52 protein-coding genes, 1 tRNA gene and 1 pseudogene (2 of these 54 running past the window's edge) are annotated in these 56,110 nt (G+C 71.3%); 28 read left to right on the forward strand and 26 right to left on the reverse strand.

What is annotated here, in order from left to right:
• Together Psi01_RS13895 and Psi01_RS13900 are read right to left on the reverse strand one after the other, a co-directional pair.
• Nucleotides 1–73 carry the start of an APC family permease gene (locus tag Psi01_RS13895; RefSeq protein WP_204064413.1) on the reverse strand. The gene continues 1,325 nt to the left of window position 1, outside the view, so 73 of the gene's 1,398 nt are visible here — the first part of the coding sequence; the start codon lies at nt 71–73; its stop codon lies beyond the left edge, outside the window.
• 116 nt (nt 74–189) lie between these two features.
• Nucleotides 190–1,278, reverse strand: coding sequence for a substrate-binding domain-containing protein (locus Psi01_RS13900; RefSeq protein ID WP_204064414.1), 1,089 nt, complete (start codon nt 1,276–1,278; stop codon nt 190–192).
• 75 nt (nt 1,279–1,353) lie between these two features.
• Between Psi01_RS13900 and Psi01_RS13905 the strand changes: the two genes are divergently transcribed.
• Together Psi01_RS13905 and Psi01_RS13910 are read left to right on the forward strand one after the other, a co-directional pair.
• A complete protein-coding gene (locus tag Psi01_RS13905) occupies nt 1,354–1,824 on the forward strand; it encodes a MarR family winged helix-turn-helix transcriptional regulator (protein ID WP_204064415.1) in 471 nt (156 codons plus the stop codon).
• 210 nt (nt 1,825–2,034) lie between these two features.
• A complete protein-coding gene (locus Psi01_RS13910) occupies nt 2,035–4,392 on the forward strand; it encodes a putative bifunctional diguanylate cyclase/phosphodiesterase (protein WP_204064416.1) in 2,358 nt (785 codons plus the stop codon).
• A gap of 28 nt (nt 4,393–4,420) precedes the next feature.
• Here the strand turns inward: Psi01_RS13910 and Psi01_RS13915 are convergent, their stop codons facing one another.
• Nucleotides 4,421–5,707, reverse strand: a complete 1,287-nt coding sequence (locus Psi01_RS13915) for a Glu/Leu/Phe/Val family dehydrogenase (protein WP_204064417.1) — start codon at nt 5,705–5,707, stop codon at nt 4,421–4,423.
• Between the two features lie 393 nt (nt 5,708–6,100).
• Between Psi01_RS13915 and Psi01_RS13920 the strand changes: the two genes are divergently transcribed.
• From Psi01_RS13920 to Psi01_RS13935, 4 genes are all read left to right on the forward strand, one after another.
• A complete protein-coding gene (locus Psi01_RS13920; RefSeq protein ID WP_239127625.1) occupies nt 6,101–6,712 on the forward strand; it encodes an Ohr family peroxiredoxin in 612 nt (203 codons plus the stop codon).
• Nucleotides 6,713–6,922: 210 nt separating this feature from the next.
• Entirely contained in the window at nt 6,923–8,491 is a 1,569-nt protein-coding gene (locus tag Psi01_RS13925; RefSeq protein WP_373872491.1) for an alkaline phosphatase D family protein, read from the forward strand.
• An 87-nt stretch (nt 8,492–8,578) separates the two neighbouring features.
• Complete coding sequence (locus Psi01_RS13930) at nt 8,579–9,073, forward strand: ATP-binding protein (RefSeq protein WP_204064419.1); 495 nt, start codon at nt 8,579–8,581, stop codon at nt 9,071–9,073.
• Nucleotides 9,052–9,585, forward strand: coding sequence for a DUF234 domain-containing protein (locus Psi01_RS13935; RefSeq protein ID WP_204064420.1), 534 nt, complete (start codon nt 9,052–9,054; stop codon nt 9,583–9,585). The genes Psi01_RS13930 and Psi01_RS13935 overlap by 22 nt, the downstream gene beginning before the upstream one ends.
• Nucleotides 9,586–9,684: 99 nt before the next feature.
• On the opposite strand, the gene rocD is transcribed toward Psi01_RS13935, so the two are convergent.
• From rocD to Psi01_RS44105, 5 genes are all read right to left on the reverse strand, one after another.
• On the reverse strand, nt 9,685–10,896 hold the full coding sequence (gene rocD, locus Psi01_RS13940; protein WP_204064421.1) for an ornithine--oxo-acid transaminase: 1,212 nt from the start codon (nt 10,894–10,896) through the stop codon (nt 9,685–9,687).
• A 100-nt stretch (nt 10,897–10,996) separates the two neighbouring features.
• Nucleotides 10,997–11,791 (reverse strand): dimethylargininase, encoded by a 795-nt coding sequence (ddaH, locus tag Psi01_RS13945; protein WP_204064422.1) that lies wholly within the window; start codon nt 11,789–11,791, stop codon nt 10,997–10,999.
• Nucleotides 11,792–11,901: 110 nt separating this feature from the next.
• Nucleotides 11,902–12,375 carry an Lrp/AsnC family transcriptional regulator gene (locus tag Psi01_RS13950; protein WP_204064423.1) on the reverse strand — a complete coding sequence of 158 codons (474 nt, stop codon included), beginning with the start codon at nt 12,373–12,375 and terminating at the stop codon, nt 11,902–11,904.
• 222 nt (nt 12,376–12,597) lie between these two features.
• Entirely contained in the window at nt 12,598–13,323 is a 726-nt protein-coding gene (locus tag Psi01_RS44100; RefSeq protein WP_204064424.1) for a DUF5941 domain-containing protein, read from the reverse strand.
• Nucleotides 13,320–14,900 carry a CDP-alcohol phosphatidyltransferase family protein gene (locus Psi01_RS44105; protein WP_204064425.1) on the reverse strand — a complete coding sequence of 527 codons (1,581 nt, stop codon included), beginning with the start codon at nt 14,898–14,900 and terminating at the stop codon, nt 13,320–13,322. The genes Psi01_RS44100 and Psi01_RS44105 overlap by 4 nt, the downstream gene beginning before the upstream one ends.
• A gap of 167 nt (nt 14,901–15,067) precedes the next feature.
• Between Psi01_RS44105 and recO the strand changes: the two genes are divergently transcribed.
• The 3 genes from recO (at nt 15,068) to Psi01_RS13975 (ending at nt 17,023) form a co-directional block, all read left to right on the forward strand.
• Nucleotides 15,068–15,805 carry a DNA repair protein RecO gene (recO, locus tag Psi01_RS13965; protein WP_204064426.1) on the forward strand — a complete coding sequence of 246 codons (738 nt, stop codon included), beginning with the start codon at nt 15,068–15,070 and terminating at the stop codon, nt 15,803–15,805.
• Nucleotides 15,802–16,578, forward strand: coding sequence for an isoprenyl transferase (locus Psi01_RS13970; RefSeq protein ID WP_204064427.1), 777 nt, complete (start codon nt 15,802–15,804; stop codon nt 16,576–16,578). The genes recO and Psi01_RS13970 overlap by 4 nt, the downstream gene beginning before the upstream one ends.
• Nucleotides 16,579–16,663: 85 nt before the next feature.
• Nucleotides 16,664–17,023 carry a cupin domain-containing protein gene (locus Psi01_RS13975; RefSeq protein WP_204064428.1) on the forward strand — a complete coding sequence of 120 codons (360 nt, stop codon included), beginning with the start codon at nt 16,664–16,666 and terminating at the stop codon, nt 17,021–17,023.
• Nucleotides 17,024–17,138: 115 nt separating this feature from the next.
• On the opposite strand, the gene Psi01_RS13980 is transcribed toward Psi01_RS13975, so the two are convergent.
• The 7 genes from Psi01_RS13980 to Psi01_RS14010 all read right to left on the reverse strand — a co-directional run bounded on the left by Psi01_RS13980 (nt 17,139) and on the right by Psi01_RS14010 (nt 22,539).
• A complete protein-coding gene (locus tag Psi01_RS13980; protein WP_204064429.1) occupies nt 17,139–17,687 on the reverse strand; it encodes a CGNR zinc finger domain-containing protein in 549 nt (182 codons plus the stop codon).
• Between the two features lie 213 nt (nt 17,688–17,900).
• Nucleotides 17,901–18,293, reverse strand: coding sequence for a Fur family transcriptional regulator (locus Psi01_RS13985; protein WP_203873002.1), 393 nt, complete (start codon nt 18,291–18,293; stop codon nt 17,901–17,903).
• Nucleotides 18,290–19,123 (reverse strand): metal ABC transporter permease, encoded by an 834-nt coding sequence (locus Psi01_RS13990; RefSeq protein ID WP_204064430.1) that lies wholly within the window; start codon nt 19,121–19,123, stop codon nt 18,290–18,292. The genes Psi01_RS13985 and Psi01_RS13990 overlap by 4 nt, the downstream gene beginning before the upstream one ends.
• 151 nt (nt 19,124–19,274) lie before the next feature.
• Nucleotides 19,275–20,027 (reverse strand): metal ABC transporter ATP-binding protein, encoded by a 753-nt coding sequence (locus tag Psi01_RS13995; RefSeq protein WP_204064471.1) that lies wholly within the window; start codon nt 20,025–20,027, stop codon nt 19,275–19,277.
• Nucleotides 20,028–20,063: 36 nt separating this feature from the next.
• A complete protein-coding gene (locus tag Psi01_RS14000) occupies nt 20,064–20,990 on the reverse strand; it encodes a metal ABC transporter substrate-binding protein (RefSeq protein WP_239127626.1) in 927 nt (308 codons plus the stop codon).
• 119 nt (nt 20,991–21,109) lie between these two features.
• Complete coding sequence (locus Psi01_RS14005) at nt 21,110–21,946, reverse strand: MBL fold metallo-hydrolase (protein WP_204064431.1); 837 nt, start codon at nt 21,944–21,946, stop codon at nt 21,110–21,112.
• On the reverse strand, nt 21,940–22,539 hold the full coding sequence (locus Psi01_RS14010) for a dihydrofolate reductase family protein (protein ID WP_239127628.1): 600 nt from the start codon (nt 22,537–22,539) through the stop codon (nt 21,940–21,942). Before Psi01_RS14010 ends, Psi01_RS14005 begins: the two co-directional genes overlap by 7 nt.
• A 72-nt stretch (nt 22,540–22,611) precedes the next feature.
• Between Psi01_RS14010 and Psi01_RS14015 the strand changes: the two genes are divergently transcribed.
• On the forward strand, nt 22,612–23,115 hold the full coding sequence (locus Psi01_RS14015) for a winged helix-turn-helix transcriptional regulator (protein WP_204064432.1): 504 nt from the start codon (nt 22,612–22,614) through the stop codon (nt 23,113–23,115).
• Between the two features lie 79 nt (nt 23,116–23,194).
• On the opposite strand, the gene Psi01_RS14020 is transcribed toward Psi01_RS14015, so the two are convergent.
• Together Psi01_RS14020 and fdhD are read right to left on the reverse strand one after the other, a co-directional pair.
• Complete coding sequence (locus Psi01_RS14020) at nt 23,195–24,112, reverse strand: alpha/beta hydrolase (protein WP_204064433.1); 918 nt, start codon at nt 24,110–24,112, stop codon at nt 23,195–23,197.
• 525 nt (nt 24,113–24,637) lie between these two features.
• The gene (gene fdhD / locus Psi01_RS14025; protein ID WP_239127630.1) at nt 24,638–25,378 is read right to left on the reverse strand and encodes a formate dehydrogenase accessory sulfurtransferase FdhD; all 741 of its coding nucleotides are present in this window, start codon (nt 25,376–25,378) and stop codon (nt 24,638–24,640) included.
• Between fdhD and Psi01_RS14030 the strand changes: the two genes are divergently transcribed.
• Nucleotides 25,347–26,255 carry a TerC family protein gene (locus Psi01_RS14030; RefSeq protein ID WP_239127632.1) on the forward strand — a complete coding sequence of 303 codons (909 nt, stop codon included), beginning with the start codon at nt 25,347–25,349 and terminating at the stop codon, nt 26,253–26,255. The genes fdhD and Psi01_RS14030 overlap by 32 nt on opposite strands.
• Here the strand turns inward: Psi01_RS14030 and Psi01_RS14035 are convergent.
• The gene (locus tag Psi01_RS14035; RefSeq protein ID WP_204064434.1) at nt 26,238–26,981 is read right to left on the reverse strand and encodes a GntR family transcriptional regulator; all 744 of its coding nucleotides are present in this window, start codon (nt 26,979–26,981) and stop codon (nt 26,238–26,240) included. The two genes, Psi01_RS14030 and Psi01_RS14035, sit on opposite strands and share 18 nt — an antisense overlap.
• A 301-nt stretch (nt 26,982–27,282) precedes the next feature.
• On the opposite strand from Psi01_RS14035, the gene Psi01_RS14040 reads away from it, so the two are divergent.
• Entirely contained in the window at nt 27,283–27,582 is a 300-nt protein-coding gene (locus Psi01_RS14040; RefSeq protein WP_204064435.1) for a Fe-S cluster assembly protein HesB, read from the forward strand.
• Nucleotides 27,583–27,646: 64 nt separating this feature from the next.
• Here the strand turns inward: Psi01_RS14040 and Psi01_RS14045 are convergent, their stop codons facing one another.
• The 3 genes and pseudogenes from Psi01_RS14045 to Psi01_RS14055 all read right to left on the reverse strand — a co-directional run bounded on the left by Psi01_RS14045 (nt 27,647) and on the right by Psi01_RS14055 (nt 30,823).
• Nucleotides 27,647–29,296: a TlrC/CarA/OleB/SrmB family ABC-F type ribosomal protection protein gene (locus tag Psi01_RS14045; protein ID WP_204064436.1), complete on the reverse strand. Its 1,650-nt coding sequence runs from the start codon at nt 29,294–29,296 to the stop codon at nt 27,647–27,649.
• A gap of 512 nt (nt 29,297–29,808) precedes the next feature.
• Nucleotides 29,809–30,039, reverse strand: a pseudogene (locus Psi01_RS14050) (VOC family protein); the annotation flags it as partial.
• A gap of 298 nt (nt 30,040–30,337) precedes the next feature.
• Nucleotides 30,338–30,823, reverse strand: a complete 486-nt coding sequence (locus Psi01_RS14055) for a DUF6703 family protein (protein ID WP_239127634.1) — start codon at nt 30,821–30,823, stop codon at nt 30,338–30,340.
• 370 nt (nt 30,824–31,193) lie between these two features.
• Between Psi01_RS14055 and Psi01_RS14060 the strand changes: the two genes are divergently transcribed.
• The 5 genes from Psi01_RS14060 (at nt 31,194) to Psi01_RS14080 (ending at nt 38,941) form a co-directional block, all read left to right on the forward strand.
• Nucleotides 31,194–32,456, forward strand: coding sequence for a BtrH N-terminal domain-containing protein (locus tag Psi01_RS14060; RefSeq protein WP_204064437.1), 1,263 nt, complete (start codon nt 31,194–31,196; stop codon nt 32,454–32,456).
• Nucleotides 32,457–32,597: 141 nt separating this feature from the next.
• Nucleotides 32,598–32,876, forward strand: a complete 279-nt coding sequence (locus tag Psi01_RS14065; protein WP_204064438.1) for an antibiotic biosynthesis monooxygenase family protein — start codon at nt 32,598–32,600, stop codon at nt 32,874–32,876.
• Between the two features lie 221 nt (nt 32,877–33,097).
• Nucleotides 33,098–34,483 (forward strand): glycine--tRNA ligase, encoded by a 1,386-nt coding sequence (locus Psi01_RS14070; RefSeq protein WP_204064439.1) that lies wholly within the window; start codon nt 33,098–33,100, stop codon nt 34,481–34,483.
• A 411-nt stretch (nt 34,484–34,894) separates the two neighbouring features.
• A complete protein-coding gene (ppdK, locus tag Psi01_RS14075) occupies nt 34,895–37,537 on the forward strand; it encodes a pyruvate, phosphate dikinase (RefSeq protein ID WP_204064440.1) in 2,643 nt (880 codons plus the stop codon).
• 171 nt (nt 37,538–37,708) lie between these two features.
• A complete protein-coding gene (locus tag Psi01_RS14080) occupies nt 37,709–38,941 on the forward strand; it encodes a deoxyguanosinetriphosphate triphosphohydrolase (RefSeq protein WP_204064441.1) in 1,233 nt (410 codons plus the stop codon).
• A gap of 98 nt (nt 38,942–39,039) precedes the next feature.
• Here the strand turns inward: Psi01_RS14080 and Psi01_RS14085 are convergent, their stop codons facing one another.
• Nucleotides 39,040–39,867, reverse strand: a complete 828-nt coding sequence (locus Psi01_RS14085; protein ID WP_239127636.1) for a M23 family metallopeptidase — start codon at nt 39,865–39,867, stop codon at nt 39,040–39,042.
• A 192-nt stretch (nt 39,868–40,059) separates the two neighbouring features.
• Here Psi01_RS14085 and dnaG point away from each other — a divergent pair, with 192 nt between their 5' ends.
• The 4 genes from dnaG to Psi01_RS14105 all read left to right on the forward strand — a co-directional run bounded on the left by dnaG (nt 40,060) and on the right by Psi01_RS14105 (nt 45,382).
• Complete coding sequence (dnaG, locus tag Psi01_RS14090; protein ID WP_204064443.1) at nt 40,060–41,907, forward strand: DNA primase; 1,848 nt, start codon at nt 40,060–40,062, stop codon at nt 41,905–41,907.
• 185 nt (nt 41,908–42,092) lie between these two features.
• A complete protein-coding gene (gene rpoD, locus Psi01_RS14095) occupies nt 42,093–43,196 on the forward strand; it encodes an RNA polymerase sigma factor RpoD (RefSeq protein WP_239127638.1) in 1,104 nt (367 codons plus the stop codon).
• A 224-nt stretch (nt 43,197–43,420) separates the two neighbouring features.
• Nucleotides 43,421–44,713, forward strand: coding sequence for an FG-GAP repeat domain-containing protein (locus Psi01_RS14100; protein WP_204064444.1), 1,293 nt, complete (start codon nt 43,421–43,423; stop codon nt 44,711–44,713).
• 219 nt (nt 44,714–44,932) lie between these two features.
• Entirely contained in the window at nt 44,933–45,382 is a 450-nt protein-coding gene (locus tag Psi01_RS14105; RefSeq protein WP_204064445.1) for an ATP-binding protein, read from the forward strand.
• 97 nt (nt 45,383–45,479) lie between these two features.
• Here the strand turns inward: Psi01_RS14105 and Psi01_RS14110 are convergent, their stop codons facing one another.
• On the reverse strand, nt 45,480–45,800 hold the full coding sequence (locus Psi01_RS14110) for a hypothetical protein (RefSeq protein ID WP_204064446.1): 321 nt from the start codon (nt 45,798–45,800) through the stop codon (nt 45,480–45,482).
• 99 nt (nt 45,801–45,899) lie between these two features.
• Entirely contained in the window at nt 45,900–46,298 is a 399-nt protein-coding gene (locus Psi01_RS14115; protein ID WP_204064447.1) for an STAS domain-containing protein, read from the reverse strand.
• Between the two features lie 481 nt (nt 46,299–46,779).
• On the opposite strand from Psi01_RS14115, the gene efeB reads away from it, so the two are divergent.
• From efeB to Psi01_RS14130, 3 genes are read left to right on the forward strand one after another with little or no spacing between them, the layout of a single operon-like run.
• The gene (gene efeB / locus Psi01_RS14120) at nt 46,780–47,982 is read left to right on the forward strand and encodes an iron uptake transporter deferrochelatase/peroxidase subunit (protein WP_204064448.1); all 1,203 of its coding nucleotides are present in this window, start codon (nt 46,780–46,782) and stop codon (nt 47,980–47,982) included.
• A gap of 24 nt (nt 47,983–48,006) precedes the next feature.
• Entirely contained in the window at nt 48,007–49,305 is a 1,299-nt protein-coding gene (locus Psi01_RS14125; RefSeq protein WP_204064449.1) for an MGH1-like glycoside hydrolase domain-containing protein, read from the forward strand.
• Between the two features lie 32 nt (nt 49,306–49,337).
• A complete protein-coding gene (locus Psi01_RS14130; RefSeq protein ID WP_204064450.1) occupies nt 49,338–49,799 on the forward strand; it encodes a hypothetical protein in 462 nt (153 codons plus the stop codon).
• Nucleotides 49,800–49,899: 100 nt separating this feature from the next.
• On the opposite strand, the gene Psi01_RS14135 is transcribed toward Psi01_RS14130, so the two are convergent.
• The gene (locus tag Psi01_RS14135) at nt 49,900–50,175 is read right to left on the reverse strand and encodes a YtxH domain-containing protein (RefSeq protein ID WP_204064451.1); all 276 of its coding nucleotides are present in this window, start codon (nt 50,173–50,175) and stop codon (nt 49,900–49,902) included.
• Nucleotides 50,176–50,341: 166 nt separating this feature from the next.
• Between Psi01_RS14135 and Psi01_RS14140 the strand changes: the two genes are divergently transcribed.
• The 3 genes from Psi01_RS14140 to Psi01_RS14150 all read left to right on the forward strand — a co-directional run bounded on the left by Psi01_RS14140 (nt 50,342) and on the right by Psi01_RS14150 (nt 52,718).
• Nucleotides 50,342–50,414 (forward strand) — tRNA-Asn (locus Psi01_RS14140).
• A gap of 311 nt (nt 50,415–50,725) precedes the next feature.
• Complete coding sequence (locus Psi01_RS14145) at nt 50,726–51,910, forward strand: nitric oxide synthase oxygenase (protein WP_204064477.1); 1,185 nt, start codon at nt 50,726–50,728, stop codon at nt 51,908–51,910.
• A gap of 34 nt (nt 51,911–51,944) precedes the next feature.
• On the forward strand, nt 51,945–52,718 hold the full coding sequence (locus Psi01_RS14150; RefSeq protein ID WP_204064452.1) for an enoyl-CoA hydratase: 774 nt from the start codon (nt 51,945–51,947) through the stop codon (nt 52,716–52,718).
• Between the two features lie 12 nt (nt 52,719–52,730).
• Here Psi01_RS14150 and Psi01_RS14155 read toward each other — a convergent pair whose 3' ends face one another.
• Entirely contained in the window at nt 52,731–54,614 is a 1,884-nt protein-coding gene (locus Psi01_RS14155; protein WP_204064453.1) for an ABC transporter ATP-binding protein, read from the reverse strand.
• 342 nt (nt 54,615–54,956) lie between these two features.
• On the opposite strand from Psi01_RS14155, the gene Psi01_RS14160 reads away from it, so the two are divergent.
• A protein-coding gene (locus tag Psi01_RS14160) for a glycoside hydrolase family 16 protein (protein ID WP_204064454.1) crosses the window boundary here: on the forward strand, nt 54,957–56,110 show its 5' portion. 205 nt of this gene lie beyond the right edge of the window; 1,154 of the gene's 1,359 nt are visible here — the first part of the coding sequence; the start codon lies at nt 54,957–54,959; the stop codon falls past the right edge of the window.

Here is a 56,110-nt window from a genome sequence, read left to right on the forward strand (position 1 = left end):
GGTCGGTGAAGCTGAGCGACCTGCGGAGTTCCTGCTGGTAGCCGAAATGCTCCAGGGAAGGGTCGGTTGCCATGGAACGGCTCCTTGATGAGGGGGCAGCCGTACCCTAGAGCCAATCCTTGAAAAGGAAAAGTTTTCTACTGAAAACTTTTTGGGGCGATCTTGTTTCTTCCCGGTGGACCGGGGCGCTCAGCGCACGATGTCGAAGTCGAGCCCGTCGGCGCGGCCGAGGTGGGCCCGCCGCCGCACCCCGTGGCCCCGGAGCGTCAGCCGGCCGCGCGCCGTGACGATCGAGGCGCCGTCGGCGATCGCGTCCATGGCGGGGACCATGAGCGTCCCGGCCCGCGCGGTGAGCGCGGCGAGCATCAGCACCGCCTCGTAGCAGCCCTGCCCGTGCCCGTTGAGCAGCGGCGCGGTGGAGCCGAAGCGCCGGACGTACCGCTCGCCGAGGCTCAGGCTGTCGTCGGTGACCATGCTCGCGAAGTAGCCCATCGCCCCGTACAGCTCGCCGGTCGCGTCACCGCCGATGCCGAGCAGCCCGTGCTCCTCCAGCGCGCCGCACAGGCGCGGGGTCGACAGTCCCTCGGCGGCGAAGACCCGGTTGAAGGCGACGAGGTCGCTGCCGATCAGGCTCAGCAGCAGCGCGTCGGCCCGGCTGGCGACCAGTTCCTCCAGCAGGGGGGCGAAGTCCCGCACGCCGTACGGGACGAACCGCTCGCCCACCACCGTGACACCCCGCCCGGCCAGATGCCGCCTGGCCGCCCCGTGCACCAGGCGCGGCCAGACGTAGTCGTTGCCGAGCAGGAACCAGCGGCGGGCGCGCCGGCTGTCGATCAGCCAGTCGAGGCCCGGCCCGAGCTGGTGGCCGGGCGTCTCGCCCAGGAAGTAGACGCCGGGTGCGTGGCCGCCCCCCTCGTACGGCGGGGCGTAGACGAACGGCACCCGACCCGCCAGGGCCCGCACCACCGACACGCGCACGTCGCTGCCGTGCGTGCCGACCAGCGCGTCGACGGCCCCCGCCGACACCAGCGCGTCGACCTCGGCCGCGACCTCCCGGGCCGGGCGGCCGCCGTCGATCAGCACCAGCTCGACCTGCCTGCCGAGGATCCCGCCGGAGAGGTTGACTTCGTCGGCGGCCAGGACCGCGCAGTTGATCGCGCACGGCCCGACCAGCCCGAGGACCCCGGACAGCGGGATCACGAGCCCGACGCGCACCGCGGCGGCCCCGAGCAACTGGGCTTCCATGGGAGTGATGACGGATGTGATGGCTTCTGCCACGAAGCCGAGTATCCTCCCGGAAGGACGGGCTGCGACAGGCCCGTTGTCCAACCGGGATGCGAACGGGAGCTCCACGTGGTGACGACCGGACTGGGATCCTCGCTCGCCTACCTGCTCAGCCGGGCCGAACGCAGCGTCAACCGGGGCCTGGCCGCCGCCCTGGCGGCCGAGGACGTCACCGTCGAGCAGTGGCGCATCCTGCGCGCCCTCGCCGACGGCCGGGGCCACTCGATGGGCGAGCTGGCCGAGGCCGTGCTGATGCCGCACCCGACGCTGACCAAGGCGATCGACCGGCTCGTCGACCGCGCTCTCGTCTACCGGGGACACGATCCGGCCGACCGCCGCAGGGTCGCGGTCTTCCTCGCCGACCGCGGCGCCGAGCTGCTGGCCCGGGTGGAGGGCGCGGTGGCGGGACACCACCGGGTGATCGAGGACGCCTACGGCCTGGAGCGCACCGAGCAGCTCATGCGGGACCTGGAAGGGCTGGTCAGAGCGTTGGACGCGCCCGACTCGCCGGTGACCCCCCGCAGCCACGCCCGCTCCTGACGCGCCTCTCTCCACGGCCGCCGTGTTCTCCTGACGCGCCCTTCCCCGCGACCGCCGTGTTCCCCTGACCGGTCCCGCCCCGCCGTCGATGTCCGGCGGGGAAAAGGCTCAGGACCGCCCTCATCGAGCCGATGGGACGCTTCGACCGGTCGGCTCATCCGCGCTCGACCGGCCGGCACGCCCACGACCGGAGGGAAGGGGGGATCGGCCTTGTCCACGGCGTTCTTCGGCGTCCTGGCACGTCTGACCCGCGGTCCCCGGAGCTGGGCGGTCTATCTGCTGTCCGGTCTCGCGCTGGCCGCCGCCGCCCCCGCCCTCGCCACCGTCTCCCCGGTGCTGGAGGTCCTGTCGTGGGTGCTGCTGCAGGGCGGTACGGCGGTGGCCGTCTGCGTGGGAATCCGCAGGAACGGCCTCGCCGGGCTGCGGCCCTGGCGGCTGATCCGTACGGCGAGCGTGCTCGCCTGGCTGACGACCACCCTGACCTGGGGCGTCGGGTGGATCTGGCTGCAGCTTCCGGGCGCCATGGATCTGTACCGGGCCGGCACCGTGGTGACCTACACCCTGTCCCTGATCGCCCTGACCCTGTTCAGCCTGCGGGCCGAGGGCTCGCGCGGCGCCGGGCTGCTGGACGCGGGCATCATCACCGTCGGCGTGGCCATGCCGTTCTGGATCTTCCTGCTCGGCCCGCTGATCACCGCCGGGAGCGGGCGCACCGGCGCCGACCTCGCGCTCGCGGTCGCCCTGCCGGTCATCGACCTGTTCGCGTTCGGCCTGCTCATGCGGATGAGCCTGGACAACGGCCGCGCGCCCTGGCTGGGCCTGCTGAGCCTGTCCTATGTCTTGCTGTCCGTCGGGGACGGCGCCTTCCTGCTCGACCAGGTCGCCGGCCGGCCCTCCGGCGGCGTCGTGGCGACCTTCGGCTGGCTGGCCTGCTCGGTCCTGCTGGGCGCCGCCGTGCTCCACCCGAGCGCCGGCGGGGAGCGCCTGCGGGCCCCGGCCGTCTCCGGCAGGGGGCGGGTCGTGATGTTCCTGGCGCTGGCGCTCCTGAGCCCGCTGGTCTCGGGGTTCGGGCAGATGCTCCTGGAGCCGCGGGGCACGAAGAGCTCCTCCGACGAGATGGTGATCATGGTGCTGACCGTGGTCCTGGCCGTCCTGCTGGTGCTGCGCCTGAACATCGTCGCCCGCCTGGCCGAGAACCACGCCGCCGAGCTGGGCGTGGCCCTGCGCCAGCGGGAGGTCCTGCAGCGCAGCCTGTCGTACCGCGCGCTGCACGACCCGCTGACCGGGCTGGCCAACCGCACCCTGCTCGGCCAGGCCATGCAGCACGCCATCGCCGACACCGCACCCGGCGCGGAGCCGCCCGCGTTGCTCCTGCTGGACCTGGACGGCTTCAAGGACGTCAACGACAGCTTCGGCCACCCGGTCGGCGACGAGCTGCTCACCCACGTCACCCGGCGCCTGACCTGCCTGCTGGCCCCCGGCCAGACCCTGGCCCGGCTGGGCGGCGACGAGTTCGCGCTGGTGCTGCCCGCGACCGGCCGGCAGGATGCGCTCGCCGTCGCCGAGCGCATCCTGACCGCGCTGCAGGCGCCCTACCGGCTGAGCAGCCGGGAGGTGTACCTGACCACCAGCATCGGCGTGCTGGCCGGGCTGCCGACGGCCACCCCGTCGGAGGCCCTGCGCGATGCCGACCTGGCGCTGTACGCGGCCAAGAACGCCGGCAAGAACCAGATCACGGCCTTCGACCCGGCCCTGCGCCACGCTCATCTGGAGCGCACCCGCCTGCTCACCGGCCTGCGCCGGGCGCTCGCCCAGGGCGAGTTCACCCTGAACTACCAGCCGGTCGTCGACCTGGCCAGCGGGGACATCCGCGCGGTGGAGGCGCTGCTGCGCTGGAACCCGGCCGGCTCGCGGCCGGTGCCGCCGGATGTGTTCATCCCGGTCGCCGAGGAGAGCGGGCTGATCGTGCCGATCGGCGCCTGGGTGCTGGAGCAGGCCTGCGCCGACGCCCGGCGCTGGCACGAGGGCCACGACATCTCGGTCACCGTCAACATCTCCGGCCGCCAGCTGCGCGAGCCCGACTTCGCCGAGACGGTGCTGGACATCCTGGCCCGCCACGACCTGCCCGAGCGGGCACTGGTGCTGGAGATCACCGAGAGCATGCTGCTGGCCACCACGCCGGCCGAGACCGCCCGCATCATCGCCGCCCTGACCACGCTCCGGGAACACGGGGTGCGGGTCGCCCTGGACGACTTCGGCACCGGCTACTCGTCGCTGTCGTACCTGCGCACGCTTCCGGTGGACATCCTCAAGATCGACAAGTCCTTCGCGGCCCCGGCCGGGCACGCCGACCACCACCAGATGCGCGCCTTCACCAAGGCGATCCTGGAGCTGTCGGCCAGCCTGCGCCTGGACACCATCGTCGAGGGCGTGGAGTCGCAGGAACAGGCGGCCCTGCTCCAGCGGATGGGCTGCCCGCTGGTGCAGGGCTACCTGTTCTCCCCGCCCGCGCCCGCCCGGCAGATCGACGGCCTGCTGACCATCACGCCCTGGCAGGACGCGGCCTGACCCGGCCGGGGGCGTCAGCGCCGCGGGATCACGGGTACAGGCCCCGCAGCCGGTGGGCCTCGGCGACCCGGTCCACGCCGATGACGTGGGCGGCCTGGCGCAGGGTGACGCCGTGCTCGGCCGACATCGCCGAGACCGCGTCGAAGGCGCTCTCCATCAGGTCGCGCAGCTTCATCTCGACCTCGCCCGCGCTCCAGGAGTAGGCCTGCGTGTTCTGCACCCACTCCAGGTAGGAGACGATCACACCGCCCGCGTTGGCCAGGATGTCCGGGACCACCGTGACGCCGGCGTCGGCCAGGACGCGGTCCGCCTCGGGGGTGGTGGGGCCGTTGGCGCCCTCCACGACCAGGCGGGCCCGGACCCGCGGGGCGTTCTCCTCGGTGATCACGCCTTCCAGCGCGGCGGGGACGAGGACGTCGACGTCCAGCTCCAGCAGCTCGGCGTGGGACAGGGCGTCGGCGTGGCGGTAGCCGTACACGCCGCCGCTCTCCCGCACCCAGGCCCGCAGGTCGTCGACGTCGAGACCGGAGTGGTTCACCACCGCGCCGGTGACGTCGGAGACCGCGACCACCCGGCAGCCCGCGTCGGCGAGGTAGCGGGCGGCCAGGGCGCCGACCTTGCCGAAGCCCTGGACCGCGACGGTGCGGCCCTCGGGCGAGCCCGGAAGGGCCCTCAGCGCGCAGATCTGCACGCCGCGGGAGGTGGCCCCGGCCCTGCCGAGGGAGCCGCCGAGGGTCATGGGTTTGCCGGTCACCACGCCGGGGACGGGATAGCCGGCGTTCACCGAGTAGGTGTCCATGATCCAGGCCATGGTCTGCTCGTCGGTGCCGACGTCGGGGGCCGGGATGTCCTTCTCCGGGCCGATGATCGGCAGGATCTCGTTGACGTAGCGGCGGGTGACCCGCTCCAGCTCGCGCGAGGTCAGCGAGGCCGGGTCCACCGCGACGCCGCCCTTGGCGCCGCCGTACGGGATGCCGACCAGCGCGCACTTCCAGGTCATCCACATCGCCAGCGCGGTGACCTCGTGGATGTCGGTGGAGGGGTGGAAGCGGATGCCGCCCTTGGCCGGGCCGCGGGTGATGTTGTGCTGGACCCGGAAGCCCTGCACGACGTCCATGCGCCCGTCCTCGCGGCGCACGGGCACCGCGACGGTGAGCGAGCGGCGCGGGGTGGCGAGCATCGTGCGCAGGCCGTCGTCCAGGCCGAGCCGGTCGGCCGCCTGGTCGAGCTGGAAGAGGGCGGAGTCGAGGGCCTGCCGGCCCGGGGTGATCAGAGAGGTGGTCGCCGGCGTCGTTGACGGCACCGTGATGGACATGAAGGAGGTCCTCCATACGCTGAGCGGAGCGCCGTTGCTCCGCTCTGGGTGGTTTGTCATGATCAGCGTAGCTATGGGGTTTTGGCGCACCAAGGCGGAGACGTTGCGATCTGACGCCCGATCTTTGTGCGTTGTCCCACTTACCTGCTGATCTGTTGCTACCGAGGAAAGCGCCCGGGCGGCGGGAGGGGAACCCGCCAATCCGGCGGTTCGCGGGCGGGAGGTGCGCCGCTTTGGAGCGGCGCCGGTCCGCGGTCATGATCGCGATCCTGTGTCGCCGGCCCGCGCCCGGGTACGTAGCCAGCGTTTCCGCCGTGTCACGCAGTGTGGATCCCGGGCGGGACACGGTGGCACTCCATCCGTCCCGGGCGTCGAAACAGGGGGCGAGACTCAATGAGCCAGGACGCGCGACCCGCGGCGGACAGGCGGGGGACGACGGCGGCGGACATGTCCCGGGGCCGGGCGGTGGGCCCGGACTACTCGGGGCCGGGTGTCGAGGCCGAGCTCGACGGGACCGGGCAGCCGGACGGGCAGGGCCACTCCGGCGGGGACGGGCAGCCGAGCGGGCAGGGACACTCCGGCGGGGACGACTACGACACCATGTACACCGCGCGCGCATCGTCCAGGAGGGACGGGGGCGGACGGGTCATCACGGAGGACGGGCTGCTGGACCTGAAGGTCAGGGCCCCGCGGCAGCTGGGCGGGACCGGCGAGGGCACGAACCCGGAACAGCTCCTCGCCGCGGCGTACGCGACCTGCTTCCACAACTCCCTGGAGCTGGTGGCGGAACGTGGAGGGGTGAGCACCGCCGACGCCAGGGTCGACGCGGCCGTACGGCTGCGCAAGCGCGGAAAGAGCGACGACTACACCATCGGCGTGGAGCTGGTCGTGCACCTTCCCGGGGCGGATCCCGAGACGGCCGGGCGGCTGGCCGAGCAGGCGCACCGGCACTGCCCCTACTCCAAGGCGCTGACCGGCGCGGAGGTCGGGGTGCGCGTCGCCTGAGGCGCCGGCGGGGTCCCCGGTGACCCCGCCGCGGCCTCAACTTCACGCCGGCGCGCGGGCGGTTCGCCGGATTTTTACCTGCCGCCAGGGTTTTTTCGGCCTCTCCGGTAGGTCTGTTGTTATCGACCGGATCGGGAGGGCAGCGGAGGAAAGCGGATTTATGTGCGAAGCTTTCCGGAAGATACCCGCCGATCGGGAATGGCTAGGGAGATGGACGTGCCCGAACTTGTCGTCGGACCGATGCTGCGGTATGTGGACGACAAGAGCGCCTCCGTCTGGGTGGAGACCAGTGAACCGTGCGAGGTGACGGTCGAGGCCGGGCGGTCGCGGGCCGGTGGGCGGACCTTCACCGTCCACGGCCACCACTACGCGATCGTCGACGTGACCGACGGCGGGACCTACGAGGTCCGCCTGGACGGGGAGGTCGTCTGGCCGCTCCCGGACCACCCGCCCAGCCGCATCCGCCTGCTCGGCTCGGACGGCCCCAGGAAGGTGATGTTCGGGTCCTGCCGCACCAGCGTGCCGCACGACGTGATCCACACGATCTCGCACGGCGTGGACGTGCTGCGCTCGTACGGCTGCCGCATGATGGAGGCCCCCGAGGAGGAGTGGCCCGACATGCTGCTCCTGCTCGGCGACCAGGTCTACGCCGACGAGCCCTCCAAGGAGATGCTGGAGTTCATCAAGAACCGCAGGGACACCGAGCCGAAGACCGAGATCGCCGACTTCGAGGAGTACGCGGAGCTGTACCGGGTGGCCTGGACCGACCCGGAGATCCGCTGGCTGCTGTCGACCGTTCCCACGGCGATGATCTTCGATGACCACGACCTGCGCGACGACTGGAACACCTCCCACGACTGGCGTCAGCAGATGGCCAAGGTCGAGTGGTGGCCGCGCCGGGTGATCGCGGGGCTCGGGGCCTACTGGGTCTACCAGCACCTGGGCAACCTGTCGCCCGCCGAGCGCGACGCCGACGGCCTGCTCGGCAAGCTGTGCGCCTCGGAGGCCGACGGGGCCGAGATCCTCGACGCCTTCGCCGAGCACGCCGACGCCGTCCCCGCCGAGAGCCGCTGGAGCTACGCCCGCGACCTGGGCTCCACCCGCCTGATCATGGTCGACTCGCGCTGCGCCCGGCAGCTCACCCCCGGCGACCGGCGCATGCTCGACCCGGTGGAGTGGGAGTGGCTCATCGATCAGCTGAACCGGGGCGGCGCCGAGCGCTTCCTGGTCGGCACCTCGGTGCCCTTCCTGCTGCCCGCCGGCATCCACCACGTCCAGAACTGGAACGAGGCCCTGGCCCAGGGGGCCTGGGGCAGGAGGGTCGCCCGCTGGTCGGAGTGGCTGCGCCAGACCTTCGACCTGGAGCACTGGTCGGCCTTCCGCCGTTCCTTCGACGACCTGGCCAGGCTGCTGACCCGGACGGAGAGACCGGTGATCATCCTGTCCGGCGACATCCACTACTCGTACGCGGCCAAGGCCAGGAAGTACCCGATCCACCAACTGGTCTGCTCGCCCATCCGCAACCCGCTGAGCCGTACCCTGCGCCTGGCCAACATCGTGGCCCAGTTCGGCATCGCCACCCTGATCGGCGGCCTGCTCTCCCGCCTGGCCAGGATCCCCCGCCCCCCGATCAAGTGGCGGATCACCGACGGCCCCTGGTTCTCCAACGCCATCGCGACCCTGTCCCTGGGCTCCCCGGGCGAGCAGATCTCCGTCCGCTGGGAGACCGCCAGCACCACCGAGGTCATGGAGGTCGCCGAAGTGGAGCTCTCTGCCTGACGGGAACGCGAGCTCGCCCTTCTCCGGAGCCGTCTGGACGGGGTGCGCGAGGGCACGGGCGGAAGCCGCCCCGGACGCTGCCTGATCATGCGAGACCGGTACTTCGAGCGGAAACCGGTCCTGCTGATCCTCATCGGCTCGGACCTGTCGGTCATGGAGGCGCTCACCGGATGCGGCAGGCCGTTCCACCGGCGCGGACGGGAGATGAAGCTCGGCCCGCTCACGCCCGGGGAGGTCGGCCGGATGCTGGGCCTTCCCCCCGCGGAGACGTTCGACGCCTGGCTGGTGACCGGTGGCCTCCCGCTGATCTGCGCGGAACGGGGGAGCGGAGCGGGGCTGTGGGACTTCCTGGAAAGCGCCCTGGCCGATCCCACCTCACCGCTGCTGGTCTCCGCGGAACGCTCGCTCGCCGCCGAGTTCCCCAAGCAGGTGATCGCCAAGGACGTCCTGGGCGCGATCGGGTCCGGCGAGCGGACCTTCGCCACATCTCCAGGGCGTCGGGAGGGCTCTCCGCCGCGACGACGACCCGCTCGCTGGATCTGCTCGTCACCAAGAGGGTCGTGGCCGCCGAACTCCCGCTGAGCACCCGGCCCTCGAAGGACAGGCGGTACCTGATCGCCGACCCCCACCTGCGGTTCTGGACGCGGTTTCTGGGGCCCGCGCTGCCGTTGCTGGAACGCGGGCGCTCCGACGTGGTGCTCCGCCGCATCCGCGGAGGCTGGACGTCCTGGCGGGGGCGGGCGGTGGAGCCGGTGGTCCGCGAGGCGCTGGCGCGGCTGCTGCCCGACGACCGCTTCCCCGACGTCGTGGAGGTCGGTTCGTTCTGGACCCGGACGAGCGACGTGGAGATCGACCTCGTCGCCGCCGACCGGGAGCCGATCGCCAGACGCCTGTTCTTCGCCGGGTCCGTCAAGCGGCTGGAGGACCGCCCGTTCGACGACCACGATCTCATCGAACTGGCCCGGGCGCAGGCGGCCCTGCCGGGCGGGGGCGACCTGCCGATGATCGCCGTGTCGAGGGCCGGGTTCACCACGGGCGGCCTGGCGGCGGCCTACGGGCCGGATGACCTCATCCGTGCATGGGAGGCCCGCTGATCCCGGTACGGCCCGCGCCTCGTGGTGCGAGCCGTACCGGAGGGCACGGGGCGTGAGCCGCACCGGGGGAGACCGCGGTGCGGGCCGTACCGGGGGAGGTCAGCCGTCGAGGTCGTCGATGGCGCCGGCCAGCTGGTCGACGGCCCAGAGCAGGTCCTCCTCGGAGATGACGATCGGCGGGGCGAGGCGGATCGTGGAGCCGTGGGTGTCCTTGGCCAGGACGCCGCGGCGCATCAGGGCCTCGGAGATCTGGCGGCCGGTGCCCAGGGACGGGTCGATGTCCACGCCCGCCCACAGGCCGCGCCCGCGCACCGCCACCACGCCCCGGCCGACCATGCCGCTCAGCCGCTCGTGCAGGACGGCGCCGAGCCGCTTGGCGCGGGCCTGGTACTCCCCGGTGTTGAGGATGTCGATGACCGCGCAGGCCACCGCGCAGGCGAGCGGGTTGCCGCCGAAGGTGGAGCCGTGCTGGCCCGGCCTGATCACGCCGAGCACGTCCTGGTCCGCGGCGACGGCCGAGACCGGCACGACCCCGCCGCCCAGCGCCTTGCCCAGCACGTAGATGTCGGGGACGACGCCCTCGTGGTCGCAGGCGAAGGTGTCGCCGGTACGGCCGAGGCCCGACTGGATCTCGTCGGCGATCATCAGGACGTTGTGCTCGGTGCAGATCTCGCGGAGCTGGCGCAGGTAGCCGTCCGGCGGGACCAGCACGCCGGCCTCGCCCTGGATGGGCTCGACCAGCACCGCGACCGTGTCGGCGTCGATGGCGTCGCGGACCGCGTCCGCCGAGCCGTACTTCACGATCTTGAAGCCCGGCGTGTAGGGGCCGAAGCCGTCGTGGGCGTCGGGGTCGGTGGAGAAGCTGACGATCGTGGTGGTGCGGCCGTGGAAGTTGTCCTCCATGACGATGATGTTCGCCCGGTCGCGGGCGACGCCCTTGACCTCGTAGCCCCACTTGCGGGCCACCTTGATCGCGGTCTCCACGGCCTCGGCGCCGGTGTTCATCGGAAGGATCATGTCCTTGCCGGTCAGGTCGCCCAGCCCGGCGGCGAAGGCGGCGAACTGGTCGTGGAAGAAGGCGCGGCTGGTCAGGGTGAGCCTGCCGAGCTGCTCCCGGGCCGCCTCGATGATCTTCGTGTTGCCGTGGCCGAAGTTGAGCGAGGAGTAGCCGGACAGGCAGTCCAGGTACCGTCTGCCCTCGACGTCGGTGACCCAGGCGCCCTCCGCCTCGCGGATCACGACGGGGAGGGGGTGGTAGTTGTGCGCGCTGCGGCGCTCGATGAGCTCGATGAGCTCGGTCGTATCGGTCATCCGGACATCACCGCTTCTCTGGTCGGAAAATCTGCGCTCGGGAAGTCTGCGATCGGGAGATCCATCGGCGGAAAACCCGCCGCCTGCCTGTATCCCCAGGTCATCCCCGTATCTCCAGCGTGCAGCACTTGGGGCCGCCGCCCGCCTTGCGCAGCTCGGACATCTCGACCGGGACGACCTCGAAGCCGCGCCGCTTGAGCTCCAGCTGCAGCCCGGCCGCCTCGGCGCTGATCACCACGTTGGAGCCGTCGCTGACCGCGTTGAGCCCCAGCACGGCCGCGTCCTCCTCCTCGGCGAGGACCGCGTCGGGGAACAGGTGGCGCAGCACCTCCCGACTGCCGGGGGAGAAGGCCCCGGGGTAGTAGGCCACGTTCCGCCCGTCCAGCGGGAAGAGGGCGGTGTCCAGGTGGTAGAAGCGCGGGTCCACCAGGCGCAACGTCACCACCGGGCGGCCGAGGAACTCCTGGGCCTCGCCGTGCGCGGCGACCTCGGTGCGGAAACCGGTCCCGGCCAGCACGAGGTGGTCCAGGGTGAGGAAGTCGCCCTCGCCCTCGTTGACGAAGACCGGCTCGTGCACCCGGTCGTAGCCGTTGTCGGTGAACCACTTCAGATAGGCGGGGCCCTCGGCCGCCCGCTGGGGGTGGGCGAAGCGCGCGCCGAACACCCGGCCGTCGACCACCAGCGCGCCGTTGGCGGCGAAGACCATGTCGGGAAGGCCCCGCACCGGGTCGATCAGGCTCACCCGGTGGCCCAGCTCCTCGTAGGCGCTCTTGAGACCCTCCCACTGCCGGATCGCCACCTCGCGGTCGGCGCCGGCCTCGGGATGCATCCACGGATTGATCGCGTATTCCACCGCGAAGTACTCGGGCCGACACATGAGGTAGTGCCTCGTCATCAACAACCCCCGCAAAGGATGTCGTGGTGGGAACGGCATCAGCCTAGGAAGCGGGGTTCACGCAGGCCAAGGGGGTGATCGTGCGCGTAAGCGCAGGTTCTTTGCGTCCTTCAGGCGGAGGACGCAGATTCGTTGCGGGCGAGCGCGGGAGGAGCGTCGATCAGCCGTGAGAGCACCACGGAGCTCTTGGTCCGCACCACGAACGGCTCCGCCGCCAGGCGTTCGATCACCCGCTCCACGTGGCGCACGTCCGTCGCCCGGATGTGCAGGAGCGCGTCGGCCTCACCGGTGATCGTGCACGCCGAGACCACCTCGGGGTGCCGGGCGATGGCGACCCCGATCTCCGCCGGAGAGGTCTTGCCCGCGCAGAACAGCTCCACGTACGCCTCGGTGGTCCAGCCGAGCGCCGCGGGCTGCACCCGCGCGGTGAAGCCGGTGATCGCGCCGGTCTCGCGCAGCCGGTCCACCCTGCGTTTCACCGCCGAGGCCGACAGCCCCACCCGTTGCCCGATCTCGGCATAGGTGGCCCGGGCGTCCTCGATGAGCGCGCCGATGATGTCACGGTCCAGCCGGTCCAACTCCACGCTGCTTTGTAACACAGTCCGTGAGATCGGCGCGTGGAGTTGTCACGCCGCGCCACCGCTCACGCGCAGGAGCCGCTCGCAGGCAAGGGCGGCCTGAACACGGGGCCGCCCATGCGAGAAGGGTCGCTCATGCGAGAAGGGTCGCTCATGCGAGAAGGGCCGCGGTCGGCGGACCGCGGCCCTTCGGGTGCGTCACATGCGTCGTACGGCGGGAGCCGGAGATCAGGTCGGTTCGGCCTCGCCGGTCGCCTGCTCCAGGGCCTCCTCGGGGGAGGCCTCCAGGTCGGCCTCGGCCTCGGCGGTGGCGCGGGCCGTCGCCGACTGCTTGTCCAGGCGGACCCAGCTCGTCACGCTCTCGACGGCGAACATCACGCCGAGGTAGAGCGTGAGCGCGGCCAGCACCCAGGTCAGCACGCCCAGCGCGGCGCCCGCGCCGATGAGCAGCAGCCGCAGCTCCCAGCCCAGACCGGCCCGGAACACCCAGTCGGGCGGCCAGATGCTCTGACGGGTCCGGTAGACCGTGTCGTAGGTGTGGTAGCCGATCACGTAGATCAGCACGAACGCCAGCCACTTGGGCGCGCCGGCGGCCAGCGTCACCAGGACGATGATGAGGAACTCGGTGCCCCGGATCAGCGGCGGCACCAGCCAGTCGAGCCTGCCGAGGTGGTCGCGGGGCGCGGTGGGCAGCACCAGCGCCACCATGACCAGCGACGGGACGATCAGGACCGGGCCGTCCTCGAGCATCCCGGCCACCGCCATCGCGATGACCGCCAGCAGGGCGGCGAGCGCGGCCGGCACCGGGGGCAGGCCCCGGCCCATCCTGCGCCCGACCGTGGTGACCAGGGGACCGTCGTCGCGGTAGGCGAGCAGGCGCGCGGTCTGCACGCGCAGCCGCTCCTCGTAGGGGTCCGGAGCGGGCGTGGCCTGCGGCTGAGGCTGGGTGATCATGCGAGCGACCTCATCAGACGTCCGGTGAGAGAGTAGACGGCGCCGATCCCGCCCCAGATGATCAGCGTAAGGAAGGTGATCCGGGCGTCGAAGAAGGCGCCGACGATGGCGATGACGGCGAAGCGCTCGCCGATCGGGAAGACGATCATCTTACGGGCCCAGTGCACGGCGCGGTACTTGCCCGCCTTGCTCCACATCTTCAGCAGGCTGCGGATCGTGCCGCCGTTCCGGGCGACCTTGCGCTCCTCCAGCGCCGCGCGGAGCGGGGTGTCGGGGCTGATCGTCAGCGGGATGCCGGGCAGCGGCGAGGGCGGCTTGCGCCGGTTGGCCGCGCCGAAGGAGAAGTCGAGCAGGTGCCGGATCGACTGGATGCCGAGCGCGATCAGCGCCAGCGTCCACACGTCGCCGACCCCGGAGACGGCCGCGCCGACCGCCAGGCCGGCGAAGACGACGTACTCCTTGAAGCGGTCGAAGGTGGCGTCCAGCCAGGCGCCGAGCACGCCGAACTTGCGGGCGTACCGTGCGACCTGGCCGTCCACGCAGTCGAACACGAACGCGAAGTAGATCAGGATGCCGCCGGCGACCATCCCGGGGCGCTCGCCGGTGGCGAAGCAGGCCGCCGAGGCCACGCCCAGGGCGATGGAGATCAGCGTGACCTGGTTGGGCGTGAGCCCGCGCCGGGCCGCCCAGCGGGCGATGAAGCGCGAGTAGGTGCTGACGAAGAAGGTGGTGAAGAAGCCGTCGGCGCCCTTGACCGCGTTGTTGAGCCGGGCGCGGTCCTCGTCGAAGGCCGCCATCTCCGTCACGAACTGCTCGGCTTCGGCCTGCGTGGTCACCCGGCGGTAGAACAGGTCGCGGCGGCCCCGGATGCCGACCGAGACGCCCCGCCGTACCAGGCCCAGGACCAGGAGCTGGAGCAGGTCGTCCTCGGGGCCGAACAGGTGGGCCATGTCGGCCAGCTCGCGGGCGGCCTCGGCCAGGGTGGGCGCGTGCCTGACGTTCAGGTGCAGGGGGCCGAGCAGGACGGCGTTGGGCCGGGTCACCGCGTGGTAGGCGGAGCCGACCGAGATCACCCGGGACTTGGCGGCGCGGGTCCGGACCGGGAGGCCCTCGAAGAACCGGTCGCCGATCTCCGGTTCGGCCTCGTCGATGGGGACGTCCGGGACGATGAAGTCGCCGTTCTCGTCCTCCTCGCGGGGCTCCTTGGCGATCAGCGCGAGCGCGCCGCGCTTGGACTTGGTGATCTGGTAGAGCAGCTCGTCGTGGACCAGTGAGTTGGCCGGGAGGATGAGCAGGTTCTCCGTGGCGCGCTCGGCCGCGTCGGCCACGGCGCGCAGGTCACCGGCCAGGTCGGAGGTCTCCACGAGCGTGCCGGGGAAGCCCCGGTAGGCCGTGGCGGTCTCCGCGCGGGCGATTGTCACCGGCGCCGGATCGAGTGAGGCGAGCTGGCCGTGCAGCTTGCCGATCACCGTGGGACAGCCGGGAAGCGCGGGCAGAGTCAGCGCTGCGGGCGGCGCGGACGGGCCGGAGGCGGCATCGTGGCCGGGCGAGGAGCCCAGCAGGACCACGCGGGGCATGGCACCCTTTCGTGCGGGGGTGGATCCGGGTTCGAACATGGCGGGGATGGCGCCAGAGGTCAAAGTTTAGTGAGTTCCAGGTGAACAGCACGCATCCACGACGCCTCAGTGCCGCCTGATCACGATTGAAGGCCTTCCACGCAGGACAACGGACTAAACTGGGGAAAGTGAGTCTGTACCGTGACGAGGGCGTTGTCTTGCGCACCCATAAGCTGGGCGAGGCCGATCGCATCGTCACGATCCTCACCAAACGGACGGGGAAGATCCGCGGCGTCGCCAAGGGCGTGCGGCGGACCACCTCGCGCTTCGGCGCCCGGCTGGAGCCGTTCACCCACGTCGACCTCCAGATGCACACCGGCCGCACGCTGGATGTGATCACCCAGGCCGAGACCATCCGCCCGTACGGCGAGGCGCTCGTGGTCGACTATCCGCGCTACACGGCGGGCAGCGCGATGCTGGAGACCGCCGACCGGCTGATCGCAGGGGAGAAGGAGCCCGCGCTGCGCCAGTTCCTGCTGCTGGTCGGGGGCCTGCGCGCCCTGGCGGCCGGGGAGCACGAGGCCCGGCTGGTGCTCGACGCCTACTTCCTGCGCTCGCTGGCGGTGGCCGGATACGCCCCCGCGCTCGACGCCTGCGCCCGCTGCCAGGGCACGGCCGTGCGGGCGTTCGCCATCGTGGCCGGCGGCGTGGTGTGCGGCAACTGCCGCCCGGCCGGCGCCGCCGTGCCCGAGGGGGAGACCCTCGGGCTGATGCTGGCGCTGCTGAAGGGCGACTGGGCCACGGCCGACGCCTCCCTCGCCCGGCACCGCGCCGAGTGCAGCGGGCTGGTCGCCGCCTATCTGCAGTGGCACCTGGAACACGGCATACGCTCTCTTCGACACGTAGAAAGGGAGCCTGCCACGTGAACGTCCGTCCGCCCGCCCCGCACCCCTCCGGCGCCGTCCCGCCCCCGATCCCCCGGGACCTGGTGCCCCGGCACGTGGCGATCGTGATGGACGGCAACGGCCGGTGGGCCAAGCAGCGCGGCCTGCCGCGCACCGAGGGGCACAAGGCGGGTGAGGCCTCGCTCTTCGACGTGATCGAGGGCGCGATCGAGCTGGGCATCCCGTACCTGTCGGCCTACGCCTTCTCCACCGAGAACTGGAAGCGCTCCCCCGACGAGGTCCGCTTCCTGATGGGCTTCAACCGCGACGTCATCCGCCGCCGCCGCGACCAGCTGCACGCGATGGGCGTACGGGTCCGCTGGGCCGGCCGCCCCGGGCGGCTGTGGAAGAGCGTCATCTCCGAGCTCCAGGACGCCGAGGAGATGACGAGGCACAACTCCACGATGACCCTGCAGTTCTGCGTCAACTACGGCGGCCGCGCCGAGATCGTGGACGCCGCGCTCAAGCTGGCCGAGGACATCGCCGCCGGCCGGGTCAAGGCGAACCGGGTCAAGGAGGAGACCTTCGCTCGCTATCTGGACGAGCCGCAGATCCCGGATGTGGACCTGTTCGTGCGCTCCTCGGGCGAGCAGCGCACCTCCAACTTCCTGATCTGGCAGACGGCCTACGCCGAGATGGTCTTCCTCAACCGGCTCTGGCCCGACTTCGACCGCCGCGACCTGTGGGAGGCGTGCGAGACCTACGCCAAGCGCGACCGGCGCTACGGCGGGGCCGTCCCCAACCAGGTCGGCTAGCTTCTCAGGCGATTCTTCACGCAGGTCACGGCCTTGTGGTGACTCTCTCCCGGTGTGAGACTGAAGCTGACGAGAGGGGGACGTCATGATCGAAGTGAAGAGCGTCGACAAGCCCGACGAGCGCCGGGACTTCCCGAAGGGGCACCTGGAGCTGTGCGAGCTGACGGGGCTGAGTTTCGGTGTCGCCACGTTCGAATCCGGGTGGCGCTGGTCGGAGTCGGTCAAGCCGATCGCCGGCACCGACTCGTGCGAGGTCCACCACAACGGGTTCGTCGTGCAGGGCACGATCCGCATCCGCATGGACGACGGCACGGAGGCGGAGATCGGTCCGGGGGAGGTCTTCGTCTGCACGCCCGGGCACGACGCCTGGGTCGTCGGCGACGAGCAGGTCATCCTCTACGACTTCGCGGGCGGTGCCTCGGAGTACGCCAAGGCCTCGGCGTAGAGGTCGTCCGGGAGCGGCGCGCAGGAGCCGCCGGGGCATAGTGAGTCACGGCGGAGCCGCAGGCGCTTCGGCCCGCCGGGCGTGCCCTGCCCGGCGGGTTCCCGCGCGATCCGCCTCAGGCCCGGCGGCGGGCGCGGTAGGCCGCGACGTGCATGCGGTTGCCGCAGGTACGGCTGTCGCAGTAGACCCGGGAGCGGTTGCGGGACTCGTCGACGAACACGCGCTCGCAGTCGGGCGCCGAGCAGGTGCGCAGGCGCTCCCACTCGCCCTCGACGAGCAGGTGCGCCAGGGCGACGCCGAGGTCGGCCGCGAGGTGGTCGCACAGGGAGGCGCCGGGTGCGAAGTAGTGCACGTGCAGGGCGTGGCCGTCGTGCTCGGTCAGGCGGGGGGTGATGCGGGTCCCGCTCAGCAGGGTGTTCAGCCGGATGACCGCGGTGGCCTGGTCGGGGGCGGTGAAGACCTTGTGGAAGGCCTCACGCAGGGCACGCACCTGGCTCAGGTCGTCGGCGCCGAGGTCGTCGACGCCGCTCACCTCCCACCGGTCCACGAATTCGCGGAGGCCCGCCAGGTCGCCCAGCCCGTCCTGGCCCCCGGTCGCGGGGGAGGTGTTGACCAGGTCGACGGCGGTGGCGAGTGAGTGCACCATGTCATGTCCGAATGGCATGTTGACTCCTGTGGTAGGCGGTTACGGGTGTGGTCGCGCGCGTACGGCGACTCGCCGTCCCGGAAGCGTATCTCTCCGGAGCGCTCCGGGGGTTCTCCGTTACCGGACATCGCCATATCGTTCGCGTCACCGTGACGGGAACTCCGGGGCATCACGGGACGATCCGGCAGTCCGGTGCTCGTCCGTCTCCGGAGCGGGGCTGGCGGGGAGGGGTCAGCCCGCCTTGACGTTCGCCGAGCAGGACGGGCAGGTGCCGAAGACCTCGACGGTGTGCGTGATCTCGGTGAAGCCGTGCTCGGTGCCGACCGCCTCGGCCCAGCGCTCCACCGCGGGTCCGGCCACCTCCACGGTGCGCCCGCAGCGGCGGCAGACCAGGTGATGGTGGTGGTCGCCGCTGGCGCAGGCCCGGTAGACCGACTCTCCCTCACCGGTCCGCAGGACGTCCACCTGGCCGTTGTCGACCAGTGCCTGCAGCGCCCGGTAGACCGTGGTGAGACCGATCTTGGCCCCCTCGGCGCGCATCTCGGCGTAGACGTCCTGCGCGCTGCGGAAGCCCTCGCTCTGGCGGAGGACTTCGTGAACGGCGTCGCGGCGCCTGTTGCTCATGGCTGGGACTCCCGGGGTCGGCTTCGGCGTACGAATCTACCCAGAGTGAGGGCCAGAGCGAACCCTCCCAGCGCGACGAGCACGATGAGGGCGCCCGGCGGGACCTCGATGTAGAACGACGAGCTGAGGCCGCCGACCGTGGCGATCATCCCGAAGAGCATGGCGAGCAGCATCGTGCTGCGGAACCCCCGGGTCAGCTGCTGGCCGGTCGCCACCGGGACCACCATCAGGGCGCTGACCAGCAGCAACCCCACCACCCGCATGGCGATGACCACGGTCAGCGCCGCGGTGACCGCGATCAGCAGGCTGAGGAAGCGCACGGGCAGGCCGCTGGCCCTGGCCACCTCCTCGTCCTGGCAGAGCACGAAAAGCTCGCGGCCGAAGATCGTCACCACACCGAGCACGGCCGCCGCGAGCAGGGCGATCACCCACACGTCCTGGACGGTGACGCTGCTGATCGAGCCGAACAGGTAGGACATCAGGGTGGCGTTGCTCCCGCCCGGGGCGAGCGAGATGAGCAGCACGCCTCCGGCGATGCCGCCGTAGAACAGCAGCGCGAGCGCCACGTCGCCGCCGGTCCTGCCGCGTTCGCGGACCAGCTCGATGGCCACGGCGCCGAGGATCGAGACCACCACGGCGGTGAGCACGGGCGCGGTGCCGGTCAGGAAGCCCAGCGCCACGCCGGTCAGCGCGACGTGCCCGATGCCGTCGCCCAGCAGGGCCAGGCGGCGCTGCACGATGAAGGTGCCGATGGCCGGGGCGGCCAGGCCGACGAGGAGCGCGGCGATCAGCGCCCGCTGCATGAAGTCGAACTGGAGAAGATCGATCACCGCGTCGCCTCCGGAGTGACGGGAACGGGGGCGGGCACGCGGCGGTCCGGGGAGGGGGAGGGCGTGCGGGAGACCGGGACGGGCACGTGGCGGCCCCGGAGGAAGGACGGGCGGCGGCCCCGGAAGGGGGAGGAGGTGCGGGAGGCCGGGGTCATGGGATCGGCCTCCAGTCGAGCGGGCCGACGGGCTTCTCCGGGGCGTGCGGGTGCACGTGGTCGTGGCCGGGCAGCGCGTGGGCGCCGACGGCCTTGGGCGGGGAGCCGTCGTGGCACACGCAGCCGTCCTGCATGACCACCGCCCGGGTGACCAGCGGCTCCAGCGGGCCGAGCTCGTGGGCCACCAGCACGACCGTCCTGCCCTGGGAGACCAGGTCGGCCAGGGTGTCGGCCAGGAGCTGCTGGCTGGCGGCGTCGACGCCCGCGGTGGGCTCGTCCATGACGAAGGTGTCGGGCTCGCCGGCCAGGGCGCGGGCGATGAGCACCCGCTGCTGCTGCCCGCCGGACAGGGCCTGGACCGGGTCGCCGGCCCGGTCGGCCATGCCGACCGCCTCCAGTGCCCGGTCCGTCGCGGCGGCGTCGGCCGCGCCGGACAGGCGGAAACGGCTCTGCCTGGCGATCCGGCCGGAGGCCACGACCTCGCGGATCGTGGCGGGCACGCCGCCGCCCACCGAGAGGCGCTGGGGCACGTAACCGATCCGCCACCACTGGCGGAAGCGCGCGGGCGGCACGCCGTACAGGAGGGTGGATCCGGCGGACAGGGGCGTCAGGCCGAGCAGGGCGCGCACGAGGGTCGACTTGCCCGACCCGTTCGCGCCGAGAACGGCCACGACCTCGCCGGAGCGGACCGTCAGGTCGACTCCGCGCAGCACCGGGCGGCGGTCCAGGTGCACCTGGCCGCCGCGCATGGTGAACGCTTCTTCTGTGTCTTTCACATGGTGCCTTTACGAGCAGCTGAGCGCCGCCCTGAGTGTCGTGAGGTTCTGGCGCATGGCGGACAGGTAGTCACCGGTGGCGGGCCGGCTCTCGATCGGATCGAGAACCGCCGTCTTGGCGCCGACCTCCTGGGCGAGAACCTCGGCGACCTTCGGGCTGACGAGGGTCTCGGTGAAAATGGTAGTCACTTTTTCCCGCTTGGCGACCTCGGCCACCTCGGCCAGCCGGGCGGGGGAGGGCTCGGAGTCCGGGTCGACGCTGATCCCGACCTGGTGGAGCTTGTAGCGGTCGGCCAGATAACCGAAGGCCTGGTGGCTGGTGACGAGGGTCTGGGAGTCGCAACCGGTCAGCCCCTCGGCCAGCTCGCCGTCGAGGGCGTTCAGCTCGGCGGCGACCTTCGCGGCGCGGTCCTTGTACCCCTGGGCGTGGGCCGGGTCGGCGGCGGCGAGCCGCTCGCCGAGCCGGGTCGCGACGGTGGCGAAGCGGCTCGGGTCGAGCCAGAGGTGCGGGTCGTAGGAGACCTCGTGGCCGTGCTCCTCCTCGTGCCCCTCCTCCTCGTGTCCCTCCTCCTCGTGGGCCGCGGCGATGGTCGGGACCACGGTGGCCGCGTCGAAGCCGCGGTCGGCGGCGTGCTGCTCGACGGCCTCGTCCACCGCGGGCTGCACGCCCTTGATGTAGACGACCAGGGAGGTCTGCTCCAGTTCGGCGACCGACTGCGGCGACAGCTCCACGTCGTGCGGCTCGACACCGGGCTTGGTCAGGCCGGTGACGGCGACGTCGGACCCGCCCACCCGCTCGGTCAGCCACTGCAGGGGATACATGGAGGCGGTGACCCCGGACGCGCCGCCCGCGGCGGCCGAGTCGGCGGCACCCGCGCTGCAGGCGGCGGTGGCGGCCAGAACGGCGACCCCGGCGAGGAGGCCGGTAACGCGCATGGGGATACGTCGGGAGGAGTCGGACATCATGCCCTCAGTATGCGCGCAAATGAAAATGGTTGTCAAAATCGGGCAAGGGTTCACGGGGAGGGCTGCCGGGAGCCCGGCCGTACCGCGCGCTAGCGGGGCGTCCCGTCGCGCTCGCTCCTTCGGGCGAGGCCCTGGAGCTGTCCTTCGTGCACGTCGTCCACCCATTCCCAGCCGGGCTTGGCCGATGGGCCGAGCCGTGGGTCGTCGGGGACCCGGCCGTCCCGCAGCGCGAGCACGTACGCCCGGTCCTGGTCGATCCGCGCCTGCGCCTGGCCGGATCCGCCGACGGAACCGTGACCCGGGACGACGACGTCGACGTCGCCCGCCACGCCCTCCAGCAACCGCAGCGCGGTGAGGTAGTCCTCGACCGGGTCGGCGGCGCCGTCCAGGTCGAGCATCGGAACCAGGACGTCGGAAAGCATGTCGCCGGCGACGAGAACCCCGCGCTCCCCGATCAGCAGCGCCGCGTGGCCCGGGGCGTGCGCCCGGTGCTCGATGATCCGGACCTCGGGGCCGTCCCAGGGGATCCGCGTGGTTCCGGCGGGCAGGCCGGTGACGAGGCCGAGGAGGTCCAGCGGCACCTGCCCGGCGATCTCCGTCTCGAGCAGATGGTCGGCGATGCGGGCCTTCGCATCCGCGTCCGACAGCTGATCCCGGACGGTGTCCGCGCAACGCGCCGTACCGTAACGGGGCGCCTCGCCGAGCCGGACGTGCCAGAGCAGGTGATCCCAGTCCGGATGCGTGGAGAACCCCGCCACGACGGGCTGACCCAGCTCGCGAAGGTCGTCCGCGAGGCAGTCGAGCTCGGAGCCGGTCACCCCGGGGTCGATGAGCAGCACACCGGCCCGGCCCCGCACCGCGACGGCGTTGCTCTGCACGAACTCGCTCTCGTGGACCAGCACGCCCTCCGCGACCTGCTTCAGCATGAGCTCGTCTCCTTCGCGTCCCGGATGGCGTAGTGGTGCATGGTGACGCCCCGCTCGAACGATCGCTGCTCCAGCAGGTCGAGGTCGATCGGCCGGTCGTAGTCGTCGAACAGCGGTCTGCCGAAGCCGAGGACCGCGGGATGGGTGAAGAGCAGCAGCTCGTCGAGCAGCCCGGCCCGGAGCAGCTGCGTGGCGAGCGCCGCGCCCCCCACGCCGATGGCGCCGTCGGTCTGGGCGCGGAGGGCGGCGAGCTGCTCGATCGCGTCGTCCCCGCCGATGATCCGGGTGTCGTGGTCGGCGCTGCGGCGCGTGCGGGAGACGAGCACCTTGGGCTTGGCGGTCCAGATCTCGCCGTACTCGCGTATGTAGTCCGGCAGCGACGCGTCCTCGTGCGCCCGCGGCCAGAACTCCTCCATGACCTCGTAGTAGACCCGGCCGTGGACCAGGAGCGCGAGCGCCCGCGTCCGCGCGTTGGCCTCGCGGTGCAGCTCCCCGCCGAGGCGCAGCCACTCGCCGGCGCCGTTGTCCCCCGGGACCTGCTCGATCCGCAGGTCGAGGGAGACCTGCATCGAATAGACGAAGCGGCCCATCATCTCCTCTTCCCCTGTAGTGATTGCATTTTGCAACTACTATATTGGGGGCGGAATACCTGTCAAGGAGGAGTCGTGGAACCACGGTCCGGATGTCCGATCAACGCCGCCATCGAGGTGCTCGGAGATCGCTGGTCGTTGCTCGTGCTGCGCGACGTCATCTTCGGCGACCGCCGCTACTTCCGCGCGCTGCTCACCGGGTCGATCGAGGGCATCGCCTCGAACATCCTCGCCGACCGCCTCAAGCGGCTCATCGACGCGGGGATCCTCACCCGCGGCGCCGCGGTCCGCGGGCAGCGCGCGCGCTTCAGCCTCACCGAGGCCGGCATCCGGACTCTGCCGATCATCTATGCCCTCGGCAACTGGGGCCTCGACTGGAGCTCCGGCAGCGCCGAGCTCCGGATCCGGCAGCAGTTCATGCGCGATGAGGGCCCGGCGTTCGTCGAGGAGCTCATGGACGAGCTCCGCGTCCGCCACCTCGGCGCCCCGCCGAAACCGCACGACGGCCCGGGCGCGTTCGAGCGGCTCAACGCCGCCTACGCCGCCTACGTCGCCGCCGAGCAGGAAAGGGCCGACTGAGCGGCCGGGGACCTCGCCACCCCCGGCCGCGTCCCACCCGTGATCACCACGGCTTCGCCTTCACCGCGGTCGAGGTCCTTCAGGGTTGGGCCATGCGGTCGAGCAGCCAGGACTCGATGCCGCTGAGCGCCGTCCGGGCCATCGCCGTGGGGTGCCCGGTGAAGCCGTGGGGCGCCTCGGGGTAGATCCGGAGTTCGACGCGGTTCCCGGCGGCGGAGAGCCGCCCTGCCATCGTGAGGTTGTCCTCCAGCAGCACGTCTGCGCTTCCGACGACCAGCAGCGCCGGGGGAAGGCCGCGGAGGTCGCCGTAGACGGGGGAGACGTCGGGGAGAGTGCGGTCCGCGACGTGGCCGGCGTAGGCCTGGATGAAGTACTCGTCTGCGATCAGGCGTCCGGCCGGTGTCCGCGCGCTCAAGTCGTAGGTGCCGAACTGGAGTACGGCGCCCGCGAAGTCGCCGACGGCTCCCCTGTCCCTCAGCCGGAGCAGGGTCGTCAGCGCGAGTGTCGCTCCCGCCGAGATCCCGCCGATCGCCAGACGGGTCGTTCCGAAACGGTCGCGGGCCTGTTCGACGAGCCAGAGCGCCGCCGTTTCGCAGTCGTCGGGTGCGGCCGGCCAGGGATGCTCGGGGGCCAGCCGGTAATCGACGCTGACGACCGCCAGGCGCAGGTCCTCCGCGAGCTTGCGGTTGCGCACGTCTCCTCGCGCCGCGGAGTCCATGTAGAAGCCGCCTCCGTGGATGTCCAGGTAGACGCCCCGCGCCCGCTCGCCGGAGGGAGCGAAGATCCGCACCGGGACACGCGCCCCCCTCGCTTCGGCTGTCTCTTCGACGGCCGGTGGATCGGCCGGGGCAGGGGTGGACCTCTTCGCGCGTACTTCCTTCAACTCCTCCGGAGTCGCGGGTCCGCGACCGGCCACTCTCGAGCCGTAGAAGTCCCGGGCTTCGTCGATCTGCTCCGCCGGCAGGTCGGCGAACAGGTCGTCCAGCGAGAATCGCACGCGGCCCCTCCTCATCGCTCAAGGATCTTGTCCCCACGCTATTGCAGCCATGCCCCGCACCGCCGGGAAGGGCTGCGCCGGGCGGGAGGCTTCCCGGCCCACCCGTGGGGCGTGTGCTCCGGTCATCCGTGTGGTGCCCACCCCGTCTCGACTCGGCCGTGTTCCTCGGAGCAGCATCGGTCACGTCCCCCAGGGAGGTGGTGTCATCTCCGGAGAGCGGGGCCGTGAGCGAAGGCGCCGAGGTCGCCGAGGGACCGGAGGGCAGGGGGCGAAGCGCCGCCCGGTCCCTCGCCGCCGAGCGCGGGCGGGGTCGCCGCCGCGACGCCCTCCGCGCCGACGTTCATCCGGGGACGGGGACGGGGACGGGGCCAGAGCCCGGCCCGGCCCGCTCTTCCCTCCCCCCGGAGTGGACCTCCGTCCCGGATGGGCTCCAGCCGGACCGCTTGCCCAGCGGCGTGGACGCCCGTCCGAAGACCGAGCCCCGGCCTGATCCCCTCCTGTCCGGCCTGGGCTTTCGTCCCGGGATCATGGTCCCGGCCCGATCCGTTCCTCTCCTGTGTAGACGTTCATCGAGCCGTCCCTGACGGAACCGGCGAGCGTGAGGCCCGTTTCCGCGGCCAGTTCCACGGCCGGCGAGGAGGGGGCCGAGACCGCGGCGAGCATCGGGATTCCGGCCATCACGGCCTTCTGGACGAGCTCGAACGAGGCCCGGCCGGACACCATCAGCACGCTGGAGGTCAGCGGGAGGCGGCCGTCGCGTACGGCCCAGCCGACGAGCTTGTCCACCGCGTCGTGGCGGCCCACGTCCTCGCGTACGCACAGGGGCTGCCCGTCGGGAGAGAACAGGCCCGCGGCGTGCAGGCCGCCGGTCCGGTCGAACACCCGCTGGGCCGCGCGGAGCCTGCCGGGCAGCGCCGCGACCGTCTCGGCGGCCACCCGTACGGGGTCGTCGCCCACCGGCCACCGGGCGATCGTGCGGACGGCGTCGAGGGAGGCCTTCCCGCAGACCCCGCAGGAGGCGGTGGTGTAGAAGTTGCGCTCCAGCGAGGTGAGGGGCGGTGCGGTCCCCCCGGCCAGCCGGACGTCGAGCACGTTGCAGGTGTTGCGGCCGTCCCCGGTGGCCCCGGCGCAGTAGCGGATCGCAGTGATCTCGTCGGCGGAGGAGATCACCCCCTCACCGACCAGGAAACCCGCCGCCAGGTCGAAGTCGTCGCCGGGCGCGGAGGGGAGCCCGATGAACGTCCCCGGCTGGGTGTGGCCGGTCACGATCGCCGGGTTCGCGCTCGTGCTGGCCGTCGACTTCTATCTCGTCGCGCGCAACCCGCGTGAGCCGTCCTTCCGCGAGTGCGTGGGACGGGTGAGCCTCTACGTGACGCTCGCCGGGCTCTTCGGCCTGGGGCCGCTGCTGGTCGCCGGCCCGGCCCGGGGCGGGGAGTTCTTCGCGGGCTGGATCACGGAGTACTCCCTCGGCGTCGACGACCTCTTCGTCTTCCTGCTCATCACGAGCCGCTTCGCGGTGCCCCGGCAGTACCGGCAGAAGGTGCTGCTGATCGGGATCGTCCTGGCGCCGGGCATGCGGGGGTCGTTCATCGCGGCGGGAGCGGAGGCGGTCGCGCGCTTCGACCGGCTCTTCTACGTCTTCGGCGCCTTCCTGGTCCACACCGCCTGGAAGCTGATCGGCCATGAGGAAGAGGCGGAGTTCTCCGAGAACCTGGCCCTGCGCACGGTCAGGCGGGTGCTGCCGACGACGGAGACCTACCGCGGGGCGGCGCTCACGGCGCGGGTCGGCGGGCGCCTGGCCGTCACCCCGATGCTGATCGTGATGGTGGCGATCGGGACCACCGGCCTGCTGTTCGCCCTGGACTCGATCCCGGCCATCTTCGGGCTGTCTCAGCAGGGGCCTGGCGGTGGTGCTGGCCTTGATCGGCGTGAAGCTCGTGCTGGAGGCGATGCACCACGACGGCGTCCCATGGGCGCCGGAGATCCCCATCATGGTCTCCCTGGGCGTCACCGCCCTTCGTCCTCATCCTCTGCTCCCGGTGTTCCGGGGAAACCGCCTGCCGATGAAGCCCCTGTCAACCGGAGCCCCGGCCTACTGGAGCCCCCTGTCAGCCCGCCGGTCCGGTCAGCCCGCGCTGAGTGAGCGCGGCCGCCTGCGGCGCGGGGCGATGGGCTCGGGCTCGGCCGGCGCCTCGGCGCGCTGTTCGAGGTAGGACAGGCGGGTGTGCTCGGTGTGGTCGCGCATGACCTGCGCGGCGCGCTCCTCGTCGCCCGCCTCGATGGCCTCGATCAGGCGGGCGTGCTCCTCCCAGGAGTCGCGCCCGCGCTGGCGGGCCACGGGCGTGTGGTACCACCGGACGCGCCGGGAGACCTGGGAGGCCAGCTCGGACAGGACCTTGTTGCCCGACAGCTCGGTGACCAGGGTGTGCAGCTCGGAGTTGGCCGCCACGGAGGTCTCGATGTCGTCCGCCTCGAGCGCGGCCAGGCCACGGGAGCACACCTCGCGCAGCCGTGACACGCCGTCCGGCGTCGCGTTGAGGGCGGCCAGGCGCGCGGACTCGGTCTCCAGCAGCGTGCGGACGGCCAGGAGCTGGTCGGCCTCGTCCACCGTCGGGGCGTGGACGAAGGCGCCGTGTCCGGGCCGCAGATCGACCCAGCCCTCGCCGCTGAGCATCTGCAGGGCCTCACGGACGGGCTGGCGGGACACCCCGAGCATCTCGGCGAGCTCGCTCTCGGCCAGGTGCTGGCCGGGGCTGAGGCTGCCCCGGACGATGAGCTCCAGGATCGCCTCGAAGACGCTCTCCCGGAGAGTCGCCGGGCGCGGGATCTTGGGTGCCGCCCCCGGATTCGCTGTTTCCGACCGCACCATGTGTCTTCCGCTCCAGAACGGGACGACATGACCGCGCCTGTGACGGGTCGTTGTCTGCCGTCGACTGCCTACAGTACACAGCCGACCGCGGACCTGCCGCGGTGGGCCTGGTCACATCATGCTCGTGCCGGACCCCCGCGTACGGGAAGAGGTGGCCGGATCGTCTGCGCAGGTGGGGGCGTTTGGGCTGGTGTGAGCGAGGGGAAAAGATATGGACAACCGTTTTGTCTGGATATGTAGGCACTTAATCTCTGCCGGAAGCATGCCGGCCGGGATGGATCCACACCTTTAGGAGCCTGTCGTGCTGACGCTGACCGACAAAGCCGTCGAGGCCATCCGCGACCTCATGGTCGGAGAGGACGTGCCCAAGCAGGGCGGCCTCCGCATCACGTCCAAGGGCGACGACCCCTCCACCCTCGAACTGTTCCTGGAAAGCGTGCCGCACGACGGAGACCAGATAATCGAGAAGGAGGACGTCCGCGTCTTCCTGGAGCCCGGGACCGCGGCCGCGCTCGACGACCAGACCATGGACGCCGAGGTCAGCGAGAGCGGCACCCGGGTGTCCCTCTATCTGTCCCCGAACCGGGACGCCGGGGCCTGACGCGGGGGCCCCGGCACGGCCCGGTCCGCCGGGGCACCGGTGGGCGCCTGCACCGGTGGGAGCCTCAGGCCGGTTGGAGCTCGGCGACCCGGCCGTCGCGCAGTTCCAGGCGTGAGCCGGTGAAGCGGGAGCGCATCCGGCGGTCGTGGGTCACCACCACCAGCGCTCCCTCGTAACCGGCCAGGGCCTGTTCGAGCTCCTCGACCAGAGCGGGGGACAGGTGGTTGGTCGGCTCGTCCAGCAGCAGCAGGTCCACCGGCTCGCTCACCAGGCGGGCCAGTTCGATCCTGCGCCGCTGGCCGTACGACAGCTCGCCGATCCGCAGCCGCAGGTCGGCGGGGCGGAACAGGCCCAGGGACAACAGCGCCTCGGCGTGCTCCCCAGCGGCGCCCGGCCGTCCGGCGGCGAAGGCCTGGAGCACGGTCAGCCCGGCGCCCCAGGCGGACTCCTCCTGACGCAGGCATCCCACCGTGCCGGACACGCGCGCCGAGCCGGTGTCCGGCCGCAGCTCACCGGCCAGGACCCGGATGAGCGTGGTCTTGCCCGCGCCGTTGGACCCGGTGACCAGCAGCCGCTCCCCGGCCCCGATCCGCAGGTACGGCAGGCGCAGACGATCGCCCACCCGCATGTCCACCAGCTCGGCCCGCGGGCCCGCGGGCTCCCCGGCACGGCCGGAGACGACGCGCGCGGTGAAGCGCAGCGGGTCGGGCGGCGGCGCGACGGGGGCGTCCGTCAGCCGTTCCACCCGTTCCTTCGCGTTGCGGATCCTGCTCATCGCGCCGTGCCCGCGCCCGCGGGCCCGGAACGGCCCGGCCGCGAAGACGGCCAGCGGCAGCTTGCGCGGGATGGCCTCCAGTCGCGCCACGGCGGACTCCGCCAGCCTCCGGTTGCGCGCCAGCTCGGACCGCCACTCCTCGTACTCCCGCAGCCGCCTGCGCCGGTCGGCGGCCTTGGCGGCCAGGTAACCGTCGTAGCCGTCACCGTGGCGGGTGACCGCGCCGGAGTCGACTTCCAGGATCGTCGAGGTGATCCGTTCGAGGAACACCCGGTCATGGGTGATCACGATCACCGTGCCGCGGTGCGCGCGCAGGTACTGCTCCAGCCAGGCCACGGCCTGGTCGTCCAGGTCGTTGGTCGGCTCGTCGAGCAGGAGCAGCTCCGGCGCGGAGGCCAGCGTGGCGGCCAGCGCCAGGCGGGAACGCTCGCCCCCGGAGAGGGTGCCGAGCGCCCGCCCGCGGTCCAGACCGGGCAGGCCGAGTCCGTGCAACGCGATGTCCACCCGGGCGTCGGCCCGGTAACCGCCGCGCGCCTCGAACCGGGCGACCAGCTCGCCGTACGCCTCCAGGGTCTCCTCGGTCAGCTCGGCCTCGGCCCGCCGCATCCGGGATTCGAGCTCGCGGATGTCGGCCAGGGCGAGGTCGACGGCGTCGCGTACGGTGGCCGACGGCGGCAGGTCCAGCGTCTGTGGCAGGTAGCCGACGCCCCCGGGCGCGACCACGGTCACCTCCCCGTCGTCCGGCCGCTCGCACCCGGCGAGGATCTTGAGCAGCGTGGACTTGCCGGAGCCGTTGTCGCCGACGACGCCGACCTTCTCACCTGGCCTGACGGTGAACGAGACGCGGTCGAGCACGACGCGGTCGTCGTAGCGCCTGGTGACGCCTGTGAGGGTGAGCTGGGAGGGCTGGGCTGAGTGAGCGGAATGGGCGGTACGCATAGGGCGTCCTCCTGTTCTCGGCCTGGCCGATCGGAACGGGTGAGGGAGATCGGCGCACGGGAACGGCGCGCCCGGCGGCGGGCGGACCGCGGTGAGGTGCGCGGACGGGCGCGACGGCGGCGGAGCGGAGCTCTACGCGGTCGTGCGCGTGGCGATCACAGGAACGATCACAGGAAGCAGTAACCCATGCGTGGAACTGTAGGCGAACGGCGGGCTGATTACAAGACGATACGTATCGTCTCGTTGAATTTTCATCCGGAATCAGATCTTGCTTGTCCGGAGCCGGATCCGGTGCCGCATGGCAGCCCGGCGAAGGCGTCCGGCGTCCGGTCCGTGATCGTCGGCGAGCCGTGTCCCCGGTAACGGGTCAGCCGGTGCGCTGCCGTCCCGCCCCTCACCGGCCGGAAGGAGCCCGTCGCCGAGCGGTCCCGCCCCTGACCGGTCAGGAAGGAGCCCGTCACCGAGCGGTCCCGCCGCTGACCCGGGCCGGCCGGAGCCGTTGTGCGAGGTCAGCGGGGGGCGAGGAGGCAGAACTCGTTGCCCTCCGGGTCGGCCATGACCGTCCCCGGCACATCGCCCTGGCCCACGTCGGCGGGGTCCGGGTAGGTGAGGCCCTCCGGCTCGAGGTTGGTCACGCCGGGTCCCTCGCTGGAGACACCCCAGCCGAGCGCCTCCGCCCAGAACCGGCCGAGCGCGGAGTCGTCATGGGCCTTCATATTGATCTGCACCAGTCTCGTCGTCATGCCGGAGATCCTAAAGACTGCCGTCATCTGGGTCGTCGCGACCAGGAGCGGGCGGTGATCAGCAGATCGGAGCCCATGGCGGCGGTGAGTCGGTAGGCCGGAGGGTACGGTGCTCGGCTGCCGATCATGCGCGAGGACCGCCCTCCACCCCTGGTGCTCGTCGAGTCTCGAAGTGGCCGACGCCCCGGTGTGGTGGGCAGGCGTGTTCGTCGTACGGCGCAGCGCGGGCGACACCCGGCTGACCCGGGACGCGCCTCACAGGTGGGGGCGTCACCTGACACGCGTCGCCGTACCGGTCTCAGAAGGCTCCGAAGCGGCTGGCGACGAGCAACAGCAGGAAGGTGACCAGCGCGACCCGCAGGATGCGGCCCTTGACGTTCAGCGACGGCCATGACATGTAGGCCAGCCAGGCCACGAAGGCGGCCACCACGAGCGCCGCCAGGCCGCCCCACAGCGACTGCACCGCGAAGCCGACCAGCAGGAGGATCACCAGCAGCGCCGGGGCGATCCAGCGCGGAAGCCGGAACAGGAAGACCAGGGGCGCCGCGCTCAGGCGCTCGATCTTCTGCCGCAGCCCGGTGGCACCGGGGGTGAAGAACTGCTCGCCCGGGGGCAGCGGGCGCTGGGAGGGCACCCGGCGGGGGCCGCCTCCCGCGCCCTTCGCGCCTTTCGTGCCTCGTCCGGGGCCGTCGGCACGGCCCGGCGGGCGTCCGGGAGCGGAACGCCGGGCGAGGGGATGCGCGGGCCGCCCGGGGCGGTCGTCGGAGCTGCTCTTGTCGGCCACGGCCAGAGCCTAATGCCGGGATGTCCCGGCGCGGCAGGCTTACGCGCTTCCGGCACTCTGGCGCCGCACGTCCGGAACCCGGGCACTCGGTCACCCACGCCTCCGGATCCCGGCACCCGGCATCTGGGGACCCCGGACGCTAGCCGTACGCCGCTTGTGTGACGTCGCAGGCCGTACATAAAATTCGGGGACGGCGAGTTCCGGCGCCGAACCTCCTCGATCGGGCACCCACGCTGCCCGTGATCCACGGAGGCAAAGGGGACATACGTGCCTTCGGAAGACTGCGGGTCCCGTGTGCCGACCGATGTTGCGGCGGGCTGACCGGCAGGCGTGGGCTGGAGGTCGGCCGGATGCCGCGAGCGGAGTCACCATGACCAGCAAGAAGCAGCTCAAGTCCCGCATCCGGGCGCGTATGGCCAAGACCGGCGAGAGCTACACCGCCGCCCGCCTGCACATCGTCGAGCGGCCCGAGCTCCCGTCCGACGGCGCCTGGACCTTCCACGGCGGGCGCTACCCGAGCAGCGCGACCGTCGCCGGCGTCCTGGCCAACCAGGGCGTCGAGATCAGCGAGCCGATGGTCTTCCTCGCCGGGGGCGGCCTCGGGGCCGGATACATCCTGTGGGAGTTCAAGCACGACGACAGCCGCCACCTGACGCTCGGCTTCAGCAACCAGTGGCAGTACCACGACCGCTGGATGGCCAAGACCCTCGACCGGCTCGGCGTCGCCTTCACCGCGCACACCACCTCGGGGGCCAAGGGCGCGGCGAAGCTGCTGGCCGGAGAGCTGGACGCCGGGCGGCCGTGCATCGTGCTGCCAGACCGCTACCACGTCGGCTACTGGGGCTTCCCCGCGCACATGGACGGGTACGGCGGGCATCCGGTGGTCGCCTACCGGCGTGACGAGACGCACGTGTTCGTCGACGACCGGGGCACGGCCCCGATCCGGGTTCCGCACGAGCGGATGGACGCCGCGCGGGCCCGCGTGTCGTCCTACAAGAACATCACGCACGTCCTGGAGCCCGCGCGGATCGATTCCGAACGGCTGGCTGAGGCCGCGCTGGCGGGCCTGCGCGACGCCGCCGCCCACCTGAGCGCGGCCTCCGACTCGTTCTCGCTGCCCGCGTGGCGCAAGTGGTCGCGGATGCTCGTCGACACGAGGAACGCCAAGGCGTGGCCGAAGGTGTTCGCCGACGGGCGGGGCCTGGCCGGGGCGCTGCTGTCGCTGTGGGAGGGCGCCGAGCCGGTCGGTATGGAGGGCGGGAACCTGCGCGACCTGTTCGCCGACGCCCTGGACGAGGCGGCGGGCCTGCTCGGCCTCCCGCTGGGCGGACTGGCCGGGGAGTTCCGCCGGATCCACGGTCTCTGGCACGCCCTGGCCGAGGCCGCGTTCCCGTTCGACGTCCCGGAGTTCGCCCGGATGCGGGAGCTGACCGCCGGGATCCGCGAGTCGCTCCTGTCGGAGGGCGTGCCGGCCGACGACGGCACGGAACTGTGGGCGCTCCGGGCGGAGGTGGACCGGGTCCCGCCGATCAAGGACGTCGAGGCCCTCTTCGCCGACCTGAGCGGGCGCATCGCGGAGATCTACCGGGCGGAGACGGAGGCGGTCGCCGCCCTCCGGGAGATCGTCTCCTGACGCGCCGTACGGCCCGTGCCGGTCCTCACCACGGCCCCGCCTCGCCGTACGGCCCGTGCCGGTCCTCGCCGCCGTCCCGCCTCGCCGTACCGGCGTGGTGAGGTGGGACGGCTCGGGGCAGGGGTCTGACATGCTGTGCGGATGCTTGCTCTCATCCGCTATTCGGTGCCCGCGGGGCAGACCGAGGAGTTCCTGGCCCAGGCGCATGACATCGTCGACACGCTGGCCGCGCAGCCGGGGTACGTGCGCGGCCGGGTGTCGAGGTCGGTGGACGAACCGGAGTTGTGGGCGCTTGTCAGCGAGTGGGAGGGGGCGGGGTTCTACCGGCGGGCCCTCGGTGCGGCGCGGCTGGCGATGTATCCGCTGATGACGTTGATGATCAATGAGCCCAGCGCGTTCGAGGACGTCGATCGACCCTGACCCGAGCGGCCCTGACCCGAGCGGCCCTGACCGAGGTCGTGCCCGCAGGGACGGGCCGGTGCGGCGGACGCCGGGGCCGGGCGGGTCGGGGCCGGCAGAGCGCACGCGGGCGGGCGGGGCGGCGGGGATGGGCGATGCGCGCGACCGTCCGTCCCGGCCTCCCCTAAGCTGGTCTCGACCAAATTCCTCGCCGACCTCCAGCCGGATGGAGATTCTCCCTTATGGCACGCCGTACGGACATCATGGACACCATCGTCAGCCTCGCCAAGCGACGTGGGCTCGTCTACCCCTCCAGCGAGATCTACGGAGGCCTGCGTGCGTCGTGGGACTACGGTCCGCTGGGCGTCGAGCTGAAGAACAACGTCAAGCGCGAGTGGTGGAAGTCCATGGTGCAGGGGCGGGAGGACGTCGTCGGCCTCGACTCCTGCGTCATCCTCGCCCGTGAGGTCTGGCAGGCCAGCGGCCACGTCGAGACCTTCACCGACCCGCTCACCGAGTGCCAGTCCTGCCACAAGCGCTACCGCGCCGACCACCTCGAAGAGGCCTACGAGGAGAAGCACGGCAGGCCGCCCGCGGAGGGCCTGTCCGAGATCACCTGCCCCAACTGCGGCACCAAGGGCGCCTTCACCGAGCCCAAGCAGTTCAGCGGTCTGCTGAAGACCTACCTCGGCGCGGTCGAGGACGAGTCCGGCCTGGCCTACCTGCGCCCGGAGACCGCGCAGGGCATCTTCATCAACTACCTCAACGTGCAGCAGTCGGCCCGCAAGAAGATCCCGTTCGGCATCGGCCAGATCGGCAAGTCGTTCCGCAACGAGATCACCCCGGGCAACTTCATCTTCCGCACCCGCGAGTTCGAGCAGATGGAGATGGAGTTCTTCGTCAAGCCCGGCACCGACGAGGAGTGGCACCAGTACTGGATCGACGAGCGCATGCGCTGGTACGTCGACCTCGGCGTCAACCAGGACAACCTCCGGCTCTACGAGCACCCCAAGGAGAAGCTGTCCCACTACTCCACACGGACCGTCGACATCGAGTACCGCTTCAACTTCACCGGCAGCGAGTGGGGCGAGCTGGAGGGCATCGCCAACCGCACCGACTACGACCTGTCCACCCACTCGAAGGTCTCCGGCACCGACCTGAGCTTCTTCGAGCAGGACACCGGTGAGCGCTACATCCCCTACGTGATCGAGCCCGCGGCGGGTGTCGACCGCACCGCGCTGATGTTCATGATCGACGCCTACAACGAGGACGAGGCGCCCAACGCCAAGGGCGTCATGGAGAAGCGCACGGTCATGCGCCTGGACCACCGTCTCGCGCCGGTCAAGGCCGCGGTGCTCCCGCTGTCGCGCAACGCCGACCTGTCGCCGAAGGCCAAGGACCTGGCCGCGCGGCTGCGTAAGCGCTGGAACGTCGAGTTCGACGACGCCGGCGCCATCGGCCGCCGCTACCGCCGTCAGGACGAGATCGGCACGCCGTTCTGCATCACCGTCGACTTCGACACGCTTGAGGACCAGGCGGTGACCGTACGCGAGCGCGACTCGATGGCGCAGGAGCGCGTCTCCCTCGACCAGGTCGAGTCCTACCTCCGGCAGCACCTCAACGACTGAGTCCCGGCGACTGAGTCCCGTTCTCCGGCGACGGCCGGCGGCCCCACTGAGGGTCGCCGGCCGTCGCCGTTTCCGGGGATCCCGGGGAGTCCCGAGAGGGCTCCGGAAGCCGCGGGAGAGGAGTCGGGGGAAGGGGGGCGGGAGATGCGCCGCGGGCTCCGTTGAACCTCCTGTGAACGCGGCTGAATGCTGAGGTAATTGGTATACACCAATTGGTTTATACCAATTCCTTGGGCGGTTCCTATGCGGGACCTTTGGCCCTTGATTTCAATTGGATTAGACCTGATGATGGGGCTTGACATGGGGAAACGTCCATTCATGTGATGGGTGACGTTTCACTCTTCGCAACGTCGGTAGAGTCCGCAGGAGGCGGAAGCCGGACATCATTTTTGAAGTCGCAAAGGAGCAGCCATGCCCAAGTATGTTTACGACTTCACCGAGGGCAACAAAGATCTCAAGGATCTGCTCGGCGGTAAGGGAGCCAACCTGGCCGAGATGACCAATCTCGGACTGCCGGTTCCCCCCGGCTTCACCATCACCACCGAAGCCTGCCGCAGCTTCCTTTCCGAGGGGGTCCTCCCGCCCGGGCTGGAGGAGGAGATCGGCGAGCACCTCACCGCACTGGAGAAGCAGGTCGGCCGCCGGCTGGGGCAGGCCGACGATCCGCTGCTGGTGAGCGTGCGCTCCGGGGCCAAGTTCTCCATGCCGGGCATGATGGAGACCGTCCTCAACATCGGCCTCAACGACGAGTCGGTGCACGGCCTGGCCAAGCAGGCGGGCGGCAACGAGCGCTTCGCCTGGGACTCCTACCGCCGCCTCATCCAGATGTTCGGCAAGACCGTCCAGGGCATCGACGGCGAGCTGTTCGACGACGCCTTCGAGGAGCTCAAGGACGGCCGCGGCGACCTCGACCTGGACGCCGCCGAGCTGCGGGGCCTCGTCGAGACCTTCAAGGGCATCGTCCGCGAGCAGACCGGCCGCGACTTCCCCGCCGATCCGCGCGAGCAGCTGCGCATGGCCGTCATGGCCGTCTTCGAGTCGTGGAACGCCCCGCGCGCCATCCTCTACCGCCGTCAGGAGCGCATCCCCGCCGACCTGGGCACCGCCGTCAACGTCTGCACGATGGTCTTCGGCAACTGCGGCATGGACTCCGGCACCGGCGTCGCCTTCACCCGCGACCCCGGCACCGGGCGTCAGGGCGTCTACGGCGACTACCTGCAGAACGCCCAGGGCGAGGACGTGGTGGCGGGCATCCGCAACACCATGCCGCTGCAGGAGCTGGAGACGATCGACAAGACCTCCTACGACGAGCTCATGCGGATCATGGAGAAGCTGGAGAACCACTACCGCGATCTGTGCGACATCGAGTTCACGATCGAGACGGGCAAGCTGTGGATGCTCCAGACCCGCGTGGGCAAGCGCACCGCGGGCGCCGCGTTCCGCATCGCCGTGCAGCTGGTCGACCAGGGCCTGATCGACCTCGACGAGGCGATCACCCGGGTCACCGGCGACCAGCTGGCCCAGCTGATGTTCCCCCGCTTCGCCAAGGACGAGACCCGCACCCGCGTCACCAAGGGCATGAACGCCTCCCCGGGCGCGGCCGTGGGCAAGGCCGTCTTCTCCTCCGAGCGGGCCGTGGAGCTGGCCGCCCAGGGTGAGGACGTCATCCTGGTCCGCCGCGAGACCAACCCCGACGACCTCGCCGGCATGATCGCCGCCAGGGGCATCCTCACCTCGCGCGGCGGCAAGACCTCCCACGCGGCCGTGGTCGCCCGCGGCATGGGCAAGACCTGCGTCTGCGGCGCCGAGGAGCTGGAGGTCTCCACCAAGGAGCGCCGCTTCACCGCCCCCGGCGGCGTCGAGGTCGTCGAGGGCGACGTCATCTCCATCGACGGCTCCACCGGCGAGGTCTTCCTGGGCGAGGTCCCCGTGGTCGCCTCCCCGGTCGTCGAGTACTTCGAGGGCGCCGACGACGCCGACGACGAGCTCGTCCAGGCCGTGCACCGCCTGATGACCCACGCCGACGCCGTACGCCGCCTGCAGGTGCGCGCCAACGCCGACAACGCCGAGGACGCCGCCCGTGCCCGCCGCTTCGGCGCCCAGGGCATCGGCCTGTGCCGTACCGAGCACATGTTCCTCGGCGAGCGCCGCCAGCTGGTCGAGGACCTGGTCCTGGCCGACACGGACGACGAGCGCGAGCGGGCGCTGGCGGCCCTGGAGCCGCTGCAGAAGGCGGACTTCACGGAGATCTTCCAGGCGATGGACGGCCTGCCCGTCACCGTCCGGCTGATCGACCCGCCGCTGCACGAGTTCCTGCCCGACTACACCGAGCTGTCGGTCAAGGTCGCCCTGGCCGGCGAGCAGGCGAGCGAGAAGGACCGCAAGCTCCTGGCCGCGGTCAAGCGCCTGCACGAGGAGAACCCGATGCTGGGCCTGCGCGGCGTACGGCTCGGCCTGGTCATCCCCGGTCTGTTCGCCATGCAGGTACGGGCGATCGCCGAGGCGGCCAAGGCCGTGCCCGGCGCCCGCGCCGAGATCATGATCCCGCTCGTGGGCGCCGTCCAGGAGCTGGAGCAGGTCAGGGACGAGGCCGGCAGGATCCTGGCCGAGACCGGGGTCGAGGCGCTGGTCGGCACGATGATCGAGGTGCCGCGCGCCGCGCTGACCGCCGGTCAGATCGCCGAGGCCGCGCAGTTCTTCTCCTTCGGCACCAACGACCTCACCCAGATGACGTGGGGCTTCTCCCGCGACGACGTCGAGGCCGCGTTCTTCTCCCGCTACCTGGACCTGGGCGTCTTCGGGGTCTCCCCGTTCGAGACCCTGGACCGCGACGGCGTCGGCCGCCTGGTGCGCATCGCCGCCGAGGAGGGCCGCCGTACCCGCCCCGACCTCAAGCTGGGCATCTGCGGCGAGCACGGCGGTGACCCCGACTCCATCCACTTCTGCCACGAGGTGGGCCTGGACTACGTCTCCTGCTCGCCGTTCCGCATCCCGGTCGCCCGGCTGGAGGCGGGGCGCGCGGCGCTGACCAGCTCGGGCTCCGACACCCGCTGACACCGCTGACGCCGGCTGTCACCCCGCCCCGTCCCGCTCCGCGTCCGCCCGACGGCCGCGGGGCAGGGCGGGAGCGGGGGGCGGAGGTCCTCGGACGGCCTCAGGGGTCCCTCCAGTGTTTGCCCGCCGTTCGGCATGAACTCCTCCGCCGTGGATACACTCACTGGACCTATGTACGGCTACGACGAGCACGACCAGGCCAGATGGGTGCCGGAACCGCCCGGCAACCCGGTGCGAAGCCCGTTCGAACGCGACCGGGCGCGCGTGCTGCACAGTGCCGGACTGCGCAGGCTGGCCGCCAAGACGCAGGTGGTCGGGCCGGGGGAGACGCTGGGCAGCGGGCAGCAGGTGCCGCGCACCCGGCTGACCCACTCGCTGGAGTGCGCCCAGATCGGCCGGGAGATGGGCGAGGTCCTGGGCCGCGACCCCGACCTGGTGGAGACCGCCTGCCTGGCCCACGACCTCGGGCACCCGCCGTTCGGGCACAACGGCGAGACCGCCCTCAACGAGCTGGCCGCCGGATGCGGCGGGTTCGAGGGCAACGCGCAGAGCCTGCGCCTGCTGACCCGGCTGGAAGCCAAGATCCTCACCGAGGACGGCCGCAGCGCCGGGCTCAACCTGACCAGGGCGTCACTGGACGCGGCGGTCAAATACCCCTGGACCGCCGAGGCCGGCCCGAAGTTCTGCGCCTACACCGAGGACCTGCCGGTCTTCAGCTGGATCAGGGAGGGCGCGCCCGAGGGGCGCGTCAGCTTCGAGGCGCAGATCATGGACTGGGCCGACGACGTCGCCTACTCGGTGCACGACCTGGAGGACGCCCTGCACTCCGGTGACGTCGTGCTGGAGGCGCTGCGCGACCCGGCCGAGCGCCGCGACGTCTGCGAGACCACCCGCCTCTGGTACGCCCAGGACGCCCGCCCCGGCGAGCTGGAGGAGATCTTCGCCCGCCTGGTCGCCCAGCCGTTCTGGCCCCGGCACTTCGACGGCTCCCTGGCCGCCCTCGCCGAGCTCAAGGGTCTGACCAGCGTGCTCATCGGCCGGTTGTGCCGGGCCGCCGAGGCCGCCACCGCCGAGGCGTACGGCCCGGCCGCGGGACGGTACGGCGCCGAGCTGATCGTCCCCCGGGAGACCCGGCTGGAGTGCGCGGTGCTCAAGGGGGTCACCGCCCACTACGTGATGACCCGCGACGAGCACAACGCCAACCAGGCCAGGCAGCGCGAGCTGATCCACGACCTGGCCCGCCTGATCATGAAGGGCGCGCCCGGGACGCTGGAGCCCGCCCTGCGGCCCGCCTTCGTCCGGGCGGACGACGACGCCGGGCGGCTGCGCGTGGTCGTCGACCAGATCGCCTCCCTCACCGACACCTCGGCGGTGGCCTGGCACCAGCGGCTCGCCGGACACTGAGACGGGAGCCCCCAGCCCGGAGACATCAACCCCGAGTCCGGGGCCCCGAACCCGGAGCCCCTGCCCCCTCCGCGCCGCCCGGCCGGGCCCGCGGGCGGTCAGCCGCCGGCGGGGTCGGCGGTCCCGATGTCGATGTTCTCGTCGCGCGGCTTGCGCGGCTTCCTGGTGGGCTCGGGCGTGGGCTTGGACGCGCACAGGATCGTGCACCGGGGCGTCGCGCCGGTCTGCGACATGACGGCCCGCGTCTCGTCGGCCGGTGACAGGGTGCGGTTGCCCTTCAGCCAGGAGTTCAGGTAGTTCCACGGCTTGACCATGCCGCGCCGTACCCACCACAGGGAGGGGTCGGTCTTCCAGGAGATGGCGAAGTAGAGGTTGCTGGCGGTGTCGCGGGCGTTGCCCGAGTTGCCGACCAGCCCCAGCTGCTGGCCGGAGCTGACCCGCACGCCGGGGGCGATCCCCGGGGTGATCGAGTCGAGGTGGCCGCCGAGGTACAGCACGCCGTCGTCCCCGGCGATCGTGACGAAACGGCCCTCGCGGTCCCGGCCCCGGTCGGTGGAGGGCCTCCAGCGGTTCTTGTCGTTGACCTCGTGGACCACCCCGTCCACCGGCGAGACGAACGCGCAGCCCTTGCCCGTCCAGATCGTGGTCTTGGGCAGCACCAGCAGCCTGCTCTGGTAGGAGACCGAGCAGCCCTTGACCGGGAAGGTGTAGGTGAACTTGGAGACCTTCGGCGGCGGCACCGGGACGGGATCGTCACCCTTGGGGATCTCGATCGGCGTCTGGGAGGAGGCAGCCGGGGGGATCGTCGCGGTGATCGGTCCCTCGGCCGCCATCGCCTCGGCGGCGGGGGCCGGCGGCCGGGTGTTGATGCCGGCCACTCCGCCCGGCGACGAGCACGCCCCCGTCAGCAGGATGGCGCCGGTCACGACGGCCAACCGTGTTATATGCCCCGATCGCATGGTGTCCACCCGCATAAGGTACCGAGAATCCGTCTTCTCCTTTGTAACGAACCACATCATCGTTCACGACCGGTTCTGCCGAGCCGGTCCCGCGACGGCCCTGCTCGCGAGCCCGGCCGCCGGGGTCCGCCTGTCGGAGGTCGGGAATAGACTCACGGCGTGGCAGGCCGGATCAGTGACGAGGACATCGCGCTCGTGAGAGAGCGCTCGCCGATCGCAGACATCGTGGGGGAGCACATCCAGCTCCGCAACGCCGGCGGGGGCAACCTGAAGGGCTTGTGCCCCTTCCACGACGAGAAGAGCCCGTCCTTCAACGTCACTCCCGCCCGGGGTTACTGGTACTGCTTCGGCTGCGGCGAGGGCGGTGACGTCATCACCTTCGTGCGCCGGCTGGAGCACCTGTCCTTCGGCGAGGCCGTCGAGCGGCTGGCCGGCCGGGCCGGCATCCACCTCCGCTACGAGCAGGGCGGTTACGTCCCCGGGCGCGAGCAGGGCGAGCGGAGCCGGCTGATCGAGGCGCACCGGGCCGCCGCGGAGTTCTACGCCGCCAAGCTGTCCGACCCCGAGGCCGCCCCCGGCCGGAGGTTCCTGTCGGAGCGGGGGTTCGAGCGGGTCGACGCCGAGCGCTTCGGTGTGGGCTACGCCCCGGCCGAGTGGGAGGCGCTCTCCCGCCACCTCATGGCCAAGGGCTTCACCGCCGCTGAGCTGATCAAGGGCGGGCTGGCCAAGGAGGGCCGCCGGGGACCGATCGACCGGTTCCGCGGCCGGCTGGTCTGGCCGATCCGCGACATCACCGGGGACGTCATCGGGTTCGGGGCGCGCAAGCTCAACGACGCCGAGGACGGCCCCAAATACCTCAACACCCCCGAGAGCCCGCTCTACAAGAAGAGCGAGGTCCTGTACGGCGTCGACCTGGCCAAGCGGGAGATCTCCAAGCGCTCCCAGGCCGTGATCGTCGAGGGCTACACCGACGTGATGGCCTGCCACCTGGCGGGCGTGCCGACGGCGGTGGCCACCTGCGGCACCGCCTTCGGCGCCGAGCACATCAAGGTGCTGCGGCGGCTGCTGCTGGACCAGTCGGGCTCCCAGGGCGAGGTGGTCTTCACCTTCGACGGCGACGCCGCCGGGCAGAAGGCGGCGCTGCGCGCCTTCGCCGACGAGCAGAAGTTCGTCACCCAGACCTACGTGGCGGTGCAGCCCTCCGGGCTCGACCCCTGCGACCTGCGGGTCCGGCACGGCGACGCGGCGGTGCGGGACCTGGTCGCGAGCAAGGAGCCGCTGTTCGCGTTCGCGATCCGCAGCGTGATCTCCCGCTACGACGTCAGCACCAACGAGGGGCGGCTGTCGGCGCTGGACGCCGCCGCGCCGATCGTGGCCGGGATCAAGGACCGGGCGCTGCGCCAGCTGTACGCCGTCGACCTGGACCGCTGGCTCGGCTTCAACAACGAGCGGTTCGTCATGGAGCGGATCGCCGAGATCTCCACCGCCGCCCAGCCGCGCCAGGACAGGCCCGCGCCCCGGCGGGTCGCCGACCTCACCGACCCCGGCGTGCGGACCGAGGCCGAGGTGCTGAAGCTGGCCGTGCAGCGCCCGGCGCTGCTCGGCGGGCGGTTCGACGCGATCGGCCCGGAGGCCTTCACGCTGCCCGAGCACGTCGCCCTGTACACGCTCATCGCGCAGGCGGGGGGCGTCGCGGCGGCCGGCGAGGGCGGGGGCGCGTGGGTGGACCGCCTGCTGGCCGACGCGGAGGAGGGGCTGCGCGGGATGGTCACCCGCCTGGCGGTGGAGGAGCTGCGCGCCGACCTCGCCGGTGAGGAGCGCTACGCCGCGGCGATGCTCGCAGCCCTGGAACTGATCTCGCTGAGCCGGACGATCGAGCAACTGAAGTCGCGGCTGGAGCGCACCAACCCGACCGACTCCCAGGAGGAGTACAACCGCCTGTTCGCCGAGCTGTTCGATCTGGAACGGCAGCGGCGCATGCTGAAGGAACGCGCGGCCGGAAGCTGATCACGTAATCGGTTTTAATTTCCTGAATCGCATTCGGCCAAACCGTAATAAGGTCTCGGTTTGATAATGATCCCGGCCTTACCTTGGGTGACAAAAATAGGTCTGCCGTTTTGGGTGACTAATACAGCAGACTGTGTCCCGTGGGTGCATCGGTGCTGCCAAGTGGGCCGCCTTCGGTAGACCAGGTGGCCGACCTCGTCGCGAAGGGAAGGGAGCGCGGCAGCGTCACCGTCGATGACGTGGCCGCCGCTCTCGACAAATCCGAGCTGCCGTCCGACGCGCTCGAGCGCGTCGTCCGCATGCTCGCCGAGAACGGAGTGGAGGTCCTCGAGCCCCAGGGCGACGAGGAGACCACCAAGTCCGATGAGGAGGATGTCGGTAAACGGGCGCCAACGAGTGATCTCGTCCGCATCTACCTGCGGGAGATCGGGAGGGTGCCCCTGCTCACGGCCGAGGAGGAGGTGGAGCTCGCCAAGTCCATCGAGGCGGGACTGTTCGCCGAGGACAAGCTGACCAACGTCGCCTCGCGGCTGGCCTTCCCGGAGTTCGCAGAACTCGTCTGGCAGGGCACGCGCGCAAAGCAGCGGCTGATCGAGGCCAATCTCCGGCTGGTCGTCTCGATCGCCAAACGTTATGTGGGACGCGGGATGCTGTTCCTGGACCTGATCCAGGAGGGCAACCTCGGACTCATCCGCGCCGTCGAGAAATTCGACTACACCAAGGGTTACAAGTTCTCCACTTACGCCACGTGGTGGATTCGCCAGGCGATCACCCGGGCCATCGCCGACCAGGCGCGCACCATTCGTATTCCGGTGCACATGGTGGAGACGATCAACAAACTCGTCCGGGTCCAGCGCCAGCTCCACCAGGACCTCGGCCGCGAACCCGCGCCCGAGGAGATCGCCCTGGAGATGGACCTCCCGATCGACCGGGTGATCGAGATCCAGCGCATCGCGCAGGAGCCGGTCTCCCTGCAGTCGCCGATCGGCGAGGAGGACTCCGACCTCGGCGACTTCATCGAGGACGCCGACGCGGTCGTGCCGATGGAGGCCGCAGCCTTCATCATGCTGCAGGACCAGCTCGACGAGATCCTCGCGACGCTGTCCGAGCGGGAACAGCGCATCATCCAGCTGCGCTTCGGCCTCGCCGACGGCCACCCCCGGACGCTGGAGGAGGTCGGGCGGGAATTCGGCGTGACGCGAGAGCGCATCCGCCAGATCGAGTCCAAGACGCTGGCGAAACTGCGTCACCCGACGCGGGCGCAGATGCTGCGCGACTATCTCGACTGAGAACGAGCGCTGATCAAGCCGATGGCCCGGGAACTCCCCGGGCCATCGGCTTTCTGCCGTCCGGGGCCGCAGGCTCTGCCCGTCCTGCGGCAGGTCCGGCGAAAGTGGTTGCCCGCCAATCCTCCGAATCTGCTTCGGCCGGCCGAAGGGAGGGGCACAGCGCCTGCGCAGTCATCCATGGAAGGCCCCGCGCAGGCATTTCCGGCTCATGGAGGAGCTTTCCTGTGAACACGTTCGTCTCGCCGCGCTTCGGCATGTCCCGCCGGCGTCGTGCGGTCTCCCTGCTCGCGGCCGCCGCCCTGACCTCCGGCGCGCTGGCGGCCACCGCGGCCCCCGCCTCGGCCGTCACCACCTGCAAGCCCGGGTTCGCCCCCGCGGTCACCTACCGCACCGCGAACATGTCGCTCTACACGGCGACGGCCGACTTCAACGGCGACCACAGGACCGACGTCGTGGCGTACGGGCCCAGCGGCACCGCCGAGGTGCTGCTCGGCAAGGGCGACGGCACCTTCCGCCCGGCCGTGATCGCCGGTTCCGCCTCGGCCGTGATGACTGTGCCCTCCGTGGGCAGCGTCAACTCCGACGACGACAACACCGTCGACGTCATCACGGTGGACCCCGTGGGCGGTGCGGTCCGGGTCTTTCCCGGCAACGGGGACGGAACCTTCGCCACTGCCATCAGCACCCCGGCGATGGCGAACGTCTTCAGCGCCGTCCCGGGTGACTTCAACGCCGACGGCCGGCTCGACGTGCTGGTGACCGACAACGGCAACACCAGCTCGATCATGCTCGGCGAGGGCGACGGCACCTTCCAGGCGCCCGTCGGCACCGGCTTCACGGGATACTCCTACCTCGCCGGCGTGGACGACTTCGACGGTGACGGCGACGACGACGTGGCGTTCGCCGACGGCGGCCCGGGCGGCAGCAGTGCGGTCCAGGTGATCCTCAGCAACGGCGACGGCAGCTTCGGCCCGGCCGCCCCCTACGCCGTGGGAACGGGCCCCGTCCTCGCCCTCCCGGCCGACTTCAACAACGACCACGAGGTCGACCTGATCACGGTCGGCATGAGTGACGGAGTGGTGCTGCTCGGCAAGGGTGACGGCACCTTCCAGGACGCCCTGCCCTACACCGGCAACAACGCCATGGTCTGGCCCACGCTCGGTGACTACGACGGCGACGGCAGGACGGACGTCGCCTTCGCATCCCCGACCGGCGGCTCGCTGCTGCTCGGCAAGGGCAACGGCGCCTTCCAGGCGCCCGTCACCTTCAAGGCCCCCACGTCGGGCGGGATGATGGCCAGCGGCCGCTTCAACGCCGACAGCAAGAGCGACCTGGTGGTGCCGAGCATGTCGTCCAGCGGCGTCTCGGTACTGCTGGCCGGCTGCGGGACCCCGGCTGCTCCCAAGCCGGCGGTCAAGCCCAAGCCGGCCGTCAAGCTGAAGTGGAAGACGAAGGTCAAGCTGGAGAAGCCGAAACTGAAGGAGATCAAGAAGGTCCGCGGCGGCGGCGTCAAGTAAGCGCCCCGGCACTGCCACGAGAGGCCCCTCCCCGTTCCCGGCAACGACGGCCGCAGATTCACTGGATTTGCGGCCTGTTGCCCGTGGGCTGCTTCGCCCCTGGCCGTAGCGCCGGGAACGCGGGGCCGGAAAAGGGGGGAGTGTTTAACGATCGGCCGGTGGGAAACGCGAAGGGGGCCCGCTGTTTTCTGGCCGTGACCCCGCCGGATCGTGGTGATCATGAGTGTGTTCGAGCTGCGATGCCCCATCGACCCGGATCTGGGTTACCTGCGCGAGCTGGTGCGCCTGCACGGCGGGCACAACGGATTGACCGGCGAGCGGCTGGAGGATCTGGTGCTGGCGGTCAACGAGGCACTCACCAACGTCTTCGATCACGGCGGCCGGTCGGGCCTGATCATCGCCCGCGGCCACGCCGAGGGCGTCACCGTGGAGATCTGCGACGTCGGTGGCCGGCTGACGGCGGAGCACCTGGCCGCCGCGCACCTCAATCCGGCCGGCACCAGCGGATTCGGCCTGTGGGTGATCCAGCACCTGTGCGATGAGGTCACCTTGGCCCACAGCGGCCAGGGCTCGGTGCTCGGCCTGCACATGCACGGCCACCTCGCCCCGGTCATCCCGTCGGCGCCGCGTCGCCGCCGCGCGGAGGAGCCTCGGCACCCTGCGCGCTGATCGCCCCCGGCGATGCAGCCGACGGCCACGCCCAGGAGCGCCCCGGCCGTGGCCGCCGTACAGACGCCGGCTCTGCCGCGCCTGCTCGGCTTGAGAATCATGGCTGCGAGGAGCGCGCGGGCACCGGGATGACGAGGTCGTCATCGGCGTGATCGTCGGCGATGCGGTGGCCGGCATCGGTGAGAACGGCGCGCAAGGCCAGATGCACCGCGGTGCGGACCCGGTGATGGCGGGGCGGGTCCCTGGTGAGCGACTCGGCTGAAGCGGCCCACGACACGACGACACCGCGGTCCGGGTCGTAGCGGATGCGCAGGTCGGCGTCGACGGCCGGCTCGTTCGGGTCGGCCGCGAACCCGGCCTGCAGCAGATCCTGATGGATCCGCCAGATGAGGTGTTCGACATCGTCGGCTGTATGCATGAGCCCGCGGGGGTTGCCGGTGGTTGGTGTTTCTGACGATGGTCTGCCCGGCGCAGGCCCGCAAGAGGGTACGGCCGGCTTTCTGGAAAACGCGATCGCCTACGCCCTTTCCGAAGCGGCCAGCGCCTCCTCCAGCGTGGAGTGGGTCTCGAACAAGGCGATCAGGCCCATGGTGTGCAACATCCGCAGCAGGGAGGACGAAGCCGCGGCCAGCAGTATCTGCGTCCCGTGCTCGCGGGATTCCTTGAACGCCTCGATCAGCGCCGCGACCCCTGTGGAGTCGCAGAAGGTCATGGCGGTCAGGTCCAGGATCAGGCAGCCCTCGTCCACCGCGTCCCACAACGGTTCCAGCACGATGCGCAGGATGAGGGACGTGGTCATGTCCAGCGGCCCGGTGATGTGGACCACCGCGCACCTGGCGCTGCGATCGAGATCTATGGCGTAGGGCAGGTCATCTGGAAATCGGACCCTCATCGGCCCCACGTTCCCTACGCTCACGACCCCGATCTTGCTCATCTGCGATCGGGGTGCCTCTCCGCCAGAGTAAAGGAGAAGCTAGATCAAAGGCCCTGGTCACTCACAATTGGAGCCTCGACTACGGCACCGGCTGCCGGTCAGCCAGCCGAGCTTCCGGGCGAGCCGTCTGACGCCGCCGGTGACCGTGGCGACATGGGCGGAGTCGCCGGTCCCGTGCCACAGAGCGTCACGGCCGCCTTCAGTGAAGGCGGGGCGCGGGCCGGTGGAAACAGTCGATCTCAGCAAGCCTCATCACAGTTCGCGATCACCGCCGTACGGGGTGCTTGAAGGCGACCCCGGATTGGCGGTATGAGGTAAGGGAAAGCTAAGTTAGGGACGCCTAACCGATCGCCGGGGACTTCCGACGTCTCCCGATTCCCTGCCCGCCGCCGGGAGCCCGCCCGCGCCCGCCGGTCCCCGGCCGCCCCGCCGCGGGCCGACCCCCACAACGGAGGAGACCAACATGGCCGACCTCAGCCGCCGCCGGTTGCTGACCGGCGCGGGCCTGGCGGTGGGCGCCGGTGCCGCCGCCGGCGCGGGTCTGGTACGGCTCGCGCAGTCCGAACCCGTGCAGGCCGCCGTCCCCGGCGGGCCGATCCCCTTCCACGGCGCCCACCAGGCCGGCATCGCCACGCCGGTCCAGGACCGCCTCCACTTCGCCTCCTTCGACCTCGGCGTCGACGATCCGAAGAAGGTGGCGGAGCTGATGCGCCGGTGGACGGCCGCGGCCGAGCGGATGACCGCCGGGCAGGAGGTCGGCACCGGGGCCACCGGCGCGGAGCTGGCCCCGCCGGACGACACCGGTGAGGCCCTCGACCTGCCCGCCTCCCGGCTGACGCTGACGGTCGGCTTCGGCCCCTCCTTCTTCGAGAAGCTGAAGCTGCCCGCGCCGGACCGGCTCAAGGAGCTGCCGCGCTTCCCGGCCGACAAGCTCGACCCGGCCCGCAGCGGCGGCGACGTCTGCGTGCAGGCGTGCGCGGACGACCCCCAGGTCGCCGTGCACGCCGTACGGAACCTGGCGCGGATCGCCTTCGGCTCGGCGTCGGTGCGCTGGTCGCAGCTCGGCTTCGGCAAGACCTCCTCCACCACGCCGGAGGCGCAGACCCCGCGCAACCTGATGGGCTTCAAGGACGGCACCCGCAACATCGCCGGCAGCGACCGGGCCGCGCTGGACGCCCACGTCTGGGTGGGCCAGGAGGGGCCCGAGTGGCTGCGCGGCGGGTCCTACCTGGTGGCCCGGCGGATCAGGATGCACATCGAGACCTGGGACCGGACCTCCCTGAAGGAGCAGGAGGACATCTTCGGCCGCACCAAGCGGGAGGGCGCGCCGTACGGCGCCGCCCGCGAGCACGACCCGGTGCGGCTGGACAGGCTCCCCGCCGACGCCCACGTGCGGCTGGCCCATCCCGACTCGCTCGGCGGGGTGACGATCCTGCGCCGGGGCTACTCCTTCACCGACGGCAGCGACAACCTGGGACGGCTGGAGGCCGGGCTGTTCTTCCTGGCCTACCAGCGGGATCCGGAGAAGGGGTTCATCCCGATCCAGCGCGCGCTGGCGGCCAGGGATCCGCTCAACGAGTACATCCAGCACGTCGGCTCGGGCATCTGGGCGTGCCCCGGCGGGGTGAGTCAGGGGTCGTTCTGGGGCGAGGCACTGTTTTCTTAGCCGATACCGGCGCAGACTGGACGGATGGAGGCGCGGCCGGCCGTAGACGACGCCGCGCTCGGGCGCGAGGCATGGTCCGTGCTCGACGCGAACCGCACGGGGTCCGCCACCGTGCCCGCACCCGGTCTCTATCCCCACCAGTGGAGCTGGGACTCCACCTTCATCGCGATCGGGATGGCCCGCCTGGACACCCGCCGGGCGGGCGCCGAGCTGCTCAGCCTGCTGGCCGGGCAGTGGCGCACGGGCATGGTGCCGCACATCGTCTTCCACCCGGCCCACGCCGAGGCCTACTTCCCCGGGCCGTCCGTCTGGCGCTCCCAGGAGCATCCCGCGGCGCCCGTGGCTGTGCTCACCTCCGGGCTGACCCAGCCGCCCATGCACGCCCTGGCGGTGTGGCAGATGTGGCGGCACGCGGTGGACCGCGACGTGGCCGCGGCCCTGGTACGGCGGACCTACCCGATGCTGGTGGCCCAGCACGGCTATCTCGCCGGGACCAGGGACCTGGGCGGGGCCGGGCTGGCCGCGATCGTGCACCCGTGGGAGTCGGGGATGGACGACAGTCCCGCCTGGGACGACCCGCTGGAGGCGCTGCCCGCGGTCCGCTACTCCTACCGGCGCGAGGAACTGCCCGAACGCCATCCCGACAGCCACCACGACCGCTACGTCTGGCTGGCGCTGCGCTACAGGGACTCCGGCTACGACGGGACCTACCTGCGCCTGGAGCACCCCTTCGCGATCGAGGACCCGATGTTCAACGGGATCTGGCTGGCCTCCTGCCAGGCCCTCGCCGAGCTGGCGCCGGTGGCCGGGGACGATCCGCGGCCGCACGTCGAGACCGCCGGGCGCATCCGCGCGGCGATGGTGGACCGGCTGTGGGCCGACGGGCTGTTCCACGCCCGCGACCTGCACCGCGACCGGCTGATCCCGATCCGCACGGTCGGCGGCTTCGGCCCGATGCTCGACCCGGGGCTGTCCCCGGCGCTGGTGGACACGCTGATGGACACCCTGGAGTCGCCCCGGTTCATGGGCGCCGCCGGATATCCGGTGCCGAGCTGCGAGATCCGGGCCCCGCAGTTCGACCGCTCGCGCTACTGGCGGGGGCCGTCGTGGGTGAACACCAACTGGCTGCTGCGCCACGCGGCCGCCGTACACGGCCGGACGGAGCTGGTCCGGCAGCTCGGCACCGCCACCCTCCGGCTGGTCCGCCAGTCGGGCTTCCGCGAGTGCTTCGACCCCTTCGACGGCAGCGGCCGGGGCGGGCGGGACTTCTCCTGGTCGGCCGCGCTCACCCTCGACCTGCTCGCCGATCCGGTGGAGGAGTGAGGGGGCGGCGGCCGTACGGATACCGTGAGGGCATGAGGCTCTTCAACCGCACGCCCGCCGAAGTGCGCGCCGCCGTCGATCCGGCCGACCGGGTGCTGGCCCACGCCGAGGGACCCGACGGCCGGGTGATCGCCACGGATCGCGCGCTCTATCTGTCCGGCACCAGGCTGCCGTGGTACCAGGTGGATCGCGGTGTGTGGGACGAGGAGGGGCTGACGGTCCTGACGACGGACGGCCGGGAGCACCGGGCGCGGCTGCCCGAGCCGGGACGGGTGCCCGAGGTCGTGCGGGAGCGGGTGGTCGCCTCGATCGTGGTCAGCCAGTACGTCCCGCTGGACGTGCGCGGGGGAGTGCGGCTGGTGGCCAGGCGGGCCGAGGACGACCGGATGATCTGGGAGTTCGTCTTCGACGCGGGGCTCGACCCGCAGGATCCGGGCCTTCGGGCCCTGGCCGAGCAGGCGCTGGAGGGAGTCCGCCGCAGCTTCGGCATCTGACGGCAACCGGGGGCGGGCGACGGTACGGCCGCCCGCATCCGCCGTCCGGAGACGCCGGGTGCGGGCGGCCGTACCCCTGCTCAGTGCAGCAGGGCCGTGCTCAGTACGGCGAGGCCGTCTTGACCTCGTCCGGCCAGCCGGTGCCGGTCTCATCCTGCGAACGGCCGTTGGGCAGGTGGGCGCTCACCTGTTCCTTGGCCATCGTGGTCACTCTGGAGACCTGCGCGCCCACGAGGCCGGCGGCCTCCTGGACGGCGGGATTGTCGGTCACCCTCTGGGTGACCCGCTTGATCTGCTCGTAACGCTCCCGACCGGCCCGGCTACCGAGCACGTAACCTACGGCCACTCCTACGCCGAACACCAACCGATAACGCATATCCACCTCCACAGGCATGCTCAGCCGGGACCCTACCCACGGATCACGATCCCTCTCCGCCCTACCCGGAGCCGCCGATGCGACACCTACCCCCAGAGTGCGCTAATCTATTCATGCGCCGCAGGGAGCGGGGAGAAACCCCCGGTCAAGGCGGTGCGACGCACGATCCCGTGTAGCTCAATCGGCAGAGCAGCCGGCTGTTAACCGGCAGGTTATAGGTTCGAGTCCTATCGCGGGAGCAGAGGAGAAGAGCCCCAGAAGCAATGCTTCTGGGGCTCTTGGCGTCTCATGTCCATGTTTGGCAGACAAATTTATGGTGAATCACACAAAATGATGGACACCGCACACTGCGTTGTCGCGTTCACGTCGGGAAACGTGTTCGCGGAATCGCGGAATGCGGGTGCCGCGGACAACAGCGATCGCAGCGGGTGAAGGGGCCGTTGCGGCAAGGGCACCGCACCGCCCGGAACGGTCGTCGTGCCCGTGAGCCACGCATAGGTGGTTGTGTTCAGTGCTGACCTGGCGGAGGTCCCGGCGGAGCGCGCCGGAGCTGGTCCACGGTGTCCAAGGTCTCCACGACGGAGTCCCAGAGCGTCCGGCCCCGCATGTCGATCTCGCGGAGGCCGAAGAGTTCCTGACGTTGTTCCACGCCGAGAACCCGTCGGCGGGACCGGTCAAACCACGCCTGCGGGAGGTGAGGGCCGAGATAAACAGGACGGGGACCTACACCCACACGCCCGGTGAGCTGGTCTTCGGCGCCCGGGTGGCCTGGCGCAACAGCGGCAGGTGCATCGGCAGGCTCTACTGGCGGTCCCTGCGCGTACGCGACCTCAGGCACATCGACACCCCCGAGGGGGTCGCGGCGGAGTGCGTCAACCACCTGCGGGACGCGGCGCCCGCGCGCCGCATCCGCCCGACGATCACGGTGTTCGCCCCCGACCGGCCCGGTGAGCCCGGCCCGAGGATCTGGAACGAGCAGCTCATCCGGTACGCCGGGTACGAGATGGACGACGGATCGATCGTCGGCGACCCCCGCTACGCCGAGTTCACCACCGTGCTGCGCAAGCTCGGCTGGGCGGGCGGCCCCGGCACGCCGTTCGACGTCCTCCCGCTGGTGGTCTCGATGGGCGACGGGCCGCCGCTGGTGACGCCCGTCCCCCCGGACGCCGTGCTGGAGGTGCCGCTGTCGCACCCGTCCTACCCCTGGTTCGAGCAGCTCGGGCTGCGCTGGCACGCCGTACCGGCGATCTCGAACATGTGCCTGGAGATCGGCGGGATCTGCTACCGCGCGGCGCCGTTCAACGGCTGGTACATGGGCACCGAGATCGGCGCGCGCAACCTGGCCGACGCCGACCGCTACAACCTGGTGCCCGTCGTCGCCCGGGCCCTGGGCCTGGACACCAGCACCGACCGCTCGCTCTGGCGCGACCACGCCCTGGTGGAGATCAACGTGGCGGTGCTCCACTCGTTCGAGCGGGCGGGGGTGACCATGACCGACCACCACACCGAGTCCCGGCGCTTCCTGACCCACGTGGACCGCGAGGAACGGGCCGGCCGGGTCTGCCCGGCCGACTGGAGCTGGATCGTTCCCCCCATCTCGGCCGCGGCCACCCCCGTCTTCCACCGTTACTACGACGACGAGCAGCTGTCGCCCAACTACGTCCACCACCCGGACTCGCTGGAGCGGGGCCTCGGACGCTCCTGTGACCTGTCGCCTGGAGAGGAAAGGGTGTAGAACGTTATTCTGTAGCGTGAGGGAAGGGGCGTACATGCTGGATCTGGTGCTGTCATCGCTCGACCAGGGCGTGCTGACGTTGACGCTCAACCGTCCGGACCGGCTCAACGCCTGGACCGAGGCGATGGGACGGCGGTACTTCGACCAGCTGGCGGAGGCGGAGGAGAACCCGGAGGTCCGGGTGATCGTCGTCACCGGCGCGGGGCGGGGCTTCTGCGCCGGGGCCGACTTCCAGACGCTCAACGCCATCCAGGACGGCTCGTACGAGAGCGAGCCCGACAAGCGCCCCCACTCCTTCCCGACCACCGTCGGCAAGCCGGTCATCGCCGCGGTCAACGGCGCCTGCGCCGGGCTCGGCATGGTCCACGCCCTCTACTGCGATCTGATCTTCACCGCGGCGGAGGCGAAGTGGACCACCGCCTTCGCCCGCCGCGGCCTGATCGCCGAGTACGGCCTGTCCTGGGTCCTGCCCCGGCTGATCGGTCAGGGCAGGGCCATGGACCTGCTGCTGTCCGGCCGGACCTTCACCGGGGACGAGGCGTTCGCCCTCGGCCTGGCCGCCCGGTCGGTGCCCGGCGAGAGCCTGATGGAGGAGACCCTCGCCTACGCCCGCGAGCTGGCCGTCCACAGCTCCCCGTCCTCGATGGCGGTGATGAAGCGCCAGATCTGGGGTGACTGGAACACCACCCTGGAGTCGGCGGAGTCCGCCGCCTCCCGGCTGATGCTGGAGTCCTTCGCCCGCCCCGACTTCGCCGAGGGCGTCGCCAGCTTCCTCGAGCGCCGCCCCCCGCAGTTCCCCCCGCTTTGACGCCGAGCCCGTTCAGGCGGCGGGCTCGAGGTCGTCCTGGGGATCGAACTGGGTCCGGTACAGCTCCTCGTAGCGGCCTCCGGCGGCGAGGAGCTCGGCGTGCGTGCCGCGCTCGACGATCCGACCGTCCTCGACCACCAGGATGAGGTCCGCGGCGACGACCGTGGAGAGCCGGTGGGCGATCACCACCGCCGTCTGCCCGGCCAGCGCCTCGTCCAGCGCCGCCTGCACCGCCGCCTCGGAGGTGGAGTCCAGGTGTGCGGTGGCCTCGTCCAGGATCACCACCCGGGGACGGGCCAGCAGCAGCCGCGCGATCGTCAGCCGCTGGCGCTCGCCGCCCGACAGCCGGTAGCCCCGCTCGCCCACCACGGTGTCCAAGCCGTCGGGCAGCGCGGCGACGAGGTCGGCGAGCCGGGCGCGGCGCAGCGCCTCCCACAGCTCGCCCTCCTCCGCCTCCGGCCGCGCCAGCAGCAGGTTCTCGCGGATCGACTCGTGGAACAGATGACCGTCCTGCGTCACCATGCCGACCGTCTCGCGGATCGACTCGGCCGACAGCTCCCGCACGTCCACCCCCGCCAGCCGTACGGCGCCGCCCTCGACGTCGTACAGGCGCGGCAGCAGCTGCGCGATCGTCGACTTCCCGGCGCCCGAGGACCCCACCAGGGCCACCATCCGCCCCGGCTCGGCCCGGAACGAGACGCCGTGCAGGACCTCGGCGCCACCCCGCGTGTCGAGGGTCGCCACCTCCTCCAGCGACGCGAGCGAGACCTTGTCCGCCGAGGGGTATCCGAAGCGCACGTCCTCGAACTCCACCGACACCGGCCCGTCGGGCACCCGCCGGGCGTCCGGCCGGTCGGCGATCATGGGCGTGAGGTCGAGTACCTCGAAGACCCGGTCGAAACTCACCAGCGCGCTCATCACGTCCACGCGCGCCCCGGCCAGCGCGGTCAGCGGCGCGTACAGGCGGGTGAGCAGCAGCGCGAGCGCGACGACGGAGCCCGGGTCCAGCTGCCCGCGCAGGGCGTAGAAGCCGCCCAGGCCGTACACCAGCGCCAGGGCCAGCGCCGAGACCAGAGTCAGCGCGGTGACGAACGACGACTGCACCATCGCCGTGCGCACCCCGATGTCCCGCACCCGCCTGGCCCGCGCGGCGAACTCCGCCGACTCCCGGGCCGGCCGGCCGAAGAGCTTGACGAGCATCGCGCCGGGCGCGGAGAACCGCTCCGTCATCTGGGTGCCCATCGCGGCGTTGTGGTCGGCCGCCTCGTGCCTCAGGCGCGCCAGCCGCGCCCCCATCCGCCGTGCGGGCAGTACGAACACCGGGAGCAGCACCAGCGCGAGCAGGGTGATCTGCCAGGAGAGATTGATCATGACCACCAGGGTGAGCGCGAGCGTCACCAGGTTGCCCGCCACGGTGGACAGGGTGTCGGTGAAGGCCCGCTGCGCGCCGATGACGTCGTTGTTCAACCGGCTGACCAGCGCGCCGGTCCGGGTCCGGGTGAAGAAGGCCACCGGCATGCGCTGCACGTGGTCGTAGACGGCGGTGCGCAGGTCGAGGATCAGGCCCTCGCCGATGCCCGCCGACAGCCACCGCGTCAGCAGCCCGAGCCCGGCCTCCGCCACCGCGATGACCGCGATGAGCGCCGCGAGCCCGGTCACCACGCCCACGTCCGCGCCCCCGACGATCGCCCCTACGGCCTGGCCCGCGAGCACCGGCGTGGCCACCGTCAGGGTCGCCGTCACGACGCTGAGCACCAGGAAGAACGTCAGGCGCCGCCGGTGCGGCCGGGCGAAGGAGCCGATCCGGCGCAGCGTGGCCATCGAGACCGGTCTCCGATCGTTCTGGGCGTTCATGGTCCGGTACAACATGTTCCAGGCGGTCACCTCCATGCTCATCGCGCACCACCCGTCAGGCGTCCGGGGCACGGGGCGGCGTGCCGTCCGTTCATGGGAAGTCCCTCATGTGTCCTCATGGAGAGGACCCTAGAACCTCAAGCATTGTTGAGGTCAACCGCGTCCGGTGGGGGTACGGCTGACCTGCGGCTCGCCGAATGGATCGCTCCAAGCTTAGAGAGCGCTCTCTTAAATCCGACTTAAAGCATTGACTTGGATTGACTGAGGCGACACAGTTGCCACACCCGGTCTCCACGCTGCAGCGCTTTCCGACCGTCTCCCTCGTTCCCAGGAGAGAGGCCCCGCATGAGCCGCCCCCCAACCAGAAATCGCTCTCTTGCTTGGATGTCGGTCATCCTCGCCGTGCTGATGCTGCCGATGACCGCCCTCGCCGCCCACGCCGCCGTCCCGCCGACCCCCGCGGGCTGGTCGCTGGTCTGGAGCGACGACTTCAACGGCAGCGCCGGATCGCTGCCCTCCTCCAACAACTGGATCATCGACACCGGCCACAACTACCCCGGCGGCCCCGCCAACTGGGGCACCGGTGAGATCCAGCGCTACACCGACAGCCCGTCCAACCTCAGCCTCGACGGCGGCGGAAACCTCCGCATCACCCCGCTGAAGAACGGCAACGAGTGGACCTCGGCCCGCATCGAGACCCGCCGTTCGGACTTCAAGCCCGCGGCCGGCCGCATCCTGCGCATCGAGGGCCGCATCCAGATGCCCAACGTCACCGGCAACGCCGCGCTGGGCTACTGGCCCGCCTTCTGGGCGCTCGGCGCGCCGTACCGCGGCAACTACCAGAACTGGCCCGCCATCGGCGAGTTCGACATCATGGAGAACGTCAACGGGATCAACTCCGTCTGGGGCGTGCTCCACTGCGGTGTGAACCCCGGCGGCCCCTGCAACGAGGCCACCGGTCTGGGCGCCAGCCGGGCCTGCCCCGGATCGTCCTGCCAGTCGGCCTTCCACACCTACCGCTTCGAGTGGGACCGCAGCGTCACCCCCAACCAGCTGCGCTGGTACGTCGACGGCCAGCTGTTCCACAGTCTCAGCCAGTCCCGGTTCGACGCCACGACCTGGAACAACATGACCGGCCACCAGGGCTACTTCCTGCTGCTCAACGTGGCCATGGGCGGTGCGTTCCCCAACGCGCTGGGCGGCCAGACCCCGACCGCCGCCACCGTCTCCGGTCGGCCGATGCTCGTCGACTACGTGGCCGTCTGGCAGAGCGGCTCCAGCCCCAGCCCCAGTCCCACTCCCACGGTCACCCCCACAGGCAACCCCGGCGGAGTGGACGCCCGCTCGACCATCCAGGCCGAGCGCTACCAGGCGCAGTCGGGCACCATGGTGCAGGCCACCACGGACACCGGCGGCGGGCAGAACGTCGGCGCCATCGCCAACGGAGACTGGCTGCGCTTCGACAACGTGCGCTTCGGCACCACCGCGGCCACCCAGTTCAGGGCGCGCGTCGCCTCCGGGGCTCCGGCCGGGGTCAG

Source organism: Paraplanobispora siamensis, assembly GCF_016863175.1.
Taxonomy (GTDB): domain Bacteria; phylum Actinomycetota; class Actinomycetes; order Streptosporangiales; family Streptosporangiaceae; genus Planobispora; species Planobispora siamensis.

Excerpts from the sequence above, each read along its gene's own strand:
- Psi01_RS14010 (WP_239127628.1), bottom strand. The coding sequence starts at position 22,539 with ATGATGGGCCGCTTCGTCTATTCGATGCAGGTCTCCCTCGACCTGCGG.
- Psi01_RS14030 (WP_239127632.1), top strand. The coding sequence starts at position 25,347 with ATGAACGTCCCCGGCTGGGTGTGGCCGGTCACGATCGCCGGGTTCGCG.
- Psi01_RS14045 (WP_204064436.1), bottom strand. The coding sequence starts at position 29,296 with ATGCGTACCGCCCATTCCGCTCACTCAGCCCAGCCCTCCCAGCTCACC.
- Psi01_RS14070 (WP_204064439.1), top strand. The coding sequence starts at position 33,098 with ATGGCACGCCGTACGGACATCATGGACACCATCGTCAGCCTCGCCAAG.
- Psi01_RS14105 (WP_204064445.1), top strand. The coding sequence starts at position 44,933 with ATGAGTGTGTTCGAGCTGCGATGCCCCATCGACCCGGATCTGGGTTAC.
- ddaH (WP_204064422.1), bottom strand. The coding sequence starts at position 11,791 with ATGACGAGGCACTACCTCATGTGTCGGCCCGAGTACTTCGCGGTGGAA.
- Psi01_RS14125 (WP_204064449.1), top strand. The coding sequence starts at position 48,007 with ATGGAGGCGCGGCCGGCCGTAGACGACGCCGCGCTCGGGCGCGAGGCA.
- Psi01_RS14080 (WP_204064441.1), top strand. The coding sequence starts at position 37,709 with ATGTACGGCTACGACGAGCACGACCAGGCCAGATGGGTGCCGGAACCG.
- Psi01_RS14065 (WP_204064438.1), top strand. The coding sequence starts at position 32,598 with ATGCTTGCTCTCATCCGCTATTCGGTGCCCGCGGGGCAGACCGAGGAG.
- ppdK (WP_204064440.1), top strand. The coding sequence starts at position 34,895 with ATGCCCAAGTATGTTTACGACTTCACCGAGGGCAACAAAGATCTCAAG.
- Psi01_RS14005 (WP_204064431.1), bottom strand. The coding sequence starts at position 21,946 with ATGCTGAAGCAGGTCGCGGAGGGCGTGCTGGTCCACGAGAGCGAGTTC.
- Psi01_RS44105 (WP_204064425.1), bottom strand. The coding sequence starts at position 14,900 with ATGCCCCGCGTGGTCCTGCTGGGCTCCTCGCCCGGCCACGATGCCGCC.
- Psi01_RS13985 (WP_203873002.1), bottom strand. The coding sequence starts at position 18,293 with ATGAGCAACAGGCGCCGCGACGCCGTTCACGAAGTCCTCCGCCAGAGC.
- rocD (WP_204064421.1), bottom strand. The coding sequence starts at position 10,896 with ATGACCGATACGACCGAGCTCATCGAGCTCATCGAGCGCCGCAGCGCG.
- Psi01_RS13925 (WP_373872491.1), top strand. The coding sequence starts at position 6,923 with ATGGACGTGCCCGAACTTGTCGTCGGACCGATGCTGCGGTATGTGGAC.
- Psi01_RS13975 (WP_204064428.1), top strand. The coding sequence starts at position 16,664 with ATGATCGAAGTGAAGAGCGTCGACAAGCCCGACGAGCGCCGGGACTTC.
- Psi01_RS14060 (WP_204064437.1), top strand. The coding sequence starts at position 31,194 with ATGACCAGCAAGAAGCAGCTCAAGTCCCGCATCCGGGCGCGTATGGCC.
- Psi01_RS14110 (WP_204064446.1), bottom strand. The coding sequence starts at position 45,800 with ATGCATACAGCCGACGATGTCGAACACCTCATCTGGCGGATCCATCAG.
- Psi01_RS13995 (WP_204064471.1), bottom strand. The coding sequence starts at position 20,027 with ATGCGCGGCGGCCAGGTGCACCTGGACCGCCGCCCGGTGCTGCGCGGA.
- efeB (WP_204064448.1), top strand. The coding sequence starts at position 46,780 with ATGGCCGACCTCAGCCGCCGCCGGTTGCTGACCGGCGCGGGCCTGGCG.
- Psi01_RS13915 (WP_204064417.1), bottom strand. The coding sequence starts at position 5,707 with ATGTCCATCACGGTGCCGTCAACGACGCCGGCGACCACCTCTCTGATC.
- Psi01_RS44100 (WP_204064424.1), bottom strand. The coding sequence starts at position 13,323 with ATGATCACCCAGCCTCAGCCGCAGGCCACGCCCGCTCCGGACCCCTAC.
- Psi01_RS14000 (WP_239127626.1), bottom strand. The coding sequence starts at position 20,990 with ATGCGCGTTACCGGCCTCCTCGCCGGGGTCGCCGTTCTGGCCGCCACC.
- Psi01_RS13930 (WP_204064419.1), top strand. The coding sequence starts at position 8,579 with ATGCGAGACCGGTACTTCGAGCGGAAACCGGTCCTGCTGATCCTCATC.
- Psi01_RS14155 (WP_204064453.1), bottom strand. The coding sequence starts at position 54,614 with ATGAGCATGGAGGTGACCGCCTGGAACATGTTGTACCGGACCATGAAC.
- Psi01_RS13920 (WP_239127625.1), top strand. The coding sequence starts at position 6,101 with ATGAGCCAGGACGCGCGACCCGCGGCGGACAGGCGGGGGACGACGGCG.
- Psi01_RS14150 (WP_204064452.1), top strand. The coding sequence starts at position 51,945 with ATGCTGGATCTGGTGCTGTCATCGCTCGACCAGGGCGTGCTGACGTTG.
- Psi01_RS14135 (WP_204064451.1), bottom strand. The coding sequence starts at position 50,175 with ATGCGTTATCGGTTGGTGTTCGGCGTAGGAGTGGCCGTAGGTTACGTG.
- Psi01_RS14035 (WP_204064434.1), bottom strand. The coding sequence starts at position 26,981 with ATGGTGCGGTCGGAAACAGCGAATCCGGGGGCGGCACCCAAGATCCCG.
- Psi01_RS13980 (WP_204064429.1), bottom strand. The coding sequence starts at position 17,687 with ATGCCATTCGGACATGACATGGTGCACTCACTCGCCACCGCCGTCGAC.
- Psi01_RS14130 (WP_204064450.1), top strand. The coding sequence starts at position 49,338 with ATGAGGCTCTTCAACCGCACGCCCGCCGAAGTGCGCGCCGCCGTCGAT.